The organism is Stenotrophomonas sp. 71799_Sma (genome assembly GCF_056482505.1).
This window is the reverse complement of record NZ_CM151202.1, coordinates 2,131,304-2,188,974: the sequence shown is the minus strand read 5'-3', so window position 1 is coordinate 2,188,974 and position 57,671 is coordinate 2,131,304. Positions and strand designations below refer to the sequence as shown.

The following is a 57,671-nucleotide window of genomic DNA, read 5'->3' as shown; positions in this document are numbered from 1 at the left end:
ATGCAGCCGGGCATCGACTACGACCCGGGCTGGCTGCTTTTTTCGCTGATGGTGGCGGTGGCCGCCTCGTGGACGGCGCTGTACGTGGCGTTCCGCCTGCGCGCGCAGCGCACCCGTGTCGGCGACCGGCTCGCGGCTGCCGGCCTGCTCGGGTTGGCCATCGTCGGCATGCACTACACCGGCATGGCCGCAGCGCGCTTTCCGGAAGGCAGCATCTGCGGCGCAGCCGTCGGCGATGGGCTGCAGAGCGAATGGCTGGCCATGCTGGTGGTGGTGCTGACCGTCGCCATCCTGGCCGTGGTGCTGGTGGTCTCCTGGCTGGACCAGCGGGTGGAGGCGCAGCTGCTGCGCCTGCGCAATTCCCTGTTGAGTACCTCACTGACCGACGCACAGCAGGAACTGACCCAGGCCGCACTGCACGACCCGCTTACCCGCCTGCCCAACCGCCTGCTGCTGCAGCGTCGGATCGTGCAGGCGCTGGCCGAGGCCGAACAGGGCGGCAGCCGCTTCGCGGTGATGTTCATGGACCTGGATGGCTTCAAGCAGGTCAACGATGCCTACGGCCACCAGGCCGGCGATGCACTGTTGGTTGCGGTGGCCGAACGCACGCGCCAGCTGCTTCGGCCCAACGACATGCTGGCCCGTCTGGGCGGTGACGAATTCGTGCTGGTGGTGCGCATCGAGCACGACGAGGACCTGCCGACGCTGGCCCGGCGCATCCTGCAGGCGGTCGGCAGCGGGCCGTTGCTGGCCGACAACGAACTGCAGGTGACCGCCAGCATCGGCGTGGCGATCTGTCCGGATCACGCTGCCAGCGAGCGGCAGCTGATGGCCTTTGCCGATGCAGCGATGTACCAGGCCAAGGAATCCGGACGCAACGCCTTCGTGCTGTTCGCCGACTGGATGAATGACAGCGCCGAACAACAGTTCCGGCTGCTGGCCGACCTGCGCCGGGCCATCGGCAGCGAGCAGCTGTTCCTGCACTACCAGCCGAAGATCCAGGTAGCCACGCAGAAGGTGGCCGGTGCCGAAGCGCTGATCCGCTGGCGCCATCCGGAGCATGGCCTGATCCCGCCGGACCGCTTCATCCGGCTGGCCGAACGCAGCGGTGCGATCAATGAGATCGGGCGCTGGGCGCTGGACCAGGCCTGCCAGCAGCTGCGCCGCTGGCACGATGCCGGCCACGAGGGCTGGTCGATGTCGGTGAATCTGTCGCCGGTGCAGTTCAGTTCGCCGCACCTGCTGCAGGATGTGCGTGAAGTGATCGAACGCTACGACATTGCCCCACGCCACCTGGTGCTGGAGATCACCGAAAGCACGGTGATGCGCGATACCGATACCAGCCTGCGCCTGCTGCAGGCGCTCTCGGCACTGGGCGTGGGCATCTCCATCGATGACTTCGGCACCGGCTATTCCAGCCTGCTGTACCTGAAGCGGTTGCCGGCCACCGAAATCAAGATCGACCACGCCTTCGTACGCGACCTGGAGCACAGCGCCGAGGACGTGGTGATCGTCTCGGCGATCGTGGCGCTGGGCCACGCGCTGGACATGGACATCGTCGCCGAGGGCGTGGAGACCGCCGCGCAGCGCGCCTACCTGGAGCGGCTGGGCTGCGATTACCTGCAGGGCTACCTGCTCGGCCGTCCGGTGGATGCGGCGCGCTTCATGCAGCTGCATGACCTGCCGCGGCCTCGGGTGGAACTGGCGCAGAGCCCGCCGACGCAGCACCCGCCGGGGTAAATCCAGGCTGCGCTCCCACCTGCACCTGCTCTGGTAGATGCCAACCTTGGTTGGCACATGAACCCATCACGGAACACTTCTTGCACGCACCCCGGCATCCCCTGCCGCAGTGCCCGTGATGTCCGAGAACGAATCCGCCGGCGAAAAGACCGAACAACCTACCGAAAAACGCCTGCGCGACGCCCGTGAACAGGGCAACCTGCCGCGCTCGCGCGAGCTCGGAACGGCCGCCGTGTTCGGCGCCGGCGTGCTGGCGGTGATGGCCATGAGCGGCTCGATCGGCCGTGGTGCAAGCGCCTGGATGAAGCATGCACTCAGCCCAGAGCAGAGCCTGCGGCAGAACCCGAAGGAACTGTTCGGCCACTTCGGCGACCTGCTGCTGCAGTTCATGCTGGTGATCGCGCCGCTGGTGCTGGTCTGCCTGCTGGCCAGCTTCGTCGCCCCGCTGGTGATGGGCGGCCTGCGCTGGTCGCAGAAGGCGATGATGCCCGACTTCAACCGCATGAACCCGATGAGCGGGCTCAAGCGCCTGTATGGCCCGGAAGCCATCGCCGAGTTCACCAAGTCGTTGTTGCGCGTGGCTTTTGTCGGCGTTGCCGCCGGGCTGGTGGTGTGGACCGGCTTCGACACCCTGCGCGGGCTGATCCACCACCCGCTGGAGACCGCCATCACCGACGGTCTCGGCTTCACCCTGCGCCTGCTGCTGGCCACCGCCGGCGCGATGCTGGTGCTGGCGGCCATCGACGCCCCGTACCAGCGCTGGAACTGGATGCGCAAGCTGAAGATGACGCGTGAAGAGCTGCGTCGCGAAATGAAGGAAAGCGAGGGCAGCCCGGAGGTAAAGGGCCGAATCCGCCAGCTGCAGCAGCAGATGGCCAACCGCCGGATGATGGAGGCGGTGCCCACTGCCGACGTGGTGGTAGTCAACCCCACCCACTACGCGGTGGCCCTTAAGTACGAGGGCGGCGCCATGAACGCCCCCAAAGTGGTCGCCCTGGGTGTGGATGAGACCGCCCTGCGCATCCGTGAAGTGGCCGACGGCAACAAGGTGGCGATCGTCTCCGCCCCGCCTTTGGCACGCGCCTTGTATCGGGAAGGCCAACTCGGAAAGGAAATCCCCGTGAGACTGTATTCGGCCGTCGCCCAGGTCCTGTCCTACGTCTACCAGCTGCGCGCCTGGCGCACTGGCCCGATGCCGGACGCCCCGCACATCCAGGTGGATGAATTCGGCAAGGGAGGCCGCCCGTGAGCGCCCAGCCCTCCACCGGTTTCAACACCCGCCGCGCGCTGGAAATGATCCGCCAGGGCCTTGGCGCACCGCTGATCGTGCTGGCCCTGCTGGCCATGGTCGTGGTGCCGCTGGCCGCGCCGGTGCTCGACGCCCTGTTCACCTTCAACATCGCCATCTCGCTGATGGTGCTGCTGGCGGTGGTCTACGTGAAGCGCCCGCTGGACTTCACGATCTTCCCGATCGTGCTGCTGATCACCACCATGCTGCGGCTGGCGCTGAACGTCGCCTCCACCCGCGTGATCCTGCTGAACGGCCAGAACGGCCACGACGCCGCGGGCAAGGTCATCGCCGCGTTCGGCGAATTCGTAATCGGCGGCAACTACGCAGTGGGCATCGTGGTGTTCGCGATCCTGACCATCATCAACTTCGTGGTCATCACCAAGGGCGCCGGCCGCGTCTCGGAAGTGACCGCGCGCTTCATCCTCGACGCGATGCCCGGCAAGCAGATGGCGATCGACGCCGACCTCAACGCCGGTTTGCTGACGCGTGAAGAAGCCAAGCTGCGCCGCGAGGAAGTCCGCGAGGAAGCCGATTTCTACGGCGCGATGGATGGTGCCAGCAAGTTCATCCGCGGCGATGCCATCGCCGGCATCCTGATCCTGTTCATCAACATGCTCGGCGGCCTGGCCGTAGGCGTGCTGCAGCATGGCATGCCGTTCGGCGATGCCGCTGCCACCTACACCCTGCTGTCGATTGGTGATGGCCTGGTGGCGCAGCTGCCGGCGCTGCTGGTCTCCAGCGCCGTGGCCATGCTGGTCACCCGCGCCTCGCGTTCGCAGGACATGGCCCAGGCCATGACCGGCCAGGTGTTCGGCCAGTACCGCGCGCTGGCGATCACCGCCGGCATCATCGGCGTGGTCGGCCTGGTGCCGGGCATGCCCAACGTCGCTTTCCTGACACTGTCCGCGATCCTCGGCTTCATCGCCTGGAAGGTCTACCGCAAGGGCAAGGCCGCGGCCACCGATCCGGCAGCCGCAGGCAATGACGCTGCCGCGCTCAACGCACTCGGCCGCCCGGCCGCGCCGGCTCCGACTGCCGAACTGAGCTGGGACGAACTGCGCCCGGTCGATCCGCTGGGCCTGGAGGTCGGCTACCGGCTGATTCCGCTGGTGGACAGCAGCCAGGGCGGCGAACTGATGGCACGCATCAAGGGCGTGCGCCGCAAGCTGACCCAGGACGTCGGCTTCCTGATCCCGTCGGTGCACATCCGCGACAACCTGGAACTGCCGGCCAACGGCTACCGCGTGCTGGTGCACGGCGTACCGGTGGCCACCGCCGAGATCCATCCGGACCGCGAGCTGGCACTGGACCCGGGCAGCGCGCTCGGCGCGCTGGAAGGCATCGCCGGCAAGGACCCCGCGTTCGGCCTGGACGCGACCTGGATCCAACCGCACCAGCGTGCCCAGGCCGAAACGCTGGGCTACACCGTGGTCGATCCGGCCACCGTGGTCGCCACCCATCTGTCGCACCTGATCCGCGAACACGCGCCCGAGCTGCTCGGCCACGAGGAAGTGCAGCACCTGCTGGCCAACCTGGCCAAGAGCGCGCCCAAGCTCGTCGAAGATCTGACGCCGAAGGCGCTGCCCCTGTCGGCGGTGGTACGCGTGCTGCAGAACCTGCTGATCGAGCGCATTCCGATCCGCCAGCTGCGCAAGATCGCCGAAGCACTGGTCGAACACGCTCCGAACAGCCAGGACCCGGCCGTACTGACCGCCGCGGTGCGCACCGCGCTGGGTCGTTTCATCGTGCAGGAGATCGCCGGAATGTCGGCGGAGCTGCCGGTGTTCACGCTCAACCCACAATTGGAACGTGTCTTGCAGGAGTCCACGCAGGGCAACGGCGCCGCGCTGGAACCCGGACTCGCTGAGCGACTGCACCAGAGCCTGGCCGAATGTGTCAGCAAGCAGGAAGCCCGCAACGAGCCCGCGGTCGTGCTGGTACCTGGCCCGGTGCGTGCCGCGCTGGCCCGCCTGGTCCGCCACAGCGTTCCGTCGCTGTCGGTCCTGGCCTACAGCGAGGTGCCGGAGGACAAGCGCCTGAAGCTGGTCGGAACGATCAGCTGACGCCGCCCTCCGATGCGCCAGAAAACAGACACCACTTTCGAACCAACGCAACAGACAGATACCAAGGGGAACCCGCACCGTGCAGACCACCGACCACCCGAGTTCTCCGACCGCCACCCCGCCGTCTTCGTCCCGTGACCACAGCATGAAAATCAAACGATTCGTCGCCGCCGACATGCGCTCGGCCATGAACCTGGTGCGCAAGGAACATGGTCCTGACGCCGTGATCCTGTCCAACCGCCGGATCGAGGAAGGCATCGAGATCGTCGCCGCCGCCAACTACGACGAGAGCGCCGTGCAGCGTGCACTGGAAGCCTCGCGTCGTGACATCGCTCCGCCGCCGGCGCCGAAGCCGCGCACCGCCGCCGACGCGGTGATCGCCGCGGTCACCCGCCGCCGCAGCAACACCCCGGCACCGGAACCGGTCGCCGCAACCACCTCGGCCGTGGCTGCCCTCGCCCGCGCTGCGGTCGGCGCCACCGGCCGCACCCTGGACAGCGCCGACGAGATCGTGCCGACCCGCGGCAGCACCGGCTTCGCCGCCACCCTGGCACGCGCCGCCGTCAACGAACCGGCGCTGCCGGATCAGCCCTTCGCTCCGTTCGCCGAAGCCATCGTCGCACCGGCGCCCAGCACCGCCGCACCGGCCAACCGCGCCCGCTTCCAGATCGACCCGCCGCACGAGACGCATCACGAAAGCGCGGCGTCGGCCGTGCAGCCGCCGCCGCTGCCTACCGCTGCCGTGACCGAAGCGCAACCCGGGATCGTCGCCAGCGAACCGGCACCGGTCGAAGCCAGCGACGAAACCGGCGCTGCCCCCGTGCTGGCCCCAGCCCCGGCACTGACCCTGGTGGCCCAGGACGACGCCGAGATCCGCCAGCTGCGCCAGGAAGTGGCCGGCATGCGCCATGTGATCGAGCGCGAGATGAACCGCTTCACCGACGAGCGCCTGCGCGGCTGCCCGGTGCGCGCCACCGCGCTGGACCTGATGGACGAGTATGGCTTCGATGCCGGCCTGGCCCGCGACGTGGCCATGCAGATCCCGCTGGAGACCGAGGCCCATCGAGGCCGCGGCCTGATGCTGGGGCTGATTTCGCGCAAGCTGCCGATCGCCCCGGTCGACCCGCTGGAAGAAGGTGGTGTGATCGCACTGGTCGGACCGACCGGCGCCGGCAAGACCACCACCATCGCCAAGCTGGCCTCGCGCTTCGCCGAGAAGCACGCGCCGCGTGACGTGGCCCTGGTCACCACCGACACCACCCGCATCGGTGCCCGCGAGCAGCTGTACGGCTACGGCCGCCAGCTCGGCATCGCGGTGCACGAGGCCAACAGCGGCACCGACCTGGACCAGCTGCTGGAACGCCTGAAGGACTACAAGCTGGTGCTGATCGACACCGCCGGCCTGGGCCCGCGCGACCGCGCCCTGGCCGCCCAGCTGCAGTGGCTGCGTGCCGCCCGCCAGGTCCGCACCCTGCTGGTGCTGCCGGCCAACACCAGCTTCGGCGACATGGACGAGGTGGTCCGCCGCTTCGGCGCCGCCAACCTGCAGGGCCTGGTACTGAGCAAGCTGGACGAGACCGGCCGCTTCGGCAACGCCCTGTCGGTGGCCGTGGACCATGCCCTGCCGATCACCTGGGTGACCGATGGCCAGGACGTCCCGGAGGACCTGCACCGGGCCAGTGCAGCCAATCTTGTACTTCGCCTTGAAGATTTGCGCCGCGCGGCCGATATGCCCTGCAACCCGGAGTTGAACCATGCCGTCGCGTGAGTACGCCAAGCTGACCAAGACCTTCCCGCTGTCGGCCACCCGCAGCGAGCCGCTCGGCCCTGTGCGCACCATTGCGGTCACTGGCGGCAAGGGCGGCGTGGGCAAGACGAATGTGTCGGCCAACCTGGCCGTGGCCCTGGCTGGCATGGGCAAGCGCACGCTGCTGCTGGACGCCGACCTCGGCCTGGCCAACATCGACGTGATCCTGGGCCTGAACCCCACCTTTACCCTGGCCGACCTGGTCGCCGGGCGCTGTTCGCTGGACGACGTCATCGTCGAAGGCCCGAACGGCGTACTGGTGGTCCCGGCCGCATCCGGCCGCCGCCACATGGCCGAGCTGGCCCCGGCTGAGCACGTTGGCCTGGTCAACGTGTTCTCCGAGCTGGAGCGCGAGCTGGACATCATGGTGGTGGACACTGCCGCGGGCATCACCGATGGCGTGCTGACCTTCTGCCAGGCCGCACAGGACACCGTGGTGGTGGTCTGTGACGAGCCGGCCTCGATCACCGACGCCTACGCACTGATCAAGGTGCTGTCGCGCGAGCGCGGCGTGGACCGCATCCAGGTGGTGGCCAACATGGTGCGCGACCCGAACGAGGGCCGCGTGCTGTACGAAAAGCTGACCCGCGTCTGCGAGAAGTTCCTTGCCGATGTCTCGCTGAACTACCTGGGCTGCGTGCCGCAGGATGACTGGCTGCGCCTGTCGGTGCAGCGCCAGCAGCCGGTGGTGAAGGCCTATCCGTCCAGCCCGGCGGCGCTGGCGATCACCGAGATCGCGCGCCGTACCGCGCGCTGGCAGGCGCCGACCGAACCGCGTGGCGGCGTCGAGTTCTTCCTCGAACGCATCCTCAAGCAGCGTGGGGTGACGGCATGAAAGGCGCAGCCCAGTACAGGGAAGTGCAGCGCTCGGCGGCAAACGAAGTCATCGCCCAGCATTCGGACCTGGTGCGGCGCATCGCCCACCACCTGGCCGCGCGCCTGCCGGCCAGCGTCGAGGTCGACGACCTGATCCAGGCCGGCATGATGGGCCTGATCGAAGCCTCGCGCAGCTATGACGCCGACCAGGGTGCTTCTTTCGAGACCTACGCCTCGATCCGCATCCGTGGTTCGATGATCGACGAGATCCGCCGTGGTGACTGGGTCCCGCGCTCGGTGCACCGCCGTGCACGTGATGCCGCCGCCACCATCCGCCGCCTGGAACAGAGCAGTGGCCGTGCCGCCAGCGCCACTGAAGTGGCCGCCGCGATGGAGATGCCGCTGCCTGAGTACCTGCGGCTGATGGAAGACGCTGCACGTGGCCAGGTGCTGAGCCTGGAATCGCGCATCGAGGACCAGGGCGAGCTGGACACCGTCGCCCAGGGCGGGCCGACCCCGCAGCAGGTACTGGAGCGCGGTGAGTTCGGTCGCGAGCTGGGCAAGGCCATCGGCCACCTGCCCGAGCGCGAACAACTGGTGCTCTCGCTGTACTACGAGCAGGAACTGAACCTGAAGGAGATCGGCGCGGTGCTCGGCGTGAGCGAGTCGCGGGTCTGCCAGATCCACGGCCAGGCGGTACTGCGCCTGCGTGGCCGGCTGAAGCTGTTCGAGGCTGCCGACGCAGGCCTCGAAGAATGAACATCCCCGAGGCGGCTGCCCCCGGCCGTCCGGAATGAACAACAAAGGAATTCTGCTTTGAACAAGAACATGCGCATCCTGATCGTCGACGACTTCTCGACCATGCGTCGAATCGTCAAGAACCTGCTGGGCGATCTGGGCTTCACCAATACCGCCGAAGCCGAGGACGGGCATGCCGCGCTGTCGCTGCTGCAGAGCCAGCCGTTCGATTTCGTGGTCACCGACTGGAACATGCCGGTGATGACCGGCATCGAGCTGCTCAAGGCCATCCGTGCCGATGCCAAGCTGAAGACCCTGCCGGTGCTGATGGTCACGGCAGAAGCCAAGCGCGAGCAGATCATCGAAGCCGCCCAGAGCGGCGTGAACGGCTACATCATCAAGCCGTTCACCGCGCAGACGCTGGAAGAGAAGCTCGGCAAGATCTTCGAACGCCTGGCGGCCAGCGCCTGATGGATACCACGGTCGACAAGAACGCCCTCGCCCTGCGCCTGCAGGAGGCCCTGGACGCACTCGAGTCCGGTGACGAGGCCGCCTGGCGGCAGCGCATCGATGGGCTGGTCGCGCTGCGCACGCAGCCGATGATGAGCGGCCTCTCGCGGCTGGCCCGCGAGCTGGGGCAGGCGCTGGGCGAACTGCCGACCGTGCCGAGCGAAGCCGGCGAACTGGACGACGCCTGCGCGCGACTGGACCACGTGGTGGCGATGACAGAACAGGCCACGCACCGCACCCTGGACCTGGCCGAGGAATGCCGCAGCCTGACCGAACAGCTGCGCGCCGAAGGCCTGCAGCCGGGCCAGGACGCGCAGCTCGAGCGCATCCGCCACAACCTGACCGAGATCGCCCTGACCCAGAGCTACCAGGACCTGACCGGGCAGATCATCCGTCGCGTGGTCGGCATCGTCCGCCGCGTGCACGAAGGCTTCGGCGCGCTCGGCCTGCCGCCGGAACAGCATCGCACCGACCCGGAACTGGCCGGGCCGGCACTGAAGGGACTGGACCGCCACGCGGTCTCGCAGAACGACGCCGACGACCTGTTGTCGGATCTGGGGCTGTAAGCATGAGCGCGGTATCCGACGACATCACTGCCGATTTCATCATCGAGGCGCAGGAGATCCTGGATCGCCTCGGCGAACAGCTGGTGTCGCTGGAGCAGGCACCGCAGGACAGCGACCAGCTCAACGCGGTGTTCCGCGGCTACCACACGCTCAAGGGCGGCGCCGGCTTCCTCGGCGTCACCGCCATGGTCGAGCTGTGCCATGCCGCTGAAGAGGCGCTGGGCGCCGCACGTGCCGGCCAGGCCGTGCTGCAGGCCCACCACTTCGACGCGGCCCAGCAATCGCTGGACTACCTGCAGTCGATGCTGGACGCGGTTTCCTCCGGCACCGAGCCGGGCTATGCGCCGCCGGACCTGATCGCACAGTTCGACGTGCACGGCGGTGCCGTGGCTGCACCCGCCGCCGCAGCAGCACCCACCGCGGGTGGCAGCGACCTGATCACCGACGACGAATTCGAGGCTCTGCTCGACCAACTGCATGGTGGCAACGCGCCGACCGCGGTCGCGCCAGCGAAGAAGGCCGACGACGGACTGATCAGCGAAGACGAGTTCGAAGCCCTGCTCGACCAGCTGCACGGTGGCGCGGCACCCGGCGCCAAGCCTGCGGCCGTGGTGGCACCGGCACCGATCGCAGCGCCGCGCCCGGTCGCCGCACCGGCACCGGTGGCGAAGCCGGCCGCCAAGCCGCTGGCCGAGGCCGAACATACCGTGCGCGTGGACACCAAGCGCCTGGACGCGATCGTCAACCTGATCGGCGAACTGGTGCTGTCACGCAATCGGCTCAAGACCCTGCGTGCACGCCTGCGCGATGAAGAGCTGGACCGGGCCGTGTCCACTCTGGATATCGCCACCGCCCGCCTGCAGTCGGCGGTGATGCGCACCCGCATGCAGCCGGTGGGCAAGGTGTTCTCGCGCTTCCCCAAGGTTGCCCGCGACGTCGCCCGCTCGCTGAAGAAGGAAGTGGACCTGGAACTGATCGGCGCCGAGACCGAGCTCGACCGCAACCTGGTCGAAGCGCTGGCCGACCCGCTGGTGCACCTGGTCCGCAACGCCATCGACCATGGCGTGGAAATGCCCGACCTGCGCGAGGCACAGGGCAAGCCACGGATGGGCCATGTGCGCCTGTCCGCACAGCAGGAAGGCGACTACGTCAGCATCGAGGTGCAGGACGATGGCGCCGGCATCGACCCGGAAAAGCTGCGTGCCAAGGCGCGCGAGAAGGGCCTGATCGATCCGGAAGCCGCCGCGCGCCTGAGCAGCGAGGAGTGCCTGCACCTGGTGTTCCTGCCCGGCTTCTCGACCAAGCAGCAGGTCACCGACATCTCCGGTCGTGGCGTCGGCATGGACGTGGTGCAGTCACGCATCCGCGAACTGAGCGGCCAGATCCAGATCCAGTCGGAACTGGGCCGTGGCAGCCGCTTCCTGATCCGCGTGCCGCTGACCCTGGCGATCCTGCCGACCCTGCTGGTGCAGGCCGGCGAGGACGTCTATGCGCTGCCGCTGGCCCGCGTGATGGAAGTGCTGCACGCGCCGCGCACCTCGCTGGGCTGGTTCGATGGCCGTGCCGTGCTCGACCGCCGCTCGCACACGCTGCCGCTGGTCGATCTGCGCCAGTGGCTGGATGTGACGCCGGCCGCCTCGCCGCTGCTGACCATCGTGGTGCTGCAGGCTGGCGAAGCGCGCTTCGGGCTGGTCGTGGACCAGGTACGCGGGCGTGAGGAAGTGGTCATCAAGCCGCTGCCGAAAGCGCTGCGCGGCCTGCGCGGTTATGCCGGTGCAACCTTGATCGGCGATGGTCGCATGGCGCTGATCCTGGACGTGGACGGGCTGCGATGAACCCCACCGGGCCATGCCCGGCGCCCCGAAAACTGTGACCACCGTCTGTACGCGATCTACCGGTGTCTCAAGTCCCATTCATACACGCCGATACCGGAACCATGGATAGACTCAGCCTCATTGGACTCTTTCTCGCCCTGGCCTCGCTGGTCGGCGGCAGCATCCTCAAGGGCGCCGGCCTGGCGTCGTTGTGGTCGCCTGCGGCGTTCGTGATCGTCATCGTCGGCACCGTCGCCGCGATCCTGCTGCACACCTCGCCGGCGGTGTTCAAGCATGCCTTCAAGATCGTGCGCTGGGTCGTGCGCCCGCCGCACAGCGATCGCCGCGAACTGATCCAGCAGATCGTCGAGTGGAGCAACATCGCCCGCCGCCAGGGCCTGCTGGGCCTGGAATCGCAGGTGGAAGCACAGCAGGACCCGTTCCTGCGCAAGGGCCTGCAGCTGCTGGTGGACGGCGTCGAACCCGAATCGATGCGGCACATGCTGGAAATCGAACTGGGCAGCCAGGAACACCAGGACCAGGCCGGTGCCAAGGTCTTCGAAGCGATGGGCATCTATGCACCGACGCTGGGCATCATCGGTGCCGTGCTTGGCCTGATCGCGGTGATGAAGAACCTGGCCGACCCGAGCAAGCTCGGCCACGGCATCGCCGCAGCGTTCACCGCCACCATCTACGGCATCGCCTCGGCCAACCTGCTGTTCCTGCCGGTGGCCGCCAAGCTCAAGAGTGTGATCTCGCACAACACCCGCGACCGCGAAATGGTCATTGAAGGCCTGATCTCGATCGCCCAGGGCGAAAACCCGCGCAACATCGAAACCAACCTCTCCGGCTTCCTGCACTGACATGGCCCGCCGCAAGCACCACGAAGAGCACGCCAACCACGAAGCATGGGCGATCCCCTATGCCGACCTGATGACGCTGCTGCTCGCCTTCTTCGTGGTCATGTACGCGATTTCCTCGGTGAACGAAGGCAAGTACCGGATCATGGCCGACGCGCTGACCGATGCCTTCGGGGGCGCGCCGCGCACGATCAATCCGGTACAGGTCGGCAACAAGCAGGTGCAGGGTGGCGGCTGGGACAGCCCCTCGGTGATCAAGTCCGGCACCAAGATCGGGCCCTCGGCGCCTGCGCCGTCGCACGACCCGACCCTGCTGCCGTCGATGGCCTCGCAGATGCGTATGCCTGTTTCGGTGCACAACCAGGAGCAGATCGCGCGCGCCGAGCGCCAGCTCAACAGCATCGCCGACCGCCTGACCGCCGCACTGGCGCCGCTGATCGACCGCGGCATGATCAGCGTGCGCCGCACCGAGCTGTGGATCGAAGTCGAGATCAACAGCGACATCCTGTTCCCCACCGGCTCGGCGGCGCTGGACGTGCATGCGCGGCAGACCCTGGCCAGCCTGGCCGAGGTCCTGCGCGACGTACCCAACAGCGTGCGCGTGGAAGGCCACACCGACAACGTACCGATCGCCACCGCCACCTTCCCGTCGAACTGGGAACTGTCGGCCGGGCGCGCGGCCAGCGTGGTGCACCTGTTCGCCGACCAGGGCGTGCAGCCGTCGCGGCTGGCGATGGTCGGCTACGGCCAGTTCCGCCCGCGCGAAGAGAACGACAGCGCGCAGGGCCGCAACCGCAACCGCCGGGTGATGGTCATCATCCTGGCCGACACCTCGCACTCGGTGGACCCGCTCGGCCAGCGCCTGAACGCAGCCACCGGCGCCACCCGGAACACCGATACCGAACAAGCCGCGGCAACTCCGGCTACCGCCCCCACCTCCCCCATCGCACCGGTGAAGTTGCCGCCGGTGCCGGCTGGCAGCCGCGTCGGCGCCGCCGTTCCCCCGGCAATGAAGGAGTAATCCGATGCGCATCTGGGCAGTCGCCAACCAGAAGGGCGGAGTCGGCAAGACCACCACCACCCTCGCCCTCGGCCGCGGACTGGCCGCACTTGGCCATCGCGTGCTGCTGATCGACCTCGATCCGCATGCCTCGCTCAGCCGCGCGTTCGGCGTACCGGTAGACCCGCCGCCGGCTGGCGTGCTGGAGCTGTTCGGCGCCCCGCCCGCCGATCTTTCCAGCCTGTGCCATGCCAGCAGCATCCATGGCCTGGACTATGTCTGCGCACAGTCCGCGCTGGCCACGCTGGAACGCCGCAGCGCCAACCAGCCTGGCCTTGGCCTGGCGCTGCAGAATGCGCTTGCGCGCCACCAGGGCCAGCACGACTACATCCTGCTGGACTGCGCGCCCACCCTCGGCCTGTTGATGATCAATGCGCTGGCCGCAGCCGATCGCCTGATCATCCCCACCCAGGCCGAGCCGCTGGCCCTGCATGGCCTGGATGGCATGGTCCGCACCGGCGAGATGGTCGAACGTTCGCGCCGCCGCCCGTTGCCGATCTCGATCCTGCCGACCCTGTTCGATCGCCGCACCCGCGCCGGCAACGAGTCGCTGCGCACGATGCAGGATCGTCACGGCACCCGTGTGTGGGAAGACGCGATTCCGATCGACACCCGCATCAGCAACGCCGCCGGCCTGACCCTGCCGAGCGTTGGTGAGGATTACCCGGGCCGCGGCCTGGCCGCCTATCGCCGCGCGCTGAACTGGATCCTCGGCGAGGACGCCCGTGCCCTGGAGCAGGCCGCATGAACAGCACCGGTGTACTGGACGACTACCTGGACGAACTGCTGGGCGAAGCGATCGCCGTGGCACCACCGGCTGCACCGCCGCCGGCGAGCGACGAAGCGTGCCCAGCAATTGCAGCCGACGCCGAACGCGAGCCGACCTGGGATGACCTGCCGGCCGAGGTGATCTACGAAACCGAGACCGTCGCCGCTGCGCCTGCCGTCGACAACGCCGCACTCGAAGCCGCCTTCGAGGCGGCCGCAACGGCTGAGCGCGAGCCCACTTGGGACGATCTGCCCGCCGAAGTGATCTACGAAACGGAGACTGTTGCTGCTGCCGCGGCAGAGGACGACGCAGCACTGGAGGCCGCCTTCGAGGCCGCCGCAATGCCTGTCGCCGCCCCCGCGCGCGAACCGACCTGGGATGACCTGCCTGACGAGGTGATCCACGAAACGGCCACTGCTCCCGCCACCGCCAAGTCCGGCCCGGAACCTACATGGGACGACCTGCCGGACGAAGTGATCTACGAGACCGATCCGGCCGACAGCCATCGACTCGCCCACACCGACAGCCCCGGCCTGGAGGCCGCGTTCGAGGCCGCAGCCGGCGGCGAGGACGTTCCTGCGCCACCAGCGGCCGTGGTCGCAGCACCCGCTCCAGTTGCACGCACCGATGCCGCGCCGCCCCCGCGCGTGGCCGTGGACGCGCCAGCAGGCAACCGCCCGAGCAGCTGGCAGGAGCTGCAGGCACAGGCACATCGGCCCGCCAGCAGCCCGCATCCACAGAACCGACGCGCCGGCGAGCGCACCTCGCGCTGGCTGCGCCTGCGCTGCGGCACCCAGGCCTATGCACTGGAACTGCTGAAAGTGCAGGAAGTGGTGCTGCCAGTGCCGCTGCTGCCCTTGCGCGGCACTGCGCCGGCCATGCTGGGCATCATGAACCTGCGTGGCCAGGTGGTACCGGTGATGGACCTCGGCCTGCACCTGGGCGCCGCAGCCGCCGAAGACGACTCACAGACCCGCATCGTGGTGCTGGAGGAAGACGGCGAGACCATCGGCCTGCGCGTGTCGGCAGTGGAAGATGTCGCCAACCTCACCGATTCGCAGATCGAACCGCCCGATACCGCGCGCATCTGCCAGATCTCCAACGACCTGTTCCGTGGCGTCGCCCGGGTCAGCCAGCGCCCGATGATCCTGCTGGATGCCACCCGGTTGCTGAGTTGAGCGGAAAAAAAGGGGACGGAGGGGATTAAGTCGCAATCGACCAGGCTCTTCCGCAGCCACCCTCGGCAACGGCGACCACGCAGTGGGGACGTAAGGTGTTGATCCAACGGATCAACGCCTTGCGTCCCCGACAGGCACCGCATCGGCGCAAAGCGCCGAGCCAGTTGCGACTTAATCCCCTCCGTCCCCTTTTCAACAGCGACCGCATCGACGCACCGCGTCGATTCCCCTAAAGAACCCCGCCGGGGTGCCGTTATGGATCACGGAACCGTTTGTCCGGAGCAACGATGAGCACTGTCGAACTGGGTGGGGATCTCGGCATCGAGAGCACCACCGAGCTCAAGAACCGCCTCGCCCCGCTGGTGGCGCAGGCAGGCGAGCTGACCCTGGATGCCAGCCAGGTCGCCCGCATCCACACAGCCGCCGTGCAGGTGCTGTGTGCGTTCGTGCAGGCCCGCCGCGAGGCAGGCCTCGGCACCGGCTTCCACGGTTGCACTGCAACCTTCCGTGACGCCGCGCGCCTGCTGGGCGTCACCCAGGCCCTGGGCCTGGACGTAACCCATGACAACCTGAAATCTGTGGAGAACGCTGCATGAGCGCACGTATCTTGGTGGTGGACGATTCGGCGTCAATGCGCCAGATGGTGTCCTTCGCCCTCACCTCGGCCGGTTTTGCCGTCGAAGAAGCTGAAGACGGCGCGGTCGCGCTCGGTCGCGCCAAGGGCCAGCGCTTCAATGCGGTAGTCACCGACGTCAACATGCCGAACATGGACGGCATCGCGCTGATCCGCGAACTGCGCCAGCTGCCGGACTACAAGTTCACGCCGCTGCTGATGCTGACCACCGAATCGGCCGCCGACAAGAAGTCCGAAGGCAAGGCCGCCGGTGCCACCGGCTGGCTGGTCAAGCCGTTCAATCCGGAACAGCTGGTCGCCACCGTGCAGAAAGTGCTGGGCTGATCGCCCGCCACCGCTCCCCCTCTTCGCTTCCGGACCACCACTGCCATGAGCATGGACCTGCAACGCTTCCACGCCACCTTCTTCGAGGAGAGCCGCGAAGGCCTCGACGCGATGGAGGCTGGCCTGCTGGCCCTGGAATCGGGGCAGCAGGACGCGGAGATCATCAATTCGGTGTTCCGCGCCGCCCACTCGATCAAGGGCGGCGCCGGCACCTTCGGCTTCGATGCGATCGCCGGCCTGACCCATGTGCTGGAAACGCTGCTCGATGAGCTGCGTGCCGGCAAGCGGGCGCTGGAAGGCCACGCCGTCGACGCCATGCTGTCCTCGGTGGACGTGCTGCGCGCCCTGCTGCGCGAAGCCGAACACGGCCAAGCCGCCGATCCCGCCGCAGTTGCTGCGGTGAAGGCGCGCCTGGAGGCGGTTCTTTCCGGGGAGGCCGCAGCGAGCGCCCCCGCGGCCGCCGCAGCCAAGGTGGACGATACGCCGGAAGCCTGGCAGATCGGTTTCACCCCGGCGCCATCGCTGTTCATGAGCGGCAACGACCCGCTGCGCATCATCCGCGAACTGGAACATCTCGGTTCGCTGCAGGTCGCCGCGCGCATGGAACGCCTGCCCGGCTTCGCCCAGCTCGACCCGCTGGAGGCCCACCTGGCGTGGGATCTCGGCCTGGTCGGCAAGGTGCCGCGCAGCAAGATCGAAGACACCTTCGCCTGGGTGCTGGACGACTGCGAACTGGACATCCGTCCGGCTGCGCCGCCGAGCCTGGCCACCGAGGCACCTGCCACACCCGCCCCTTCCACACCGGCTGCCGTTGTACCGGCGGCACCCGCCGCCGCTGCCAGCAGCGTTGGCGGCCAGGAAGCCGAAACCTCGATCCGGGTCAGCGTCGACAAGGTCGATGCGCTGATCAACCTGGTCGGCGAACTGGTCATCACCCAGGCCATGCTCAAGCAGGTCTCGCACGCGCTGGACCCGGTCCACGCCGAGAGCCTGTTCGCCGGCCTGGACCAGCTTGAACGCAACACCCGCGACCTGCAGGAAGCGGTGATCGGCGTGCGCATGCTGCCGGTCGATGCGGTGTTCCGCCGCTTCCCGCGCCTGGTCCGCGACCTGTCCAGCCGCCTCGGCAAGCAGGTCCGCCTGCGCACCGTCGGCGAAGGCACCGAACTGGACAAGGGCCTGATCGAAAAGATCGCCGATCCGCTGGTGCACCTGGTGCGCAACTCGATCGACCACGGTCTGGAAATGCCCGACGTACGTCGCGGTGCGGGCAAGGACGAGACCGGCACGATCACCCTGGCAGCCTCGCATCAGGGCGGCCATATCGTCATCGAAGTCAGCGACGACGGCCGCGGCCTGGACCGCGCCAAGATCCTGGCCAAGGCCACCGAACGCGGCCTGGCGGTGCCGGACAACCCGACCGATTCGCAGGTCTGGGACCTGATTTTCCAGCCGGGTTTCTCCACCGCCGATGCAGTCACCGACCTGTCCGGCCGTGGCGTCGGCATGGACGTGGTCCGCCGCAACATCCAGGCGCTGGGGGGCGAGGTCCAGATCGAAAGCAGCCTCGGCGCTGGCACCCGCACGCTGATCCGCCTGCCGCTGACCCTGGCCATTCTCGATGGCATGACGGTGGCGGTGGCCGGTGAAACCCTGATCCTGCCGCTGGCTTATGTGCTTGAGGCCCTGCAGCCGCAGGCCGAGGACATCCGCAGCATGGCCGGCGAAGGCCGCGTGCTGCGCGTGCGTGGCGAGTATCTGCCGATCCTGTCGCTGAGCGAGTACTACGGCTACGGCAACCGCGCACCGGGCAGCGAATCGCTGGTGGTGGTGGTTGAAGGTGATGGCCAGAAGATTGCGCTGGAAGTGGACGAGCTGGTCGGTCAGCAGCAGGTGGTGGTGAAGAACATCGAGAACAACTACCGCCGCATCGGCGGGGTATCCGGTGCCACCATCCTTGGCGATGGCCGCGTGGCCCTGATCGTCGACATCGGCGGTCTGGTGCGTTCGCTGCGGATGCCGCAGGCCGCCTGATCCACGTTGAATGCGTGCACTGAGCCGCCGCCCTTCGGGGCGGCGGTTTTCGTTTGCGCGCACGGCCACGATCTGACCGCGCCCGCTTCGCCAGGCATACCGTGAACTCCGTCTGCACGAAGGTTTCGGGCGCAACCTTGCCGTTCAAGCGAAAGCCCTTTCATGGCACCACTTTCGCGACGTCATCCCTACGCAACCGAATGTGATCTGCGTCCATAAAGTCCATCCGAACTGCGCCGCTATTTCGCTTTGACGGCCGTCACCGAACCCCCACCGGGCACCACCGTTCGCTCTGCAACCACCCCCAGCCGACGCAACGACGCCGGCGCCCTGCCCACCTGGAGCACCCTGCATGAAGTGGTTCCACGATCTGCCCATCGCCCGCAAGCTGGCCGTGGGGTTCACCCTCACCACCTTGATGACCCTCGTCCTCGGCGCATTCGCACTGCTGCGGCTCAACGAGGCCAACAAGCAACTGGGCGAGATGGCCAGCAACGATATTCCCTCGGTGCAGCATCTCGGCGAGGCGCGCTCGCAACTCGGCGAGTTCCGCACCTACGAGCTGGCTCTGTTGAGCATGCTCGACCAACCTGACAAGGTGGCCGACTACTACAAGCGCATGGACGACACCGCCAAGGCCGTACATGACGAACTGGCCGCCTACTCGGCACTGCCAGCCCTGGCCAAGGAGCGCGAGCTGTACGCTGCGGCAAACGTGCAGCTGGACCGCTACTTCGCTGCCAACAAGGCCATGCGCGAAGCCGTCGCGGCAGGCGACGGCACCTTGGCGCGGCAGATCTCCGACGAACAGTCGCGCCCGGCCCGCCGTGACCTGTTCGCTGCGATGAAGACCCTCGGCACCCATATCGCCGGCCTGATGGATGCCAAGATCGCCGATGCAAATGCCACCCACCGCGCCAGCATGATCGCCATCATCGGCTGCATCGTGCTGCTGTCGCTGGTGGCAGCCGCGCTGGCAACGGTCATCTCGCGCGCCGTCACCGGCCCGCTCGGCAAGGCCGTGCACGCGATCCAGGCCGTTGCCCGTGGCGATCTCAGCGTCAGCACCCAGGCCACCAGCAAGGACGAAGCCGGCAAGATGCTGGCCGCCACCACCGAAATGACCGCGATGCTGCGCCGCTTCTCCGAGCAGACCCAGCTGATGGCGCAGATGCACGCCGGTCCGGACATCAGCCATCGCATTCCGGAAGACTTCCCGGGCGTCTACGGGCAGCTGGCCAGCGGCATCAACACGGTCATCTTCGAACATCTCGACGCGATCCGCGATGCCATCGACGTGCTCAACCAGTACGCCACCGGCAACCTCACCCCGGACGCACGCCGCCTGCCCGGCAGCCGCGCGATCCTGCACGAGTCGATGGATGCGGCCAAGGCCAGCCTGCTGGCCATCAACACGCAGATCCAGCAGCTGGCCTCGGCGGCTGCCGCCGGCGACTTCAGCCAGCGCGGTGATGCGCAGCGTTTCGATCACGATTTCCGCGTGATGATCGAGCAGCTCAACAGCATGATGCAGGTGGCCGACGGCAACCTCGGCCAGCTCTCGCAGCTGCTGCAGTCGATCGCCGCCGGCGACCTGACCGCGCGCATGGACGGCCAGTTCAACGGCGTGTTCGCACGCATGCGTGACGACGCCAACACCACCGTCGCGCAGCTGACGCAGATCGTCGGCCAGATCCAGGCCAGCGCGTCCAGCATCACCCTCGCCGCTGGCGAGATCGCGTCGGGCAACAGTGATCTATCGCGCCGTACCGAGCAGCAGGCCGCCAATCTGGAAGAAACCGCCGCGTCGATGGAGGAACTGACCTCCACCGTGCGCCAGAACGCCGAGCACGCCCGCCAGGCCAACCAGCTCGCCATCGGCGCACATGGCGTCGCCTCGCAGGGCGGTGAAGTGGTCGGCCAGGTGGTCACCACCATGTCGGCCATCGAAGCCTCGTCGAAGAAGATCGCTGAGATCATCTCGGTCATCGACGGAATCGCCTTCCAGACCAACATCCTGGCGTTGAATGCTGCAGTGGAAGCTGCCCGCGCAGGTGAACAGGGCCGTGGCTTCGCCGTGGTCGCCAGCGAAGTGCGCACCCTCGCCCAGCGCTCGGCTGCGGCCGCCAAGGAGATCAAGGGCCTGATCGACGACTCCGTCGGCAAGGTCGCCGAAGGTTCCAGCCTGGTGCACCAGGCCGGCAGCACCATGGGCGAGATCGTCGCCTCGGTGCAGCGCGTGACCGACATCATGGCCGAGATCTCCGCAGCGTCGCAGGAACAGAGTGCCGGCATCGAGCAGGTCAACCAGACCGTGGTGCAGATGGACGAGACCACCCAGCAGAATGCTGCGCTGGTGGAAGAAGCCACCGCTGCCGCACGTGCAATGGAAGACCAGGCCGTGCAGCTGGGTGAAGCCGTGGCCCGCTTCCGGCTGGCATCACAGGGCACGACGGCCATCCCGGCACGCCCGCTGGCGGCACCGGTGCCGCGCCAGGTCGCAGCCGCCGCACCGGCCGCAAAGCCGGTCCCGGCGCGTACGCTGCGCACGGCGACGGCCCAGCCGGCGCTGGCCGCAGACGGCGACTGGCAGGAGTTCTGATGTACCCGGGGTCGGATCCCTTTCCTTCGGGAAAGGGATCCGACCCCTGACGCATGGAAAGTGATGCAATTCTCACTTCATAATCGGGCACAGTGGCCGATATCCCCATCGAGCCTCGCGCCAACGCGTGCTGGCGCCCGCCCCTGACCGTAGATTCCATGTCCGACGGCAACGACACTGCAGTGCATGATGTCCACGCGGCTGATGCCGCTGACGAACGTTTCCTGGTCCGTAATCCGCGCCAGCTGCGGCAGCTGCTGCGATCGTTGATCGACCAGCGATCACTGATCAATGCGCATATCGACGGCCGCGACCGCTCGTTCCCGACCGCGCTGCTTGAGCTCGACGAGGACGACGACACCCTGCTGCTCGATGGCAGCCCGCAGGAGGCGTCCAACCGCGCCGCCGAACAGGCCGACCATCTGCTGTGCTTTGCCCAGCTCGAACGCGTGCTGGTGCGGTTCCGTCTGCAGGCACTGCAACGTGTGGACAACGACGGCCACGTCGCCTTCCGTGCCCCTCTGCCGGACGAACTGGTCCATCTGCAGCGACGTGAGATGTACCGGCTGGAGACGCCAGTCACCGATTCACCCCAGCTGCTGATCCCCGCCGGCGAGAGCCGTGCCGAAGCGCTGTCGATGCGGGTGGTGGACATCAGTGGCGGCGGCCTGGCGGTGGCCGTGCCTACCGACTGCGCGGTGTTCAGCCTGCAGAAGCGCTACCCGGCGATGCTGTCGCTGCCCGACGGCCCCGACCTGGAGATCGAGCTGGTCGTCTGCAACCTGCTGCCGCAGCGCCAACCCAATGGCATCGAGATCAAGCGCGTGGGCATGCGCTTCGACATCCTGCCGCGTGGCGCCGACAGTGCCATCCAGCGCTACATCTTCCGCATCGACCGCCAGCGCAAGGCGCGCCGCAACGGCGAGCTGTAAGGCCTCCCGACCGGTAGTGCCGGCCGCTGGCCGGCAATGGCCGCATCCACATTGTTGCCAGGTTGCCGGCCAGCGCCCGGCACTAGCGCTTCCCGTGTAGATCCACGCCATGCGTGGATGCCCCCATCTTCCCCGGTAGATCCACGCCATGCGTGGATGTCTTCCCCGGCACCTAAAGTCCCCCGACGAGGGGCCGATATCGAGCCTGACACCGGGACTTCCGGCAGAACCAGGACCCCTCGATGAACGACAAGACCAGCTCCGCCGCCAGCGCCGGTGGCGAATTCCTCAGCTTCACCCTCGGTGCCGAGCACTACGGCGTGGACATCCTCAAGGTCCAGGAAATCCGCGGCTATGACGCGGTGACCCGGGTCCCGGATGCACCGGACTACATCAAGGGCGTGATCAACCTGCGCGGCACCATCGTTCCGGTGATCGACCTGCGCCTGAAGCTGCGCCTGGACGATGCCCGCTACGACGCCTTCACCGTGATGATCGTGCTGAACGTCGATGACCGCGTGGTCGGCATCGTCGTCGACAGCGTCTCGGACGTGATCCCGCTGTCGGCCGAGCAGATCCGCCCGACCCCTGAATTCGGCGCCGCCGTCGATACCCGCTTCATCTCCGGCATCGGCACGCAGGACGACCGCATGCTGATCCTGCTCGACATCGAGACTCTGCTGGACAGCGCCGACATGGGCCAGGCCAGCGTCGTTGAAGACGCCGCTGCCTGATCGAACGGACCTGCTTCACGTTCTGGTCACAAACCCCTTCAGTTCCCTCCGGCAGTGCCGATAGGGGGACAGAAGCCGGTCGCGCAGGAGCGCGCAGAACCGGAACGACCATCACCATCCCCGGAGATACACCTCGATGAAGTCCCTGCTTGCGTTCGTTTCGGCCGCTGTCCTGGCCACCACTGCTTCCGCCGCGTTCGCCCAGTCGGCCGACATGATCCCGCCGGAACTGGCACCGCGCTCGGTCGGCAAGGACGGCATGGTCTGCGGCAAGGTCGAGAAGGCCCGCTATGCAGAAGGTTCCGAAGGCCAGCCGACCTTCCTGTACATGGGCGGCGCCTTCCCGCGCCACACCTTCTCGGCCCGCATCGCTGGCGAGAACCGCGGCAAGTTCTCCTTCCCGCTGGAAACCCTGGAAGGCAAGACCGTCTGCGTGATCGGCAAGATCCAGCGCGACGCCTCGCGCGCCGAAATCGAAGTCAGCTCGCCGGCCGGCCTGAAGCTGGCAAACATCAAGTAATCCGCTGTCCGTCGAACCACGCCGGACCTGGTGCCGGCGTGGTTTCTGCTGCAACCGGGCCCGATGCCCGGGCGCGTCTGCCTTAGGAGCTCGCAACGCCCATGCCGTGGATCAACAACCTGAAACTGATGCCGAAGCTGCTGCTGACCTTCGGTGTCCTCCTGCTGGTGATGCTGCTGCAGGGTATCGTCGCCTATCGCGGCCTGCACTCGCTGAACAACGTCACCACCGAGCTGGCGGGTTCTCGCATGGAGAGCATCCGCATGGCCGGCGAGATGCGCGGCATGCTGGGTGAATACCGCAACGCCGCCTATCAGCAGCTGATCCGCGCCAGTGACGACGTCAAGGCTGATGCACGCAAGCAGACCGTCGAGCTGCGTACCAGCATGGACAAGTCGATCAAGGACTATCCGAAGCTGGTCGACAACGCACAGCAGAAGAAGCTGTTCGACACCTTCGCCAAGGAGTGGAAGGATGCCCTGGCCTCCTATGACAGCGTCACCGAGATGCTGGAACTGGACCTGCCGGACGACGCCATCGATACCTTCGTCGGCGAGACCCGCACCAAGCACCGCAAGGCCGCTTCGGCGCTGGAAGCGCTGATCGCCGAAGACAACCGCCTCGCCCGCGCCTCGCGCGAAGAGGCCGAATCCACCTACTCCGCCTCGGCCGTGCTGACCGTGATCGCCCTGCTGGGCGGCGCCGCACTCGGCCTGGTGCTGGTCTGGCTGTTTGCCCGTGCCCTGGTCGGCAGCGTGCGCGGCGCCGTCTCGGTTGCCAACGATGTGGCCGGCGGCAAGCTCGATGGCCACATCGACGTCAGCCGCCAGGACGAAGTGGGCGAACTGATGCAGGCGATGCAGCGCATGCAGCGCGACCTGCGCGAGCGCACCGAAACCGACCAGGCCATCGCCCGCGAGAACCTGCGCATCCGCACCGCGCTGGACTACAGCTCCACCGGCGTGTACCTGACCGACACCAGCAATACCATCGTCTACACCAATCGCGCCCTGCAACAGACCCTGAGCCAGTACCAGGACGACGTGCGCCGCGACCTGCCGGACTTCGACGCGCAGGCCTCGCTGATCGGCAAGCCGGTCACCGTGCTGGAGCATCGCGGCGAGATGGACCAGACCCTGCTGGGCAACCTGAAGGCACACGGCGTCGCCCGTCGCCCGATGCAGTACGGCGATGCCCAGTTCGCCCAGGTGGTTTCCACCATCCGCAATGAAGGCGGCGACACCGTCGGCTACGTGGTGGAATGGCGCGACCGCACCCAGGAAGCGCAGGTGGAAGCCGAAGTGGCCCGCGTGATCGCCCAGGCCGCCGCTGGCGACCTGTCCGGCCGCATCGATGCCACCGACAAGGAAGGCTTCTTCCTGCAGCTGGCCCAGCAGATCAACGGCCTGCTGGATGCCAACGCCGGCAGCATCGAACAGATCTCCGGGCTGCTTGCCGCACTGTCGCAGGGTGACCTGACCGTGCGCATGCACGGCGACTACCAGGGCGTGTTCGCCCGTATGCGAGACGACGCCAACGCGACCGCCGCGCAGCTGAGCGAGATCGTCACCCGCATCAAGCAGTCCAGCCGCGCGATCAGCTCGGCCGCCGGCGAGATCGCCTCGGGCAACAGTGACCTGTCGCGCCGCACCGAGCAGCAGGCCGCCAACCTGGAAGAAACCGCCGCCTCGATGGAGGAGCTGACCTCCACCGTGCGCCAGAACGCCGAGCATGCCCGCCAGGCCAACCAGCTCGCCATCGGCGCGCACGGCGTGGCCTCGCAGGGCGGTGAAGTGGTCGGCCAGGTGGTCACCACCATGTCGGCCATCCAGGCTTCGTCGAAGAAGATCTCGGAGATCATTTCGGTCATCGACGGGATCGCCTTCCAGACCAACATCCTGGCGCTGAACGCCGCGGTGGAAGCCGCACGCGCCGGCGAACAGGGCCGTGGCTTTGCCGTGGTCGCCAGCGAAGTGCGTACCCTCGCCCAGCGCTCGGCCGCCGCGGCCAAGGAGATCAAGGGCCTGATCGATGATTCGGTCGGCAAGGTCAACGACGGCTCGGCACTGGTGCACAAGGCCGGCGCCACCATGGGCGAGATCGTCGCCTCGGTGCAGCGCGTGACTGACATCATGGCCGAGATCTCTGCGGCTTCGCAGGAACAGAGTGCTGGCATCGAGCAGGTCAACCAGACCGTGGTGCAGATGGACGAAACCACCCAGCAGAACGCCGCGCTGGTGGAAGAAGCCACCGCCGCCGCACGCGCAATGGAAGAACAGGCCGGTCACCTCAGCGAGGCCGTGTCGATCTTCGTGGTGGATGAAGCCGAGACCGTGGTTGCCCCGCGCATCGCCGCTGCCCCGGTCCCGCGTGCTGCCGCACCGGCCGCACCGGCCCCGGTCGCCCCGCCGGCCCGCCGCACCGCCGGTGGTCGCCCCATGGCCACCGAACTGGCCGACGGAGACTGGCAGGAATTCTGATGCCTGCCTGACCTGATGTACGAGAACGCCCTGGCCCTGCGCTGGGGCGTTTTTGTTTACGGGGTATCTGGATATCCAGCCAACGGCGAAGCCCCTCGGGGTGGTCGCGGTAGGCGCGTGGCTACTGAGGGTTGGCCGGGAGGGTGGGCTGCGCAGGGGCCGCTGCAAGTACGTCCATGTAAGCTCGGTCGCCGCATCCATGCGGCTCACGCCCCTGCGCAGCCCACCCTCCCGGCCACGGACAGTTTCCGTGCGCGTCCACCCCGGATTGAAGAAAGAAGAGCAAGAGCAACAGCACCGCTTCCGGGTTCAGATTCGCTTTCCGCAGGAAAACGGATCTGCCCCCTCTTCCCACTTGGAAGGCCAACGCTCTTGCCGTCCGTCACAGGAATGCCGAGAGGGCTGGGTCGGGGTGGGCTGGCGGGACCGTTGGCGCCATGGATGGCGCCATCGAGCCCCCAAGGTGAAGTGACCCCCGGGAGTTGGACACCAGATCCAACCCCGAGGGATACATGAACAAATACGACGCGCGTTTCAAACTGCAGGTCGCCAAAGAGGCCTGCAAGACCTCCACATCGGTCAAAGCCATTGCCCGTCGCCACGGCCTGGAGTTCTCCACGGTCAGGCGCTGGGTGGCGACCTATCGGCTGCATGGTAGGCGGGGATTTCATCGCCAGGCCCGGTCCTATGACCTCCCGTTCAAACTGGCTGTCCTGGAGAAGATGAGCCAGGACGGCTTGTCCGGGCGGGAGGCCACCACCTACTTTCAAATTGGCGATGCCGGCGCGGTGGGACGATGGCGGCGCCTGTATGCTCAAGGCGGTGCCCAAGCGTTGGCACCCCCTCCGCCGCCGCCCCGAAAGCCGATGAAAAAGACCCGTTCGTCCAAGCCACCTGAGGATATGAGCCGCGATGAGCTGCTCAAGGAAGTCGCCTATCTGCGTGCGGAGACCGACTACCTAAAAAAACTCGATGCCTTGATCCGGGAAGAGCAGGCGGCGCAGGACGCAAAGCGCAAGCCGTCCAAGGATTGAGGCAGGTTCATACGCTGTCGCTTCTGCTCGAAGCAGCTGAGCTGTCACGCAGTACGTTCTATTACCAGAACCATGTCCTGGCCCATCCGGATCAGGATGAGGCAGCCCTGTGCGAGCGCATCCGTGCAATCTACGATCAAAGCCAAGGGCGCTATGGCTATCGCACGGTGACGCTGGAATTAGCCAATCAGGGTCATCGGACCAATCACAAGCGGGTTCAGCGCCTGATGGGGGAGATGGGACTGAAATCGCGGGTGCGTGTGAAGCGCTACCAGGCCTTCAAGGGGGCGGCCAATGTTGTGGTTGGCAATGACCTCAATCGCCAGTTCCATGCCGAGCGGCCCAACCAGAAGTGGGTGACTGACGTGACCGAGTTCAAGGTGCAGGGCATGAAGCTGTACCTGTCGCCGATCATGGACCTCTACAACGGTGAAATCGTGGCTTATCAGATCAAGCGTCGGCCCGTATTTGATCTGGTGGGTCAAATGCTGGAGGAGGCCATCAAGAAGCTTTCCCCGGATGAGCGCCCCATGATCCACTCCGACCAGGGCTGGCAGTACCAGCATGAAAACTACCGGCATATGCTGGAAAAGCACTCGTTGAAGCAAAGCATGTCCCGGCGCGGCAACTGCCTGGACAATGCGGCGATGGAGAGCTTCTTTGGAACGCTGAAGTCGGAGTTCTTCTACCTGAACAGCTTTGACAGCCTCGAGAGTCTGGAGGCTGGGCTGGTGGAATACATCCAGTACTACAACGAAGAGCGCATCAAACTGAAACTGAAAGGTCTGAGCCCGATAAAGTACCGGGAGCAGGCCCAATCGGCCGCCTGACCCCGTCCAAGTCTCGGGGGTCACTTCAAGGACGGGTTTACGGCGTGTCCCGCCAGCCCACCCCGATCCAGCCACCCACTGAAAATTCAGAGCCGACCAACCGCCGTTGCTGTTGCTGTTGCTGTTGCTGTTGCTTCAAAAGCCTGCCGCAGGCAGCGCCGCAGCCGCCGCTGCAAGGAAACCTGAATACGTTCGGACACCGCACCTCAATCCCCCGCCCGCGCGGCCGATAACGGGGTTGTCACCGCTTGTCCCGCTGTGATCGGCACGGCGCCGCCCGCCCGCTTCGACCTGGTCCTGCTCGATGAATCTCATGCATCGCTGGCAACACTACTTCAGCAACCTCTCCGTCCGGCGCAAGCTCAACCTGCTGACGCTGCTCATCGCGCTTGGCGTGATCGCGCTCTCGGTGATCGCCGCCCGCATGCAGTACCTCGACCTGACCGAGACCCGCAAGACCGCGCTGAAGACCCAGGTCGAACTCAGCTACGGCATCCTCCAGCACTACCATCGCCTGGCCGGTACCGGCGAGCTCAGCGAGGACGCTGCCAAGGCCGCCGCCCTGCAGGCGCTGGAAGTGATGCGCGCCGATAACGATGCCTACTACTTCAACATCTACGACACCGGCTACCGCCTGCTGATGCACCCGTTCCGCAAGGACCTGGTCGGCAAGGACATGAAGGACTTCCGCACCGACGACGGCGTGCGCATCTACTACGACCAGGTGGAAGCAGCCAAGGCCGGTGGCGGCTTCGTCAACTACCGCTGGGCCAAGCCCGGCAGCAAGGGCGAGGTCGAGAAGGTGGCTTACGCCGGCCTGTTCGCGCCCTGGAACTGGGTGGTCAGCAGTGGCGTCTACATGGACGACGTGCAGAAGCAGGCACTGGTGTTCACCGCCATCATGGCCGTCTCCGGTGGCGTGCTGGTACTGATCGTGCTGGCCCTGAGCTGGCTCATCGGCAACCGCATCGCCGTACCGCTGAAGCAGGCAACGGCCGTCGCCGAGGGTATCGCCCGCGGCAAGCTGGACAGCCACATCGGCCCGCAGCCGCATGACGAGACCGGCCGCCTGCTGGACGCCATGTCCGGCATGCAGCAGCAGCTGCACGCGGTGATCAGCGGCCAGCGCGAGATGGCGCGTCGCCACGACGGCGGCGAACTGAGCTACCGCATCGATGCCAGCGCCTTCCCCGGCGAGTACGGGCTGATGGTGCAGGAAACCAATGCTCTGGTCGGCGGCCACGTGCAGACCCTGCACGATGTGCTGGACGTGGTGCAGCAGTACGCGGTGGGCGATCTGAGCCGCGACGTCGCGCGCTACCCCGGCGAGAAGGCCGCGATGACCACCACCGTCGACACGGTCAAGGCCAACCTCGGCCGCATCAACGCCGAGATCAAGCAGCTGGCCAGTGCCGCCGCCGCAGGCGACTTCAGCCGCCGTGGCGACGCGCAGCGCTTCGATCACGATTTCCGCCTGATGCTGGAAAACCTCAACGCGATGATGGCGGTCAGCGATGACAACCTCGGCAAGCTCTCGCAGCTGCTGTCGGCCATCGCCGAAGGCGACCTGACCGCGCGCATGCACGGCGACTACCAGGGCGTGTTCGCACGCATGCGGGACGACGCCAACACCACCGTCACCCAGCTGACCCAGATCGTCGGCCAGATCCAGGCCAGCGCCGGCAGCATCACCCTGGCCGCCGGTGAGATCGCCTCGGGCAACAGTGACCTGTCGCGCCGTACCGAGCAGCAGGCCGCCAATCTGGAAGAAACCGCCGCGTCAATGGAGGAACTGACCTCCACCGTGCGCCAGAACGCCGAGCACGCCCGCCAGGCCAATCAGCTGGCGATCGGCGCGCAGGGTGTTGCTTCCCAAGGCGGCAGCGTGGTCGGCCAGGTGGTCAACACCATGTCGGCCATCGAAGCTTCGTCGAAGAAGATCGCCGAGATCATCTCGGTCATCGACGGCATCGCCTTCCAGACCAACATCCTGGCGCTGAACGCCGCAGTGGAAGCCGCACGTGCCGGCGAACAGGGCCGCGGCTTCGCCGTGGTCGCCAGCGAAGTGCGTACCCTCGCCCAGCGCTCGGCCGCCGCGGCCAAGGAGATCAAGGGCCTGATCGATGATTCGGTCGGCAAGGTCGCCGAAGGCTCCAGCCTTGTGCACCAGGCCGGTAGCACCATGGGCGAGATCGTCGCCTCGGTGCAGCGCGTGACCGACATCATGGCCGAGATCTCCGCGGCTTCGCAGGAGCAGTCGGCTGGCATCGAGCAGGTCAACCAGACCGTGGTGCAGATGGACGAAACCACCCAGCAGAATGCTGCGCTGGTGGAAGAAGCCACCGCCGCCGCACGTGCGATGGAAGAACAGGCTGGCCAGCTGGCCGACGCCGTGGCGATCTTCCGCCTGGACAACCAGGTCTCGGCCGCGATGAAGGCAGTGGCCGCGCGTGTCGAGCCGGTGCATGTTGCCGCCGCCGTGGCGCGTCCGCGGCCGGCTCCGACGCCAGCACCGGTCCGCCGCAGCAGCAACGCCAGCACCTTCGTCGCCAGCGACAGCGACTGGCAGGAATTCTGAGACCCACCCGCGGCGGCTTCGGCCGCCGCCTCTGCCGATGGACACGTCCCCCGTGCAAAGTCCTACTCCCATCGTCACCGGCCCGCGCGAATTCGAGTTCGCCGACCGTGATTTCCGCCGCGTCTGCGACCTGATCTACCAGCGCGTGGGCATCGCCCTCGCCCCGGCAAAACGCGACATGGTCTATGGCCGCCTGTCGCGCCGCCTGCGCACGCTGGGCATGCGCAGCTTCCAGCAGTATCTGGACCATCTGGAGCAGGAAGACGGTGACGAATGGCAGGCGTTCACCAACGCCCTGACCACCAACCTGACCTCGTTCTTCCGCGAACCGCACCACTTCGACAAGCTGCGCGAGGAGCTGCAGCAGCGCGCCAGCCGCACGCCGCTGCTGCTGTGGTCCTGCGCGGCGTCCACCGGCGAAGAGCCCTACTCGATGGCGATCACCGCCTGCGAAGCCTTCGGCACCCTGAAGCCACCGGTACGCATCATCGCCACCGACGTCGATACCCAGGTGCTGGCCACGGCCGGCCGTGGCGTCTACAACATCGACCGCGTCACCAGCCTCGACCCGGACCTGCGCCGCCGCTACTTCCAGCGCGGCAGCGGCCCCAACGAGGGCCAGTGCCGCGTGCTGCCGGCGCTGCGCGAGCTGATCGAGTTCCGCCCATTGAACCTGCTTGCCCCGCGCTACGACGTCGGCGGCCCGTTCGATGCACTGTTCTGCCGCAACGTGATGATCTACTTCGACAAGCCGACCCAGCGCGCGATCCTCGGCCGGCTGGTACAGCACCTGTCCGACGATGGCCTGCTCTACACCGGCCACTCGGAGAACTACCTGCACGCCGCCGACCTGATCCAGCCCTGCGGACGCACCCTGTACCGCCGTGCGGCAAAGGCCGGCGCATGAACGCATCGCTGCGTACCGATGATGTGATGCGTTACCAGGACGCGCGCTTCAAGACCATTGCGGCCAAGCTGCTGCCGACCCAGTACCTGGTGGTCGACGACACCACCGCGCTGACCACTACACTCGGCTCCTGCGTGGCCGCCTGCCTGCGCGACCCGGTGCTGAAGATCGGCGGCATGAACCACTTCCTGCTGCCCGAAGGCAACGCCGGCGATGGCGCACCCGCGCGCTACGGCAGCTACGCGATGGAACTGCTGATCAACGACATGCTCAAGCGCGGCGCGCACCGCAAGCGCATCGAGGCCAAGGTGTTCGGCGGCGCCAACGTGCTCAAGGGGTTCACCAGCAATCCGGTCGGCACCCGCAACGCCGAGTTCGTGCGCCAGTACCTGCAGGCCGAGCACATTCCGATCATCGCCGAAGACCTGTGCGGCATCCATCCGCGCAAGATCTGGTTCTTCGCCGATACCGGCCGCGTGGTGGTGCAGCGTCTGCCGCATGCCCATGAAGCCGAAGTGGCTGCGACCGAATCGGCCGTGCGTGCACGCCTGTCCAAGGCCCCGGTCACCGGCGGCGTGGAGCTGTTCGAATGACCCTGACCGGCAACGCCCCCTGCCGGGTCCTGATCGTCGACGACTCCGCCGTCGTGCGCCAGATGCTCACGGAAATCCTGTCCAGCGATCCGTCCATCGACGTGGTCGGCACCGCCGCCGACCCGCTGCTGGCGCGCGAGAAGATCAAGCGCCTGGCCCCGGACGTGATCACGCTGGACGTGGAAATGCCGCGCATGGACGGCCTGGCGTTCCTGGAAAACCTGATGCGCCTGCACCCGCTGCCGGTGGTGATGATCTCCTCGCTGACCGAACGCGGCGCCGACACCACCCTGCAGGCGTTGGCGCTGGGCGCGGTGGATTTCGTCTCCAAGCCGAAGCTGGACGTTGCGCGGGGCCTGCAGGGCTACGCCGACGAGATCATCGCCAAAGTGAAGATGGCGGCGCGTTCGCGCGTTCGCCCGCTGGTGCGCGCTGCCGCACCGAAGCTCCTGCTGGACGCCTCCCCAGCGACGCGTCCCGCCACGCCCCAGTTCCGCACCACCGACCGGCTGATCGCGATCGGCTCATCGGCCGGTGGCACCGAGGCCCTGCGTGTAGTGCTGGAAGGCATGCCCGCCGACGGCCCGGCCGTGGTGATGACCCAGCACCTGCCGGCCAGCTTCAGCACGGCTTTCGCCGAACGACTGGATCGCCATTCCGCCATGGCAGTGCGTGAGGCCAGCGACGGTGAAGCGGTGCTGCCCGGCCACGCCTACCTGCCACCGGGTGGCAAGCATCTGCGGATCATCCGCGACGGTGCGCGCTGGCGCTGCCGGGTCGACGACGGCCCGGCCGTGAACCGGCACAAGCCCGCGGTGGATGTGCTGTTCCGCTCGGTCGCGCAGAACGCCGGCGGCAACGCCATCGGTGCCATTCTCACCGGCATGGGCGATGACGGTGCACGCGGCCTGCTAGAGATGCGTCAGGCCGGCGCCCCGACGCTGGTGCAGGACGAGGCCAGCAGCGTGGTCTGGGGCATGCCCGGTGCCGCGTTCAAGCTCGGCGCCGCCGAGGAACAGGTGCCGCTGGAACGGATTGCGGAACGGTTGCTGGCGCTGGCGCGCGGCTGATTGCGCGCCCCGGCTCAAGGACTCCGCTTGCAGTAGATCCACGCCATGCGTGGATGCCGTTGTAGAGTCGAGCCACGCTCGACTCATCGCGCATGGCGCGAACAGCAGCCAAGCATGGACTCGGTGCTACAGGCCATCAGGCAACAAAAAAAACCCCGGCTTTCACCGGGGCTTCTTCGTTTCAACGGGTTGCCGGCCAGCGGCCGGCACTACCATGCGTCGTCGGCCCACAAAAAAACCCCCGGCGCGAGCCGGGGGCTTTTCGTTACCGCATCAGGCGGCGACCGTCTTGGCCACGTCCTGGTATTCCTCGATCTGGTCGAAGTTCATGTAGCGGTAGATCTCCGCACCATTGGCGTTGATCACGCCGATGTCCGCCATGTACTCCTCCTTGGTCGGGATGCGGCCCAGACGCGAGCAGATCGCCGCCAGTTCCGCCGAACCCAGGTACACGTTGGTGTTGCGGCCCAGGCGGTTCGGGAAGTTGCGGGTCGAGGTCGACATCGCGGTGGAACCTTCGCGGATCTGCGCCTGGTTGCCCATGCACAGCGAGCAGCCCGGCATTTCCATGCGTGCACCGGTGGCGCCGAAGGTGCCGTACACGCCTTCCTTGGTCAGCTCCGAGGCATCCATCTTGGTCGGCGGGGCCACCCACAGGCGGGTCGGCAGGTCACGCTTGCCTTCCAGCAGCTTGGCGGCCGCGCGGAAGTGACCGATGTTGGTCATGCATGAACCGATGAACACTTCGTCGATCTTGGCGCCGGCCACTTCGGACAGGGTCTTCACGTCGTCCGGGTCGTTCGGGCAGGCCACGATCGGCTCGTGGATGTCGGCCAGGTCGATCTCGATGACGGCAGCGTATTCGGCATCGGCATCCGGCTCCAGCAGCTCCGGGTTGGCCAGCCACGCTTCCATCTTCTCGATACGGCGCTGCAGCGAACGCGGGTCCTGGTAACCCTCGGCGATCATCCACTTCAGCAGGGTGATGTTGCTGTTGAGGTACTCGATGATCGGCTCCTTGTTCAGGCGCACCGAGCAACCGGCCGCCGAACGCTCGGCCGAGGCGTCGGACAGTTCGAACGCCTGTTCGACCTTCAGCTCCGGCAGGCCTTCGATTTCCAGGATGCGACCGGAGAAGATGTTCTTCTTGCCAGCCTTGGCCACGGTCAGCAGGCCCGACTTGATCGCGTACAGCGGAATCGCGTTGACCAGGTCACGCAGGGTCACGCCCGGCTGCATCTTGCCCTTGAAGCGCACCAGCACCGACTCCGGCATGTCCAGCGGCATCACGCCGGTGGCAGCGGCGAAGGCAACCAGGCCCGAACCGGCCGGGAACGAAATGCCCACCGGGAAACGGGTGTGCGAGTCACCACCGGTGCCGACGGTGTCCGGCAGCAGCATGCGGTTGAGCCAGCTGTGGATCACGCCGTCGCCGGGGCGCAGCGAGACGCCGCCACGGGTGGAGATGAACTCCGGCAGGGTGTGGTGGGTCTTCACGTCCACCGGCTTCGGGTAAGCGGCGGTGTGGCAGAACGACTGCATCACCAGGTCGGCCGAGAAGCCCAGGCAGGCCAGGTCCTTCAGCTCGTCACGGGTCATCGGGCCGGTGGTGTCCTGCGAGCCGACCGAGGTCATCTTCGGTTCGCAGTAGGTGCCCGGGCGCATGCCCTGGCCTTCCGGCAGGCCACAGGCGCGGCCGACCATCTTCTGCGCCAGCGAGAAGCCCTTGCCGGTATCGACCGGCTGCACCGGCAGGCGGAACAGATCGGTCGGGGCCAGGCCCAGCGCTTCACGCGCCTTGCCGGTCAGGCCACGGCCGATGATCAGCGGAATGCGGCCACCGGCGCGCACTTCGTCGAACAGCACTTCGGACTTGACCTGGAACTCGGCGATCACTTCACCGTTCTTCAGCGCCTTGCCTTCGTACGGACGCAGCTCGACGACATCGCCGTGCTCCATCTTCGACACGTCCAGCTCGATCGGCAGTGCACCGGCATCTTCCATGGTGTTGTAGAAGATCGGGGCGATCTTCGAACCCAGGCAGACGCCACCGGCGCGCTTGTTCGGGATGAACGGAATGTCATCACCGGTCCACCACAGCACGCTGTTGGTGGCCGACTTGCGCGAGGAACCGGTGCCGACCACGTCGCCGACGTAGGCGACCAGGTGACCCTTGTCCTTCAGCGACAGGATCTGCTGGATCGGGCCGCGCTTGCCGTCCTCTTCCGGGGTAAACGGCGCGTCGTCGCGCTTGTTCTTCAGCATCGCCAGGGCGTGCATCGGAATGTCCGGGCGGGTGGTTGCGTCCGGCGCCGGCGACAGGTCGTCGGTGTTGGTTTCGCCCGGCACCTTGAACACGGTGACGGTCAGGCTCTGCGGCACTTCCGGGTTGCTGGTGAACCACTCGGCGTCGGCCCAGCTCTGCAGCACGGACTGGGCGTTGGCATTGCCGGCCTTGGCCTTTTCCTGCACATCGTGGAAGGCATCAAACACCAGCAGGGTCTTCTTCAGACCGTTGGCGGCGATGGTGCCGACGCTGGCGTCGTCCAGCAGCTGCACCAGCGGGGCAACGTTGTAACCGCCGAGCATGGTGCCCAGCAGTTCGGTGGCGCGCTCACGGCTGATCAGCGGGTTCTGCTCGCTGCCCAGGGCGATCGCCGCCAGGTACGAGGCCTTGACCTTCGCCGCGTCATCGACGCCGGCCGGCACGCGGTGGGTCAGCAGGTCGAGCAGGAACTCGGCCTCGCCCTGCGGCGGGTTCTTCAGCAGTTCGATGACATCGGCCGTCTGCTGCGCGCTCAGCGGCAGCGGCGGGATGCCAAGCGCAGCGCGCTCGGCGACGTGGTGGCGGTAGGCTTCCAACATGACAACTCCCGGGTAATGCGTAGGTTGAAAAAACAAAATGGGCTCAGGCTTGCGGCACGATCAGCTTCAGGCCCTTGAAGTAGTCGCGGTAAAACGTGTCGTTCCAGGTGATCAGGCCATCGCACTGCAGCAGTGCATGGGCGCCGACCATGAATTCGTCCAGGCTGCGGCGACTGCCGCTGCGCTGGCGGTGACGGCGGTGCATCTCGCCGGCGCGCAGCGCCGACTTGGCTTCCATCGGGTTGAAGTGCACGCCCATTTCTTCCAGCGCTTCGAGCACCTCGGCACCGCCACGCAGCGATGCGCAGACCTCGGCCAGGGTCGCGCCGCAGACCACCACGCGGCCACCGACCAGGCTCTGCCTGAGGATGGCTTCCACGGCATCGGCCTGCGGACCATTGCTGAGCAGCTCGACCAGCACCGGAGAGTCGACGGCGATCATCACGGCTTATTCCTCGTCACGCACCGCACGTACCGCTGCGTCGGACGACTCGAAACCGTCCAGCGCGAACTTGCCGCGCGCCCGTGAAATGGCATCGTCAACACTCTTGCGCAGGATGATGCGGCTGCCGTCCAGCTCGACCTTCAGCAGCGTGCCCTTGGTCAGGCCGAGGGCATCACGCACCGCCTTGGGCAGGGTGATCTGTCCGCGTTCTGCAACAGTGGCTTCCATCGGTAGGCCCTCCAGAGTATGCACAAATTATACATACTTCCCCGGGCATACTTCCACCCTGAACAGGACCGGCAACCCGCCAGCCCTTGCCTCGCAAAGGATCGGCCACAAACGTGACATACGCCATACACCTTCCCCTGTAGTCTGGAACCGATGCCGCAGGCCGGAACCCGGCCCGGATGAATCCATTCAGTCTGGGGTTCATACTGGGACCACCGGGGCCGTCAGGCCCGCGGCGACCGCAAGCAGGTCCGCCCATGCGCGGGCCACTGCAAGCCATCCGCAAGAAGGAGTTACCCCGCATGAGCGATTCGTTCTCCACCCGCAGCCAGCTGAACGTCGGCGGCAAGACCTACGACTACTTCAGCCTGCCCACGCTGGGCCAGCGCTTCGATATCTCCCACCTGCCCTACTCGATGAAGATCCTGCTGGAGAACCTGCTCCGGCACGAGGACGGCGGCATCACCGTCGGCAAGGACCACATCGAAGCCGTGGCCCGCTGGAACCCGGCGGCCGAGCCGGACACCGAAATCGCCTTCATGCCGGCGCGCGTGGTCCTGCAGGACTTCACCGGCGTGCCCTGCGTGGTCGACCTCGCCGCGATGCGCGACGCGGTGGTCAAGCTCGGCGGCTCGCCTGAGCAGATCAACCCGCAGATTCCCTCCGAACTGGTCATCGACCACTCGGTGCAGGTCGACGTGTTCGGCAAGCCGGACGCGCTGGACCTCAACGGCAAGATCGAGTTCCAGCGCAACCAGGAACGCTACGGCTTCCTGCGCTGGGGCCAGAAGGCCTTCGACAACTTCAAGGTAGTGCCGCCGAACACCGGCATCGTCCACCAGGTGAACCTGGAGAACCTGGCCCGCGTGGTGATGACGGCGGACAAGGACGGCAAGGCGGTCGCCTACCCCGATACCGTGTTCGGTACCGACAGCCACACCACGATGATCAACGGCATCGGCGTGCTGGGCTGGGGCGTGGGCGGCATCGAAGCGGAGGCGGCCATGCTCGGCCAGCCGTCGTCGATGCTGATCCCGCAGGTGGTCGGCTTCAAGCTGACCGGCAAGCTGCCCGAGGGCGCCACCGCCACCGACCTGGTGCTGACCGTCACCCAGATGCTGCGCAAGCTGGGCGTGGTCGGCAAGTTCGTCGAGTTCTACGGTGACGGCCTGCAGCACCTGCCGCTGGCCGACCGCGCCACCATTGGCAACATGGCGCCGGAATACGGCGCCACCTGCGGCATCTTCCCGATCGACGCCGAGTCGCTGAACTACCTGCGCCTGTCCGGCCGCAGCGAAGAGCAGATCGATCTGGTTGAAGCCTATGCCAAGGCGCAGGGCCTGTGGCACGAACCGGGCAGCCCGCACGCGCAGTACAGCACCACGCTGGAACTGGACATGGGCACGGTGAAGCCGTCGCTGGCCGGCCCGAAGCGTCCGCAGGACCGTGTGCTGCTGGAAGACGTGCAGAAGAACTACCGCGAAGCCCTGGTTGGCCTGACCACCAACCGTGACAAGCGCAGCGACGATGTCTCCTCGTTCGTCAACGAAGGCGGCGGTGCCGCGGTCGGCAACGAGCAGCTGGCCAAGGGCTACGCCGACATCGAAACCGAAGGCCGCAAGGTCCGCCTGAAGGACGGCGCGGTGGTCATCGCGGCCATCACCTCGTGCACCAACACCTCCAACCCGGCGGTGATGATCGGCGCGGGCCTGTTGGCCCGCAACGCGGCCGCCAAGGGCCTGAACCGCCAGCCGTGGGTGAAGACCTCGCTCGGCCCAGGTTCGCGCGTGGTCACCGATTACCTGGAAAAGGCCGGCGTACTGAAGGAGCTGGAGAAGATCGGCTTCTACGTGGTCGGCTACGGCTGCACCACCTGCATCGGCAACTCCGGCCCGCTGCCGACCGAAGTCAGCGCCGGCATCGCCACCGGCGATCTGGTGGTCACCTCGGTGCTGTCCGGCAACCGCAACTTCGAGGGCCGCGTGCACCCCGAAGTGAAGATGAACTACCTGGCCAGCCCGCCGCTGGTGGTGGCCTATGCCATCGCCGGCACCACCGACATCGACCTGACCACCCAGCCGCTGGGTACCGGCAGCGATGGCCAGCCGGTGTTCCTGCGCGACATCTGGCCGAGCAACAAGGAAATCGGCGACGTCATCGCCGCCACCATCGGCCCGGAGATGTTCAAGCAGAACTACGCCGATGTGTTCAAGGGCGATACCCGCTGGAACACCATCGCTTCGCCGGACGGCAACCTGTACGAGTGGAGCGATGCCTCCACCTACATCAAGAACCCGCCGTACTTCGATGGCATGACCATGCAGACCGGCAGCATCGACGATGTGCACGGTGCACGCGTGATGGGCCTGTTCGGTGATTCGATCACCACCGACCACATCTCCCCGGCCGGCAACATCAAGAAGGACTCGCCTGCAGGCCGCTTCCTGCAGGAGCGCGGCGTGCAGCCGGCCGACTTCAACAGCTACGGCAGCCGCCGCGGCAACGATGACGTGATGGTCCGCGGCACCTTCGCCAACATCCGCATCAAGAACCTGATGTTCGGTGGCGAGGAAGGCGGCAACACCCTGTACTACCCGGCCGGCGGCGGCCAGCCGGAAAAGCTGGCGATCTACGATGCAGCCATGAAGTACAAAGCCGACAAGGTGCCGCTGGTAGTGCTGGCCGGCAAGGAATACGGCACCGGTTCGTCGCGTGACTGGGCGGCCAAGGGCACCCTGCTGCTGGGGGTGAAGGCGGTCGTGGCCGAGAGCTTTGAGCGCATCCACCGCTCCAACCTGGTCGGCATGGGCGTGCTGCCGCTGCAGTTCCGCAACGGCGAGAACGCACAGAGCCTGGGCCTGGACGGTTCGGAAGTGATCGACATCACCGGCCTGCAGGACGGTGCCAGCAAGCGCGCCACGGTCACCGCGACCAAGGCTGACGGCACCAAGAAGACCTTCGAAGTCTCGGTGATGCTGCTGACCCCGAAGGAAGTCGAGTACTTCCGCCATGGCGGCCTGCTGCAGTACGTGCTGCGCCAGCTGGCCAGCAAGTAACGCGTCACCTGTAGAGCCGAGCCTGCGCTCGGCTACATTGCCACAGCATCAGCCGAGCATGGCTCGGCTCTACAACAAGAAGAAGGGCCGGATCCTCGCGGATCCGGCCCTTCCTGTTTCTCCGCAGCCAGGCATGGCCTGGCTCTACTGCGTCACCGACGGCATCGGGATAGATGCCAGGTGCCCGATCACCGGCGCGGTGCGTCCGGGTCGGTGCGCAGTGCCTTCAGCAGGCCCCACATGTAGAACGCCAGGGTGAACGAGAACGGCAGGCCGCACAGCACCACCGCGGTCTGCATCGCACTGAAGTTGCCGGCCAGCAGCAGGCCGACGCTGGCCACGGTGATGCCGGCTGCCCAGAACACGCGCAGCCAGATCGGCGCGTCATGGCCGTCCTCCACGCCATCATCGACGCGACGCGTGCACAGGTTGGCGATCATCAGCGTGCCCGAATCGACCGGAGTCAGGAACAGCACGAAGCCGATCACCACTGCGGCGCCGGCCACGTACGGCGCGGCGGGCAGGTACTCCAGCAGCTTGAACAGCGTCATCGCCGCATCATGCTGGGCCACGTCACCCAGGATCGCCTGGCCGTGGTTGAGCACCAGGTCGATAGCCGTGTTGCCGAAGATCGACAGCCACGCCAGGGTGAAGCCGAGCGGGATCAGCAGGACGCCCATGATCACTTCACGGATGGTGCGGCCACGCGAGATGCGCGCCACGAAAAGACCGACGAACGGCGCCCAGGCGATCCACCACGCCCAGTAGAACAGCGTCCACGAGCCCATCCACTCACGGCCCTTCGGGTCGTTGAGGTACATGTCGAAGCTCTTGCGCACGAATGCGCCGAGATAATCGCCGGTGTTCTGGATCAGACCATCGAACAGGTGCAGGGTCGGGCCGGTGACCAGCACGAACAGCAGCAGGCCGCACAGCAGGCGCACGTTGAGGTTGGAGAGCCAGGCAATGCCCTTCTCCACACCCGCCACCACGCCGATGGTGGCCACCACCATCATCACCAGCACGATTGCCACCAGCACCTGCGGCGTATCCGGAATGTGGAACAGGTAGACCAGGCCGGACTGCACCACCAGCGCGCCGATGCCGAGGTTGGTCACCATCGAGATCAGCGTGGCAAGGATGCCGAAGCCATCGACCATGTCGCCGATGCGGCCATGGATGCGCTCACCGAAGATCGGGTACAGCGCCGAGCGCAGCGCCAGCGGCAGGTCGCGGCGGTAGGCGAAATAGCCCAGCGCCACGCCGACCAGCGCATACAGCGCCCAGCCGTGCAGGCCCCAGTGCAGGAAGGTCAGCACCATCGCCTCGCGGCCGGCGGCCACGGTACCGCCGGGCTGCCCGGGCGGATTGAGGAAATGGTCCAGCGGCTCGTAGGCGCCGTAGTACAGCAGCGCGATGCCGATGCCGGCCGAGAACAGCATCGACACCCAGGCCACGTAACCGAAGGCCGGTGATTCCTCGTTGTGGCCCAGGCGGATGCGGCCATACGGTGAGAACGCCAGCCACAGCACGAAGCCCAGGCACAGCACGATCAGCAGCATGTACCACCAGCCGAACGCCGCCGAGACTTCGGCCTGCGCCCACTGCAGCCAGTGCTCGCTGCTTTCGGGATAAAGAACGGTGAGCAGCCCGAGGATGCCGATCGACACCGAAGAGCTGAAGAAGACAAAACGGTTCAAGCGCAGGGGCGAACGCTTGGGATGAGCCAGGGAAGACATGGGGTCGTCTCATCAAGTCCGAGGGGGCACATGGGCGGGGCCGGACCGGTAAACCGGGCCCATGGCGTGGGGCGCGAGCGCATCCTAGGGTTTATTGATTGAACGTTCAATCAATAAAAAGCATAATGGCGGGCAGCCCGATCCTTCGGGTCGCAATCCGTGGAGAGACAATGCCGAAGAAAGGCGTGGAACCGGTACGGCGCGAACAGCTGATCCGGGCCACTTTCCAGACCATCGACGAGATCGGCATGGCCGATGCGACCGTCGCCACCATCGCGAAGAAAGCAGGGCTGTCCAGCGGCATCGTCGCCCACTACTTCGGCGACAAGGACGGCCTGCTCAATGCTGCAATGCGGCAGATCCTGCGTGAACTGAAGGACGCGGTCGCCCGATACCGTGCCGACGCTGGCGACGACCCGCGCGAGCAGCTGCGCGCCATCGTCGATGGCAACTTCGACGACAGCCAGATCAACGGCACCGCGATGCGCGTCTGGCTGACCTTCTGGGCCGCGAGCATGCACCAGCCGGAACTGGCCCGCCTGCAGCGCGCCAACGACCAGCGCCTGTTCTCCAACCTGTGCCACCAGTTCAACCGCCTGCTGCCCCACACGCAGGCCCGCCTGGCCGCCCGTGGCCTGGCCGCGATGATCGACGGCCTGTGGCTGCGCGGCAGCCTGGTCGGCGGCCAGTTCAATGCCGAGAAGTCCCGGCGCATCGCTTACGGCTACATCGACTTCCAGTTGCAGGCTGCCGCGCTATAAGCGTTGCAGCATCCGCCCCCTTCCAAGGAGTACGCCCCATGACCACCCTGCCCGTCCAACAGCTCTACATCCACGGCCAGCGCGTCGATGCCACCAGCGGCAAGACCTTCAAGACCGTGAACCCGGCCACCGGTGACGTGATCGCTGAAGTGCAGGTCGCCAGCCAGGCCGATGTCGAACGCGCCGTGCAGAGCGCGGCCGAAGGCCAGAAGGTGTGGGCGGCGATGACTGCCATGGAGCGTTCGCGCATCCTGCGCCGCGCCGTCGAGATCCTGCGCGAGCGCAACGACGAACTGGCCCACCTGGAAACCCTGGACACCGGCAAGGCGCTGGCCGAAACCACCACCGTGGACATCGTCACCGGCGCCGACGTGGTCGAGTACTACGCCGGCCTGGCCACCGCCATCGAAGGCATCCAGCTGCCGCTGCGCGAATCGAGCTTCTTCTACACCCGCCGCGAGCCGCTGGGCGTGGTCGCCGGCATCGGCGCCTGGAACTACCCGATCCAGATCGCCATGTGGAAGTCGGCCCCGGCCCTGGCCGCCGGCAACGCGATGGTGTTCAAGCCGTCCGAAGTGACCCCGCTGACAGCGATCCGGCTGGCCGAGATCTACACCGAAGCCGGTGTGCCGGCCGGCGTGTTCAACGTCGTGCAGGGCCCGGGCCGCGAGATCGGCCAGTGGCTGACCGAGCACCCGGTGATCGAGAAGATCTCCTTCACCGGCGGCGTCGCCACCGGCAAGAAGGTGATGGCCAGCGCCGCCTCCTCGTCGCTGAAGGAAGTGACCATGGAGCTGGGCGGCAAGTCGCCGCTGGTGATCTGCGATGACGCCGATCTGGACCGCGCAGCCGACATCGCGGTGATGGCCAACTTCTTCAGCTCTGGCCAGGTCTGCACCAACGGCACCCGCGTGTTCGTGCCGCGCAGCATGCTGGCCGCGTTCGAAGCCGCCGTGGTCGAGCGCGTCAAGCGCATCCGCATCGGCGACCCGATGGCCGCCGAGACCAACTTCGGCCCGCTGACCAGCTTCCCGCACATGGAAAACGTGCTGCGCTACATCGAAAGCGGCAAGGCCGAAGGCGCTCGCCTGCTGACCGGCGGCGGCCGTGCCACCGAAGGCGCGCTGGCCAATGGCGCCTACGTGCTGCCGACCGTGTTCTCCGACTGCCGCGATGACATGACCATCGTCAAGGAAGAGATCTTCGGGCCGGTGATGAGCATCCTCGCCTACGACGACGAAGACGAAGTGGTGCGTCGAGCCAACGACACCACCTTCGGCCTCGCCGCCGGTGTGGTCAGCAAGGACGTCAGCCGCGCCCATCGCATCATCCACCGCCTGGAAGCCGGCATCTGCTGGATCAACACCTGGGGCGAATCGCCGGCCGAAATGCCGGTCGGCGGTTACAAGGAATCCGGCGTCGGCCGTGAGAACGGCCTCTCCACCCTCGGCCACTACACCCGCATCAAGTCGGTGCAGGTGGAACTGGGCGACTACGCCAGCGTGTTCTGATCGGCGCGCCCCGAGCGCGCACCTTCGTCCGGCCACTGCGCCGATCCGACATTCCGCCGGGACGCCTGCATGCAGCGCGCCCCGGCCTGCAGGAGACACCCATGAGCACCCATAACGAGTACGACTACATCATCATCGGCGCCGGTTCGGCCGGCAACGTGCTGGCCACCCGCCTCACCGAAGATGCCGATGTCAGCGTGCTGCTGCTGGAAGCCGGTGGCCCGGACTACCGGCTCGACTTCCGTACCCAGATGCCGGCGGCACTGGCCTTCCCGCTGCAGGGCAAGCGCTACAACTGGGCGTACAAGACCGATCCCGAGCCCTTCATGAACAACCGCCGCATGGACTGCGGCCGTGGCAAGGGGCTGGGTGGCTCGTCGCTGATCAACGGCATGTGCTACATCCGCGGCAACGCGATGGACTACGACAACTGGGCCAGCATGCCCGGCCTGGAAGACTGGACCTACCTGGACTGCCTGCCGTACTTCCGCAAGGCCGAAACCCGTGACATCGGCCCCAACGACTACCACGGTGGCGAAGGTCCGCTGCGCGTGACCACGCCGAAGGCCGGCAACAACGAGCTGTTCGCCGCGATGGTCGAGGCCGGCGTGCAGGCCGGCTACCCGCGCACCGACGACCTCAACGGCTACCAGCAGGAAGGCTTCGGCCCGATGGACCGCACGGTGACCCCGAAGGGCCGTCGTTCCAGCACCGCCCGTGGCTACCTGGACCTGGCCAAGCCGCGCCCGAACCTGACCATCGTCACCCACGCGCTGACCGACCGCATCCTGTTCTCGGGCAAGCGTGCGGTGGGCGTGCAGTGGCTGCACAACGACCAGCCGCAGCGTGCCACCGCCCGCCGCGAAGTGCTGCTGTGTGGCGGCGCCATCGCCTCGCCGCAGATCCTGCAGCGCTCGGGCGTCGGCCCTGCCGACCTGCTGCGCAGCCTGGACATCGACCTGGTGCACCACCTGCCGGGCGTCGGCGCCAACCTGCAGGATCACCTGGAGATGTACCTGCAGTACGAGTGCAAGAAGCCCGTCTCGCTGGCCCCGGCTCTGAAGCTGTACAACCAGCCGGCCATCGGTGCCGAGTGGCTGTTCCTGGGCACCGGCATCGGCGCCAGCAACCAGTTCGAGGCCGGTGGCTTCATCCGCAGCGACGCCGAATTCGACTGGCCGAACCTGCAGTATCACTTCCTGCCGGTGGCGATCAATTACAACGGCTCCAACCCGATCAAGGCACACAGCTTCCAGATGCACGTCGGTTCGATGCGCTCGCCCAGCCGCGGCCGCATCCACGTGCGTTCGAAGGATCCGCGCGAACATCCGAGCATCCTGTTCAACTACATGTCGCACGACCAGGACTGGCGCGAGTTCCGCGCGGCGATCCGCATCACCCGCGAGATCTTCGCGCAGCCGGCACTGGCTCCGTACAGCGGCCGCGAGATCTCGCCGGGCAGCGCACTGCAGACCGATGCGCAGATCGATGCGTTCGTCCGCGAGCATGCCGAGACCGCCTACCACCCGTCGTGCTCGAACAAGATGGGCCATGCCGATGACCCGATGGCGGTGGTCGACGGCCAGGGCCGCGTGCACGGGCTGGAAGGCCTGCGCATCGTCGATGCCTCGATCATGCCGCAGGTGGTGACCGGCAACCTCAACGCACCAACCATCATGATGGCCGAGAAGCTGGCCGACGTGATCCGTGGCCGCACCCCGCTGGCCCGCAGCACCGCGCCGTACTACAAGGCCAACGGCGCACCGGTACGCAAGCAGGGCTGACGCAAGCGACCCTTCGGCAGACGCACACCCCTAATCGGTAGGTGCCCACCTTGGTGGGCACGCCTCCACAGCGCCCCCTCGCAATCCTGTGCCGACCAAGGTCGGCACCTACCACTGCAGCCTCCGCGACCCCTCTTCGCGTTTTCCCTACGGCGGGGTATGCTGCAATGAACGGCCATTGTCGATACGCTCAGGGCCGTAACCTAAAACATCACGATTCCTGGAGGGGGAATATGAGTCTGGATCGTCCCTGGCTGCAGAGCTATCCGAAAGGCGTTCCCGCCGAAATCGACGTCAACGAATTCCATTCGGTCGCCTCGGTCTTCGACGCTTCCGTCGCGAAATTCCGCGACCGTCCCGCCTACTCCAGCTTCGGCAAGGTCCTCACCTATGGTGAGACGGACGCGCTGGTCACCCAGTTCGCCGCCTACCTGCTGGGTGAGCTCAAGCTCAAGAAGGGTGACCGCGTCGCCCTGATGATGCCCAACTGCCTGCAGTACCCGGTGGCCACCTTCGGCGTGCTGCGCGCCGGCCTGACCGTGGTCAACGTCAACCCGCTGTACACCGCGCGCGAACTCAAGCACCAGCTGGTTGATGCCGGCGTCAGTGCCCTGGTGGTGGTCGACAACTTCGGCGACACCGTCGAACAGGTCATCGCCGATACACCGGTCAAGCACGTGGTCACCACCGGCCTGGGCGACCTGCTCGGCGCCAAGGGCGCGATCGTCAACTTCGTGCTGAAGTACATCAAGAAGATGGTGCCCAACTACCACATCAAGGGCGCCGTCCGCTTCAAGCAGGCGCTCAAGCTGGGCAGCCGCCACGCGCTTCCGCCGGTCGAGATCGACCACGACGACATTGCCTTCCTGCAGTACACCGGCGGGACCACCGGCGTGGCCAAGGGTGCGATGCTGACCAACCGCAACCTGATCGCCAACATGCAGCAGGCGTCAGCGTGGCTGTCCACCTCCGGCATCGAGCCGGGCAAGGAAGTGATCATCACTGCCCTGCCGCTGTACCACATCTTCGCGTTGACCGCGAACGGCCTGGTCTTCATGAAGTTCGGTGGCTGCAACCACCTGATCACCAACCCACGCGACATGAAGGGCTTCGTCAAGGAGCTCAAGGGCACCCGCTTCACTGCCATCACCGGCGTCAACACGCTGTTCAACGGCCTGCTCAACACCCCGGGCTTCGACGAGATCGACTTCTCTTCGGTCAAGTTCACCCTGGGCGGCGGCATGGCGGTGCAACGTGCCGTGGCCGAACGCTGGAAGAAGGTCACCGGCGTGACCCTGGTCGAAGCCTATGGCCTGACCGAGACCTCGCCCGCGGCCTGCATCAATCCGCTCACCCTGCCCGAGTACAACGGTGCCATCGGCCTGCCGATCCCGTCTACCGATGCCTGCATCAAGGACGACAACGGCAACATCCTGGCGCTGGGCGAAGTGGGCGAGCTGTGCATCAAGGGCCCGCAGGTGATGAAGGGCTACTGGCAGCGTCCGGAAGAAACCGCCACCGCCATCGATGCGGACGGCTGGCTGCACACCGGCGACATGGCGAAGATGGACGAACAGGGCTTCTTCTACATCGTCGACCGCAAGAAGGACATGATCCTGGTGTCCGGCTTCAACGTGTACCCGAATGAGGTCGAAGACGTCATCGCGATGATGCCGGGCGTGCTGGAAGTCGCCGCCGTCGGTGTCCCGGACGAGAAGTCCGGCGAAGTGGTCAAGGTCGTGATCGTGAAGAAGGACCCGAACCTGACCGCGGAAATGGTCAAGGAACATGCGCGGGCAAACCTGACCGGTTACAAGCACCCCAGAATCGTAGAATTCCGAAAGGAGCTGCCGAAGACCAACGTCGGCAAGATTCTCCGTCGCGAGCTGCGTGATACGCCCGCCCAGTAAGGGTTTCCGGGCAACGGGAGAGTACAGGGACCCCGCCGGGGACGGCGGGGTCTTTTTTATTACCGGAACATGGCCGGCCCGGCGCTTGCGGGCGGTTCACGACGGGTGCATAGAATCAGTCGCCGCCGCACGTTCAGCCCGCCCCCTCACTCCTCTCCGTCCGCTCTGCGGTTGGCCGGACGGTCACACGGAGAACTCCCATGTCCGCAGTACGCCCCATCATCACCCGTCCCTCGCAGCACCCTACCCTGCGTATCACCGAAGAACCCGAGCGGGATGTCTACTGGATCCACATGCACGCCAACCTGGTCAACCAGCCGGGCCGGCCGTGCTTCGCCTCGCGTCTGGTCGATGACATCGTCGACTACCAGCGCGAACTAGGCGATCGCCTCAGCGCCTCGCACGCTCTGTCACCCCATGTCGTTCTTGCCTCGGACAGCGACGTGTTCAACCTGGGTGGCGATCTCGAACTGTTCTGCCGCCTGATCCGCGAGGGCGACCGCGCCCGCCTGCTCGACTATGCCCAACGCTGCGTGCGCGGCGTGCATGCCTTCCATGCCGGCCTGGGCACCCGTGCCCACAGCATCGCCCTGGTCCAGGGCAATGCACTGGGTGGCGGCTTCGAGGCCGCACTGAGCTGCCACACCATCGTCGCCGAGGAAGGCGTGTTGATGGGCCTGCCCGAGGTGCTGTTCGACCTGTTCCCGGGCATGGGCGCCTACTCCTTCCTGTGCCAGCGGATCAGCCCGCGCCTGGCCGAGAAGATCATGCTGGAAGGCAACCTCTACACCGCCAGCCAGCTGAAGGAGATGGGCCTGGTCGACATCGTGGTGCCGGTGGGCGAAGGCGTTGCCGCGGTCGAACAGGTGATCAAGGAAAGCCGGCGCATTCCGCACGCGTGGGCGGCGATGCGTGAGGTCAACGAGATCGCCACCATGGTGCCGCTGCATGAAATGATGCGGATCACCGAGATCTGGGTGGACACCGCCATGCAGCTCGGCGAGAAGTCCCTGCGTACCATGGATCGGCTGGTACGGGCGCAGGCCCGGCGCAATGGCGACCCGGCCTGACCGTCTGGCGGGTCAGGACGGGCTGCGCTCGCTGTCGTCGCGGTGCGATGCCCCCGCACTACGGGCAGCCAACGCATTCCTGCCGTTGCGCAGGGCGGTCGCCAGGCTGCCGAGGCGGGCGTTCCATTCACCCTTCAGCTGCCAGTCCGCCATGCGCATGATTTCGCCACTGGAGGCGGCAACCTGGACAAGCCCCAGGTTGCTCGCCACACCGCGCAGCGCGTGTGCGTGCTCGCGGAAATCCTCCCAGGCCTGGCGCTCGCCGCAGCCCTGCAGCTGGCCCATGCTCGCGTCGACGTCCGCCAGGCACTGGTCGATGAACTTGCGTTCGAAGCCATCGCCCATGCCCAGCGACGCCAGCTCGTCCAGCACCGCGGTATCGAGCACGCCATCGCCAACCGGCAATGCCGGCACCGACTGGATGCCGGACTCGGCGCGGGTATTGGCGGCGACATCGGCCAGCACTTCCAGCAGACGGGTGGCCACCACGGGCTTGGCAAGGAAGGCGCGGGCACCGGCCTGCTCGCAACGCAGGATGGACTCGGGGGTGACGTCCGCGCTCAGCACCATGACCGGAACGTAAGGCATGCCACTGGCCTGCATCACCCGCAACTGTTTGAGCAGGTCCAGTCCGCTCATGCCGGGCATGTGCAGATCGACGATCGCTGCGTCGTAACTGGCCTGCTCCAACGCATCGAGCACTTCGGCGCCGCCATTGACGCAGGTGACCTTGTGGCCGGCCTTCTCCAGCAACCGCTGCAGCACCATGCGGTTGGCTTCGTGGTCGTCGGCCACCAGCACCCGCAGGCTGCGCACCCGCGCACGATGGCGCAGGAAGGGATTGGAAAACGCGATGACATTGCCGGCTTCAGCCACCTCGGACGGAACCGCCGGGGCTGATGAGGTGTCTGCGACGTCCAGCGTGATCTCGACCCAGAACACGCTGCCGCGCGGGCTGTTCGGCGCATAACCGACCTGCCCGCCCATCGACTCGACCAGGCCCTTGGCAATGGCGGTGCCCAGACCGGTGCCTTCATGGCGGCGGGCCAGGCCGACATCGCCCTGCTCGAAGGCATTGAACAGCCGGCCGCGCAGCGCCACCGGTACGCCGATGCCGCTGTCGACGATCTCGAATCGCAGGCGCATCCGCTCGCTACCCAGCACATCGGGGCTGGACACGCGCAGATGCACGTAGCCGCTGTCGGTGAACTTGACCGCGTTACCCATCAGATTGAGCAGGATCTGCTGCAGATGACCGGCATCACCCAGCAGGCGCGGCGGCACGTTGTCATCCACCTGCACGCGATAGTCCAGCGATTTGGAGCGGGTCTGCGGGGTCAGGATCAGGTTGATCGCCTGCAGCACGTCGGCCAGCGCGAACTCGTGCCACTCCACGCGCACCTTGCCGGCTTCGATCGCGGAGATGTCCAGCACCTCTTCCACCAGCGCCAACAGACTGCGGGTCGAGGCCTGGATGGTGTTCAGGCACTCGCGCTGTTCGTCGTCCAGGCGGGTGGTGGCCAGCACTTCGGTCATGCCGGCCAGCCCGTTCAACGGCGTGCGGAACTCATGGCTCATGTTGGCCAGGAAACGGCTCTTGGCTTCGTTGGCCTGGCGCGCCTCTGCCACCGCCCGGGTCAAGGCATGCAGCAGCGAATCGAAGTACAGCGGAATCGCGCCCAGGCCCAGCAGCAGGCCCCAGCCCAGATAGTCGTGGCCGCGCCAGTAGGGCGACAGCATCACCGTGCACAGGAAGGCCAGGCAGCCCATGGCCGTGGCCACGCGCAGGTAGGTGCTGCCGTAGCGCATGCCGTTGCCGATCGTGACCCACAGCATCACCGCATACAGCGGTGCCGCCGGCTCACCCTGGATGGTCATGATCCAGGCCATGCAGGTGTAGTCGGTCAGCATGCCGATCACCCGGCGCACATGCGACACACCCGGATTAACCAGGATCGCGGTCAGCAGGCCGGCGGAAATGGTCAGCTCGAAGGCGAGGATCAGCCACGTCGCAGTCAATGCCTCACCGCCGCCGCTCAGCGAGCGCCAGCCGAGATAGCTGATGAACAGCGCCGTGATGATGATGCGGATCAGGTTCTGCGCGTGCTCGCTGTCCTCGCGCCCGGACAGGCGCTGCTTGAAGCGGGCCAGCAGCGAGCGCTTGTCGGAGCCAGCGGCGGGAGTCGTATCCATGGTCGGATGTCGCATCCTTCGGCGCAGCAGGGAAGAGCAGCACAACGGTACTGCCAGCAACCCCAACCACAGGGAAATGGCCAGCCCCAGGTTGGCCTGCCAGTAAGGGGTCAACAGCACGGTGGTGCCGAAACTGACCATCGCCAGCACGATGGCCGCGGCCAGGTAACGCGGCCCGAAGCGCAGGCCGTTGCCCACCGTGACCCACATCACCACCGCATACACCCACGCCAGCGGCTCACCCATCTGGATCATGCCGACCGCGATCAGGCCGTAATCGGCCAGCATCCCGGCCACCCGCCGCGGATCGGAGCGCTCCGGCTTCCACAGCAGCCAACCGAACAGCAGCAGCGAAAGTCCCAATCCGGTCAGTACCGTCGCCAGCACGCCCTGGTACTGCTCCAGACGGTGCAGGCGCGCACCGGACAGCAGCACATAGACCAGGATCAGCGAGATCAGCACCACCCGCACGATCGCCTGGCCATGCTCCGAATCCGGACGCTGCGCCAACCGGCGCTTCACGCGTGCGAACAGGTCCTGCATGTCACCCACCCGGTCGCGTCGATGCCGTCGAGTGCTGGGCGCAGATATCCATCAACTGCTGGTGGCCGCGCATAAGCGCATCCACGCAGCGTGGATCGAACAGGCGGCCACGCTGGGCATACAGATAGGCCAGTGTGGCTTCCATGGTCCATGCTTCCTTGTACGGACGGGGTGAGATGAGTGCGTCGAAGACGTCGGCCACGGCGACGATGCGCGCTTCCAGCGGAATCGCCTCACCGACCAGCCCATCCGGGTAGCCGCTGCCGTCGTAACGTTCGTGGTGGCGCAGTGCGATCAATGCGCCGACCTGGATGAAGCGGTTCTGGCTGCCACTGAGCAGCTCATGGCCGATGCGCGGGTGCCGCCGCATGATCGCCAGTTCTTCGTCGTTGAGCTTGCCCTGCTTGAGCAGCACTGCATCGGGAATGGCGATCTTGCCCATGTCATGCAGCGGCGCGGCCATCTCGATCAGGCGCACGTCGTCTTCGGGCAGGCCGAGCTGCTCGGCGATCAGCCCTGCCACGCGCGCCATGCGTTCGAGGTAGGCACTGGTGCCGGCATCACGGAACTCGATCGCCCGTGCCAACCGCGACAGGGTCTCGCGTTCGCGCTCCTCGACCTCGTGCATGCTGGCCAGCAAGCGCTGCTCCAGGGACAAGGCGCGTTGCTTCACGTTCTCGGTCTGCTGGCGCAGCTGCAACAGGTTGTAGCAGCGCGCGCGCAGTTCGCGCGGACGGATGGGCTTGACCAGGAAGTCGATGACCCCCGCTTCCAGCGCCGCCTGACGGATCGGCTCGTCGCCGACCACGGTGATCAGGATCACGGGAATGTCGCGATGCTTGGGCAGGCGACGGAAACGGCGGGCGAACTCCAGCCCGTCCATTTCCGGCATGCGGTAATCGAGCAGCAGCAGGTCGACCGGATGCGCCTCACACCAGGCCAATGCGGTCAGCGGATCACCGAAGTCATACACGCTCAGTTCCGGCGCGATATCTTCGATGACGTGACGCAGCATCGTCCGGGCGGACGTCTGGTCGTCAACAATGACGATGTTCAACGCGTACTCTGCCTGGTTTCTCGACCATGCTGGATCATCAGCAGGCGAGGATACCCTGCCGCTGCGAACGCTCGCACCCTGCATCGGCCTGACTCCCGTGTCATGCGTCCCGGTTCATGATCGTCATCACATTGTGAAGCGGACTCTCCACAATGCGCACTCCCCCTGGCGCCGATCAAGCCACAACAGACGTCAAGGTAGTGCATTAACGATACGCCGAGTGCGGGAGGCGTCAATCGCGCCGTCTCATTTCGCGACGGCGCGCACAAACAGGAGTCAAAAAGACGACTTACTGCTCCGGACGCATGTACGGGAACAGCAGCACGTCACGGATCGAGCTGCTGCCAGTCAGCAGCATCACCAGGCGATCGACGCCGATGCCGAGGCCGCCGGTCGGTGCCATGCCGTACTCCAGCGCACGGATGTAGTCGGCGTCGTAGTGCATGGCCTCGTCATCGCCGCCTTCCTTCGCGGCTACCTGGGCCTGGAAACGCTGGGCCTGGTCTTCCGGGTCGTTCAGCTCGGAGAAGCCATTGGCCAGCTCCTTGCCGTTGACGAACAGCTCGAAGCGGTCGGTGTAGCCCGGATCGTTGTCGTTGGCACGGGCCAGCGGCGAGACCTCCACCGGATGGTCGGTGATGAAGGTCGGCTGGATCAGGGTGTGCTCGACGGTGGCTTCGAAGATCTCCAGCAGCAGCTTGCCCCAGCCGTAAGACGGCTTGACGCGGATCTTCAAGCGCTCGCAGTGGTGCAGCAGCGCCTCGCGGTCGGTGCAGTCGGCAGCAGAGATTTCCGGGTTGTGGTGGCGCACAGCCTCGTCCATGCGCCAGCGGCGGAACGCCGGGCCCAGGTCGATCTTCGCGCCGTCCCACTCCACTTCGGTGGAACCGTTGACGGTCGTGGCCACGTCACGGATCACGCCTTCGGTCAGGTCCATGATCTCGTTGTACGTGGCATAGGCCTCGTACAGCTCCATCATGGTGAATTCCGGGTTGTGGCGGGTGCTGACGCCTTCATTGCGGAAGTTGCGGTTGATCTCGTACACGCGCTCCAGGCCACCCACGGTCAGGCGCTTGAGGTACAGCTCCGGCGCCACGCGCAGGTACAGGTCCAGGTCCAGCGCATTGTGGTGGGTGGTGAACGGCTTGGCCGCCGCGCCGCCGGGGATGTAATGCATCATCGGCGTTTCGACTTCCAGGAAGTCGCGGTTGTCCAGCCACGCGCGCATCGCGCGGATGATCTTCGAGCGCTTGATGAACACCGCGCGCGACTCCGGGGTCACGATCAGGTCGACATAGCGCTGGCGGTAGCGCTGCTCGACGTCGGCCAGGCCATGCCACTTGTCCGGCAGCGGGCGCAGCGACTTGGTCAGCAGGCGGATCGATTCGGCCTTGACCGACAGCTCACCGGTCTTGGTACGGGTCAGGCCGCCTTCGACGGCGATGATGTCGCCCACGTCCCAGCCCTTGAAGGCGGTGTAGGCATCGCCCAGCACCGTGCCCTGCAGGAACAGCTGGATGCGGCCGGACTCGTCCTGGATCTGCGCGAAACTGGCCTTGCCCATGATGCGCTTGGCCATCAGGCGACCGGCCATCTTCACCTGGCGGCCGTTGCCTTCCAGGGCCTCGGCGGTCCACTGCTCGGCGTCGGCGAATTCTTCCTGCAGGCGGCCGGCGAAGTCCTCGCGACGGAAGTCGTTCGGGTACGCGATGCCCTGCCCACGCAGCGTTTTGAGTTTCTCGCGGCGCTCGGCGATCAACTTGTTTTCGTCAACGGGGGGGGGGTATCGGTAGCTTCGCTCATGGATCTGCGGGAATCGTGTAGTGAGGGGGGATGTTGCGCCCGGCACAGCCGGTTGCCCAGCATACCAAAACCGCCCCGCCCCAGCCCTGGGCCGGGCCCCTGCCTGGTCGTCGCCAACCTTGGTTGGCGGTCCGTGTGTCGATCAAGGTCGACACCTACCAGGCCCACTGCCCGCCGCCTGGTAGCCGCCAACCTTGGTTGGCGCTCCATCGTGTCGACCAAGGTCGACACCTACCAGGTCCGCTGCCCGCCGCTCTGGTAGCCGCCAACCTTGGTTGGCGGTCCGCGTGTCGACCAAGGTCGACACCTACCGGATTCCGGGGAACCGATGCCCCGGTAGGCGTCAACCGTTCCCGGGAAACGCCTGCCGCAGCTCGTCCACCAGCACCCGCTGGTTCTCCGAGTAGTCGATCGGCACCGATACCAGGTGCACCCCACCCTCGTTGAACGCCGCCTCCAGCGTCGGGATGAACTGCTCGATGGCCGTCACCTCATGCCCCTTGCAGCCATAGGCTTCCGCATACTTCACGAAATCCGGGTTACTGAATGTCATGCCGTAGTCGGTGAAGCCATCCACCGCCTGCTTCCAGCGGATCATCCCGTAGGCGCCGTCGTTGAGGATCAGCACCACCAGGTTCAGGCCCAGCCGACGCGCGGTCTCCAGCTCCTGGCTGTTCATCATGAAACCGCCATCGCCGCACACCGCCAGCACCCGCCGCTGCGGGTACAGGATCGAGGCCATGATCGCCGACGGCAGGCCCGCGCCCATCGTCGCCAGCGCGTTGTCCAGCAGCAGCGTATTGGCCACCTGGGTGCGGTAATTGCGCGCAAACCAGATCTTGTACATGCCGTTGTCCAGCGCCACGATGCCGTCCGGCGGCATCACCTGGCGCACGTCGTGCACCAGCCGCTGCGGGGTGAATCCAGCTTCCTCGGCACGGTCAGCCAGGTGTTCCAGAATGGTCGCGCGCAGCGGTAGCAGCGCGTCGGCGTTCGGCACTGCACCTTCGATACGGTCGGCCAGCTGGGTCAGCGAACGGCCGATATCGCCGATCACCTCCACCTGCGGGAAATAGACCTGCTCCACCGCCGCCTGCGAATAGCCGATGTGGATGACCGTCGGCCCACCCGGGCGCATCACGAACGGCGGTTTCTCGGTGACCTCATGGCCGATCGTCACGATCACGTCGGCCTGGTCGATCGCCATGTGCACGTAGTCGCGCTCGGTCAGCGCCGCGGTGCCCATGTACAGGCCCGAACCACCGGCCACCGCGCCCTTGCCCATCTGCGTGGTGAAGAACGGAATGCCGGCACGCAGCACGAACGCCGACAGCGCTTCGCTGGACTGCGGCCGCGACGCCGCCGAGGCGATCATCAGCAGCGGGCGCCTGGCGTTGCGGATGATCTCCGCCGCGCGGTCCAGTGCTTCCGGACTGGCAATGGGACGATCCACCGCGTGCGGCGGAATCAGCGCCACGTCCCCGACCTCATCGGCCGCGATGTCTTCGGGTAGCTCCAGCAGCACCGGGCCCGGGCGCTCTTCCAGCGCGGTACGGAATGCCTCGCGGACGATGGTCGGAATGGTGCGCGCCGACACGATCTGCCGCGCCTGCTTGGTCAGCGGCTTCATGGTGCTGACGATGTCGACGATCTGGAAACGCGCCTGCTTGCTGGCGACGATGCCCTTTTGGCCGGTGATCATGATCACCGGCCACGCACCCAGCAGCGCGTAGGCGGCGCCGGTGGTGAAGTTGAGCGCGCCCGGGCCGAGCGTGGCCAGGCACACACCCGGCTTGCCGGTCAGCCGGCCATAAGTCGCCGCCATGAACACGGCCGCCTGTTCGTGGCGGGTGATGACCAGCTCGATGCTGGAATGGCGCAGCGACTCGACCACGTCGAGATTCTCTTCGCCGGGAATACCGAAAATACGCTCGACGCCTTCGTTCTCAAGCGCGGCGACGAGCAGATCTGAACCCTTGGACATTGGAATGCCGTCCTTTTCGCTGGACTGATGATGGATCGTTGCAGGAAGGATGGAAGCTGCGCGTCAACGCTTGTCGAACCACACCGTCTGCGCGTTGACGAATTCGCGGATGCCGAAGTGCGAGAGCTCGCGGCCGAAGCCGCTCTTCTTCACGCCGCCGATCGGCACGCGCGGGTCAGAGGCGGAGAAACCGTTGACGAACACGCCGCCGGTCTGCAGCCGGCGCGCCAGCTGCATGGCCCGCGCGCGGTCGCCGGTCCACAGGTTGCCGCTGAGGCCGAACTCGCTCTGGTTGGCCAGTTCCACCGCATGGTCGGCATCGCGGGCACGGCTGATCGAGACCACCGGACCAAAGGTTTCGGTATCGAAAGCCTGCATGCCCGGCTCCACGCCGGCCAGCACGGTGGGCGCATAGAACGCACCCGGGCGATCCAACTGGTGGCCACCGACCAGCAGCTGCGCACCGGCCTCCACCGAAGCGCGTACCTGTGCGTCGAGCTGTTCCAGCAGGTCCTGGCGCGCCATCGGGCCGATACGGTTGCCGGCTTCACGGCCGTCGCCGATGGTCAGCGCCTGCACCTTCTGGCAGAACTGCGCCACGAAGCGGTCGTACACCGCGTCTTCAACGATGATGCGCTTGCCGGCGATGCAGACCTGCCCGGTGTTCTGGAAGCGTGAGGCCACCGCCGCTTCGACGGCAGCGTCCAGATCGGCGTCGGCCAGCACGATGAACGGGTCCGAGCCGCCCAGTTCCAGCACCACCTTCTTCAGCGCCTGCCCGGCCTGGGCGGCAATGCTGCGGCCGGCGGCCACGCTGCCGGTCAGGGTGACGGCGGCGATGCGGTCATCGGCGATCGCACGGCTGGTGCCCTCGCGGCTGATGTTGGCGGCGATGAAGGTGCCTTCCGGCAGGCCTGCGTCGCGCCAGGCGGCGTCAAGCAGCTGCGCGGTACCGACGATGTTCTCGGCCGGCTTCAGCAGGAAGCCGTTGCCGCCCATCAGGATCGGTACCGCCGCGCGCATCACCTGCCAGTACGGGAAGTTCCACGGCATGATGCCCAGCACCACGCCCAGCGGCAGGTAGGACACGTAAGCCTTGTCGTCGGGCACCTGGGTCGGTTCGTCGCGCAGGAACTGCGCACCGTGGTCGGCGTACCAGTCGCACAGCACGGCGCACTTCTCGATCTCGGCCAGCGACTCGGCCTGGACCTTGCCCATTTCGGCGGTGGCCAGCACGGCCAGCTTTTCACGGTCACGGCGCAGTACCGCGGCCATCGCACGCAGTACGTCTGCGCGCTGTTCGAGGCTCCTGGCGCTCCAGGCCGCAAAGCCAACCTGGCCGCGATCCAGGATTGTTTCCAGTTCGGCGTCGGTGGCGAAGGGATGGCTGGCGATCTGCTGGCCGGTGGCCGGATCGCGGGAAATGGCGGTGCTGGGGGCAGCGGACATGCAGGTCTCCTGGTGTCTCGACAACGGGCGGCGGCCCGTCTCCTGCACAGGAATGTGGACCCGATTGGCGGAGGCAACAAGGCGTCTGCTTATCCTGTGACCTGCAGTTACCTGCCTGAATTGGGTTATCGGCAGGGCTGCGCCCTGCACCCACCGAAGCAACAGCAACAGCCGAAGCAACAGCACAAGCTGGTTTCCTGCGGGATGGCGGGGTGGGTCCGGTTGCGGGGGTCGCTGCAAGTACGTCCATGTAAGCTCGGTCGCCGCATCCATGCGGCTCACGCCCCCGCAACCGGACCCATCCCGCCTTCGACAGTTTTCCGCGATCTGTCGGAACGGATCCAACTTCAGATGAATTTCGATATCTGACAGATGTGTCGACCAAGGTCGACACCTACCAACAGCCGCCGGAATCTGTCAGAGGCGGGGCGGTGTCGGAGTGCGGGGTGTCAGCCGCATGGATGCGGCTGCCAAGCCTACACGGACGTACTTGCGGCGTCCCCGCACTCCGACACCGCCCCGCCAACCCACGGATAGCTCGCTGTTGCTGTTGCCGTTGCTTCGGCTTGAAGCAGGTGCAGGGCTGCAAGCCCTGCCGAACAACCCCCTACCTACGCGGCAGGTAGGTAACCAGTGACAGGTCGTGCCGGCTCTCCGGCACCAACGCCACGTACTGCAGGTCCAGCAACCCGCGCGTTGGGTGGTTCAGCTTCTTCGCACCTTCGTCGAATCGGCGCACGTCGTGCTCCGGCCACCACTGGCGGAACTCCTCGCTGTGCGCGGCGATGT

At 66.5% G+C, this 57,671-nt stretch carries 42 protein-coding genes (2 of these 42 running past the window's edge); 32 read left to right on the top strand and 10 right to left on the bottom strand.

Features of this window, described 5'->3' with window-relative positions; translation table 11 throughout:
- The 26 genes from ACZK4Z_RS10130 to ACZK4Z_RS10005 all read left to right on the top strand — a co-directional run.
- Positions 1 to 1,740, top strand: partial view of a putative bifunctional diguanylate cyclase/phosphodiesterase gene (locus ACZK4Z_RS10130; RefSeq protein ID WP_121503205.1) — the 3' portion only. It extends 393 nt beyond the left edge of the window; the window shows 1,740 of its 2,133 coding nt (coding positions 394–2,133); its start codon lies off the left edge, out of view; the stop codon is at positions 1,738 to 1,740.
- A gap of 118 nt (positions 1,741 to 1,858) precedes the next feature.
- A complete protein-coding gene (flhB, locus tag ACZK4Z_RS10125) occupies positions 1,859 to 2,989 on the top strand; it encodes a flagellar biosynthesis protein FlhB (protein ID WP_107432403.1) in 1,131 nt (376 codons plus the stop codon).
- 44 nt (positions 2,990 to 3,033) lie between these two features.
- Complete coding sequence (gene flhA / locus ACZK4Z_RS10120; RefSeq protein ID WP_193391246.1) at positions 3,034 to 5,094, top strand: flagellar biosynthesis protein FlhA; 2,061 nt, start codon at positions 3,034 to 3,036, stop codon at positions 5,092 to 5,094.
- Positions 5,095 to 5,239: 145 nt separating this feature from the next.
- Positions 5,240 to 6,862, top strand: a complete 1,623-nt coding sequence (gene flhF, locus ACZK4Z_RS10115; RefSeq protein WP_125895421.1) for a flagellar biosynthesis GTPase FlhF — start codon at positions 5,240 to 5,242, stop codon at positions 6,860 to 6,862.
- Positions 6,849 to 7,736, top strand: a complete 888-nt coding sequence (locus tag ACZK4Z_RS10110) for a MinD/ParA family ATP-binding protein (RefSeq protein WP_125895422.1) — start codon at positions 6,849 to 6,851, stop codon at positions 7,734 to 7,736. The genes flhF and ACZK4Z_RS10110 overlap by 14 nt, the downstream gene beginning before the upstream one ends.
- A complete protein-coding gene (locus ACZK4Z_RS10105; RefSeq protein ID WP_049401180.1) occupies positions 7,733 to 8,476 on the top strand; it encodes an RNA polymerase sigma factor FliA in 744 nt (247 codons plus the stop codon). The genes ACZK4Z_RS10110 and ACZK4Z_RS10105 overlap by 4 nt, the downstream gene beginning before the upstream one ends.
- Before the next feature lie 57 nt (positions 8,477 to 8,533).
- Positions 8,534 to 8,926, top strand: coding sequence for a chemotaxis response regulator CheY (gene cheY / locus ACZK4Z_RS10100; RefSeq protein ID WP_006365466.1), 393 nt, complete (start codon positions 8,534 to 8,536; stop codon positions 8,924 to 8,926).
- Entirely contained in the window at positions 8,926 to 9,531 is a 606-nt protein-coding gene (locus ACZK4Z_RS10095; RefSeq protein WP_006442968.1) for a protein phosphatase CheZ, read from the top strand. The genes cheY and ACZK4Z_RS10095 overlap by 1 nt, the downstream gene beginning before the upstream one ends.
- Before the next feature lie 2 nt (positions 9,532 to 9,533).
- Entirely contained in the window at positions 9,534 to 11,366 is a 1,833-nt protein-coding gene (locus ACZK4Z_RS10090; RefSeq protein WP_125895423.1) for a chemotaxis protein CheA, read from the top strand.
- A gap of 101 nt (positions 11,367 to 11,467) precedes the next feature.
- Positions 11,468 to 12,208, top strand: a complete 741-nt coding sequence (locus ACZK4Z_RS10085; protein WP_010482457.1) for a flagellar motor protein — start codon at positions 11,468 to 11,470, stop codon at positions 12,206 to 12,208.
- A 1-nt stretch (position 12,209) separates the two neighbouring features.
- Positions 12,210 to 13,226 carry a flagellar motor protein MotD gene (gene motD / locus ACZK4Z_RS10080; RefSeq protein WP_032129222.1) on the top strand — a complete coding sequence of 339 codons (1,017 nt, stop codon included), beginning with the start codon at positions 12,210 to 12,212 and terminating at the stop codon, positions 13,224 to 13,226.
- Between the two features lie 4 nt (positions 13,227 to 13,230).
- On the top strand, positions 13,231 to 14,013 hold the full coding sequence (locus ACZK4Z_RS10075) for a ParA family protein (RefSeq protein ID WP_005413243.1): 783 nt from the start codon (positions 13,231 to 13,233) through the stop codon (positions 14,011 to 14,013).
- Positions 14,010 to 15,212: a chemotaxis protein CheW gene (locus ACZK4Z_RS10070; protein ID WP_125895424.1), complete on the top strand. Its 1,203-nt coding sequence runs from the start codon at positions 14,010 to 14,012 to the stop codon at positions 15,210 to 15,212. Before ACZK4Z_RS10075 ends, ACZK4Z_RS10070 begins: the two co-directional genes overlap by 4 nt.
- A gap of 287 nt (positions 15,213 to 15,499) precedes the next feature.
- Positions 15,500 to 15,808, top strand: coding sequence for an STAS domain-containing protein (locus tag ACZK4Z_RS10065; RefSeq protein WP_014037092.1), 309 nt, complete (start codon positions 15,500 to 15,502; stop codon positions 15,806 to 15,808).
- The gene (locus tag ACZK4Z_RS10060; RefSeq protein ID WP_005409521.1) at positions 15,805 to 16,170 is read left to right on the top strand and encodes a response regulator; all 366 of its coding nucleotides are present in this window, start codon (positions 15,805 to 15,807) and stop codon (positions 16,168 to 16,170) included. The genes ACZK4Z_RS10065 and ACZK4Z_RS10060 overlap by 4 nt, the downstream gene beginning before the upstream one ends.
- A gap of 45 nt (positions 16,171 to 16,215) precedes the next feature.
- A complete protein-coding gene (locus ACZK4Z_RS10055; RefSeq protein WP_293796982.1) occupies positions 16,216 to 18,204 on the top strand; it encodes a chemotaxis protein CheA in 1,989 nt (662 codons plus the stop codon).
- A gap of 352 nt (positions 18,205 to 18,556) precedes the next feature.
- Complete coding sequence (locus ACZK4Z_RS10050; protein ID WP_125895426.1) at positions 18,557 to 20,806, top strand: methyl-accepting chemotaxis protein; 2,250 nt, start codon at positions 18,557 to 18,559, stop codon at positions 20,804 to 20,806.
- 158 nt (positions 20,807 to 20,964) lie between these two features.
- On the top strand, positions 20,965 to 21,738 hold the full coding sequence (locus ACZK4Z_RS10045; protein WP_032129226.1) for a flagellar brake protein: 774 nt from the start codon (positions 20,965 to 20,967) through the stop codon (positions 21,736 to 21,738).
- A 242-nt stretch (positions 21,739 to 21,980) separates the two neighbouring features.
- Positions 21,981 to 22,472 (top strand): chemotaxis protein CheW, encoded by a 492-nt coding sequence (locus ACZK4Z_RS10040; RefSeq protein WP_049401162.1) that lies wholly within the window; start codon positions 21,981 to 21,983, stop codon positions 22,470 to 22,472.
- Between the two features lie 136 nt (positions 22,473 to 22,608).
- Positions 22,609 to 22,992, top strand: coding sequence for a hypothetical protein (locus ACZK4Z_RS10035; RefSeq protein ID WP_010482470.1), 384 nt, complete (start codon positions 22,609 to 22,611; stop codon positions 22,990 to 22,992).
- Between the two features lie 101 nt (positions 22,993 to 23,093).
- Complete coding sequence (locus ACZK4Z_RS10030) at positions 23,094 to 25,472, top strand: methyl-accepting chemotaxis protein (protein ID WP_125895427.1); 2,379 nt, start codon at positions 23,094 to 23,096, stop codon at positions 25,470 to 25,472.
- A gap of 512 nt (positions 25,473 to 25,984) precedes the next feature.
- Positions 25,985 to 27,336 (top strand): IS3-like element ISStma2 family transposase gene (locus tag ACZK4Z_RS10025; protein WP_132810585.1). Its coding sequence is split into 2 segments (ribosomal slippage): positions 25,985 to 26,432 and positions 26,432 to 27,336, totalling 1,353 coding nucleotides; the frame shifts between segments, so codons are not numbered across the junction.
- A gap of 304 nt (positions 27,337 to 27,640) precedes the next feature.
- Positions 27,641 to 29,914, top strand: coding sequence for a methyl-accepting chemotaxis protein (locus ACZK4Z_RS10020; RefSeq protein ID WP_125895858.1), 2,274 nt, complete (start codon positions 27,641 to 27,643; stop codon positions 29,912 to 29,914).
- A 37-nt stretch (positions 29,915 to 29,951) separates the two neighbouring features.
- The gene (locus tag ACZK4Z_RS10015; RefSeq protein ID WP_088025867.1) at positions 29,952 to 30,821 is read left to right on the top strand and encodes a CheR family methyltransferase; all 870 of its coding nucleotides are present in this window, start codon (positions 29,952 to 29,954) and stop codon (positions 30,819 to 30,821) included.
- Entirely contained in the window at positions 30,818 to 31,414 is a 597-nt protein-coding gene (cheD, locus tag ACZK4Z_RS10010; RefSeq protein WP_008264676.1) for a chemoreceptor glutamine deamidase CheD, read from the top strand. The genes ACZK4Z_RS10015 and cheD overlap by 4 nt, the downstream gene beginning before the upstream one ends.
- Positions 31,411 to 32,484, top strand: coding sequence for a protein-glutamate methylesterase/protein-glutamine glutaminase (locus tag ACZK4Z_RS10005; RefSeq protein ID WP_125895860.1), 1,074 nt, complete (start codon positions 31,411 to 31,413; stop codon positions 32,482 to 32,484). The genes cheD and ACZK4Z_RS10005 overlap by 4 nt, the downstream gene beginning before the upstream one ends.
- A gap of 273 nt (positions 32,485 to 32,757) precedes the next feature.
- Here the strand turns inward: ACZK4Z_RS10005 and acnB are convergent, their stop codons facing one another.
- The 3 genes from acnB to ACZK4Z_RS09990 are packed head-to-tail and all read right to left on the bottom strand — an operon-like array spanning position 32,758 to position 36,022.
- Positions 32,758 to 35,349: a bifunctional aconitate hydratase 2/2-methylisocitrate dehydratase gene (acnB, locus tag ACZK4Z_RS10000; protein ID WP_125895861.1), complete on the bottom strand. Its 2,592-nt coding sequence runs from the start codon at positions 35,347 to 35,349 to the stop codon at positions 32,758 to 32,760.
- Between the two features lie 43 nt (positions 35,350 to 35,392).
- Positions 35,393 to 35,791: a type II toxin-antitoxin system VapC family toxin gene (locus ACZK4Z_RS09995; protein WP_008267153.1), complete on the bottom strand. Its 399-nt coding sequence runs from the start codon at positions 35,789 to 35,791 to the stop codon at positions 35,393 to 35,395.
- 6 nt (positions 35,792 to 35,797) lie between these two features.
- A complete protein-coding gene (locus ACZK4Z_RS09990) occupies positions 35,798 to 36,022 on the bottom strand; it encodes an AbrB/MazE/SpoVT family DNA-binding domain-containing protein (protein WP_005409505.1) in 225 nt (74 codons plus the stop codon).
- A 302-nt stretch (positions 36,023 to 36,324) separates the two neighbouring features.
- Here ACZK4Z_RS09990 and acnA point away from each other — a divergent pair, with 302 nt between their 5' ends.
- Positions 36,325 to 39,078: an aconitate hydratase AcnA gene (acnA, locus tag ACZK4Z_RS09985; protein ID WP_125895862.1), complete on the top strand. Its 2,754-nt coding sequence runs from the start codon at positions 36,325 to 36,327 to the stop codon at positions 39,076 to 39,078.
- A gap of 188 nt (positions 39,079 to 39,266) precedes the next feature.
- On the opposite strand, the gene ACZK4Z_RS09980 is transcribed toward acnA, so the two are convergent.
- Complete coding sequence (locus ACZK4Z_RS09980) at positions 39,267 to 40,817, bottom strand: BCCT family transporter (protein WP_032129837.1); 1,551 nt, start codon at positions 40,815 to 40,817, stop codon at positions 39,267 to 39,269.
- Between the two features lie 170 nt (positions 40,818 to 40,987).
- Here ACZK4Z_RS09980 and betI point away from each other — a divergent pair, with 170 nt between their 5' ends.
- From betI to rpfF, 5 genes are all read left to right on the top strand, one after another.
- Entirely contained in the window at positions 40,988 to 41,578 is a 591-nt protein-coding gene (gene betI / locus ACZK4Z_RS09975; protein ID WP_049463410.1) for a transcriptional regulator BetI, read from the top strand.
- Between the two features lie 38 nt (positions 41,579 to 41,616).
- Positions 41,617 to 43,089 carry a betaine-aldehyde dehydrogenase gene (betB, locus tag ACZK4Z_RS09970; protein WP_049463408.1) on the top strand — a complete coding sequence of 491 codons (1,473 nt, stop codon included), beginning with the start codon at positions 41,617 to 41,619 and terminating at the stop codon, positions 43,087 to 43,089.
- 101 nt (positions 43,090 to 43,190) lie between these two features.
- Positions 43,191 to 44,873, top strand: a complete 1,683-nt coding sequence (betA, locus tag ACZK4Z_RS09965) for a choline dehydrogenase (protein WP_014037074.1) — start codon at positions 43,191 to 43,193, stop codon at positions 44,871 to 44,873.
- Positions 44,874 to 45,106: 233 nt separating this feature from the next.
- A complete protein-coding gene (locus ACZK4Z_RS09960; protein WP_032129834.1) occupies positions 45,107 to 46,783 on the top strand; it encodes a long-chain fatty acid--CoA ligase in 1,677 nt (558 codons plus the stop codon).
- A 200-nt stretch (positions 46,784 to 46,983) separates the two neighbouring features.
- Positions 46,984 to 47,853 carry a diffusible signal factor synthase RpfF gene (gene rpfF / locus ACZK4Z_RS09955; RefSeq protein WP_012480080.1) on the top strand — a complete coding sequence of 290 codons (870 nt, stop codon included), beginning with the start codon at positions 46,984 to 46,986 and terminating at the stop codon, positions 47,851 to 47,853.
- 12 nt (positions 47,854 to 47,865) lie between these two features.
- On the opposite strand, the gene ACZK4Z_RS09950 is transcribed toward rpfF, so the two are convergent.
- The 6 genes from ACZK4Z_RS09950 to ACZK4Z_RS09925 all read right to left on the bottom strand — a co-directional run.
- Positions 47,866 to 50,589 carry a response regulator gene (locus ACZK4Z_RS09950; RefSeq protein WP_080291828.1) on the bottom strand — a complete coding sequence of 908 codons (2,724 nt, stop codon included), beginning with the start codon at positions 50,587 to 50,589 and terminating at the stop codon, positions 47,866 to 47,868.
- A gap of 1 nt (position 50,590) precedes the next feature.
- Entirely contained in the window at positions 50,591 to 51,730 is a 1,140-nt protein-coding gene (rpfG, locus tag ACZK4Z_RS09945) for a cyclic di-GMP phosphodiesterase response regulator RpfG (RefSeq protein WP_006364528.1), read from the bottom strand.
- Between the two features lie 205 nt (positions 51,731 to 51,935).
- Entirely contained in the window at positions 51,936 to 53,453 is a 1,518-nt protein-coding gene (gene lysS / locus ACZK4Z_RS09940) for a lysine--tRNA ligase (protein ID WP_478451545.1), read from the bottom strand.
- Between the two features lie 339 nt (positions 53,454 to 53,792).
- Complete coding sequence (locus tag ACZK4Z_RS09935) at positions 53,793 to 55,433, bottom strand: acetolactate synthase large subunit (RefSeq protein WP_097048051.1); 1,641 nt, start codon at positions 55,431 to 55,433, stop codon at positions 53,793 to 53,795.
- 63 nt (positions 55,434 to 55,496) lie between these two features.
- On the bottom strand, positions 55,497 to 56,882 hold the full coding sequence (locus ACZK4Z_RS09930; protein ID WP_478451511.1) for an NAD-dependent succinate-semialdehyde dehydrogenase: 1,386 nt from the start codon (positions 56,880 to 56,882) through the stop codon (positions 55,497 to 55,499).
- Positions 56,883 to 57,489: 607 nt separating this feature from the next.
- Positions 57,490 to 57,671: the 3' portion of a helix-turn-helix transcriptional regulator gene (locus ACZK4Z_RS09925; RefSeq protein ID WP_125895372.1), read on the bottom strand. 601 nt of this gene lie beyond the right edge of the window; only the last 182 of its 783 coding nucleotides appear in the window; its start codon lies beyond the right edge, outside the window — the gene reads right to left on this strand; its stop codon occupies positions 57,490 to 57,492.

What these genes read in the sequence shown, in the direction of transcription:
- ACZK4Z_RS09995 (WP_008267153.1), bottom strand. Translation starts at nt 35,791, where the DNA reads ATGATCGCCGTCGACTCTCCGGTGCTGGTCGAGCTGCTCAGCAATGGT.
- ACZK4Z_RS10020 (WP_125895858.1), top strand. Translation starts at nt 27,641, where the DNA reads ATGAATCTCATGCATCGCTGGCAACACTACTTCAGCAACCTCTCCGTC.
- flhA (WP_193391246.1), top strand. Translation starts at nt 3,034, where the DNA reads ATGATCCGCCAGGGCCTTGGCGCACCGCTGATCGTGCTGGCCCTGCTG.
- acnB (WP_125895861.1), bottom strand. Translation starts at nt 35,349, where the DNA reads ATGTTGGAAGCCTACCGCCACCACGTCGCCGAGCGCGCTGCGCTTGGC.
- rpfG (WP_006364528.1), bottom strand. Translation starts at nt 51,730, where the DNA reads ATGCAGGGTGCGAGCGTTCGCAGCGGCAGGGTATCCTCGCCTGCTGAT.
- betB (WP_049463408.1), top strand. Translation starts at nt 41,617, where the DNA reads ATGACCACCCTGCCCGTCCAACAGCTCTACATCCACGGCCAGCGCGTC.
- ACZK4Z_RS10050 (WP_125895426.1), top strand. Translation starts at nt 18,557, where the DNA reads ATGAAGTGGTTCCACGATCTGCCCATCGCCCGCAAGCTGGCCGTGGGG.
- ACZK4Z_RS10085 (WP_010482457.1), top strand. Translation starts at nt 11,468, where the DNA reads ATGGATAGACTCAGCCTCATTGGACTCTTTCTCGCCCTGGCCTCGCTG.
- ACZK4Z_RS10110 (WP_125895422.1), top strand. Translation starts at nt 6,849, where the DNA reads ATGCCGTCGCGTGAGTACGCCAAGCTGACCAAGACCTTCCCGCTGTCG.
- ACZK4Z_RS10060 (WP_005409521.1), top strand. Translation starts at nt 15,805, where the DNA reads ATGAGCGCACGTATCTTGGTGGTGGACGATTCGGCGTCAATGCGCCAG.
- betI (WP_049463410.1), top strand. Translation starts at nt 40,988, where the DNA reads ATGCCGAAGAAAGGCGTGGAACCGGTACGGCGCGAACAGCTGATCCGG.
- flhF (WP_125895421.1), top strand. Translation starts at nt 5,240, where the DNA reads ATGAAAATCAAACGATTCGTCGCCGCCGACATGCGCTCGGCCATGAAC.
- motD (WP_032129222.1), top strand. Translation starts at nt 12,210, where the DNA reads ATGGCCCGCCGCAAGCACCACGAAGAGCACGCCAACCACGAAGCATGG.
- flhB (WP_107432403.1), top strand. Translation starts at nt 1,859, where the DNA reads ATGTCCGAGAACGAATCCGCCGGCGAAAAGACCGAACAACCTACCGAA.
- ACZK4Z_RS09935 (WP_097048051.1), bottom strand. Translation starts at nt 55,433, where the DNA reads ATGTCCAAGGGTTCAGATCTGCTCGTCGCCGCGCTTGAGAACGAAGGC.
- ACZK4Z_RS09960 (WP_032129834.1), top strand. Translation starts at nt 45,107, where the DNA reads ATGAGTCTGGATCGTCCCTGGCTGCAGAGCTATCCGAAAGGCGTTCCC.
- ACZK4Z_RS10070 (WP_125895424.1), top strand. Translation starts at nt 14,010, where the DNA reads ATGAACAGCACCGGTGTACTGGACGACTACCTGGACGAACTGCTGGGC.
- cheD (WP_008264676.1), top strand. Translation starts at nt 30,818, where the DNA reads ATGAACGCATCGCTGCGTACCGATGATGTGATGCGTTACCAGGACGCG.
- ACZK4Z_RS10065 (WP_014037092.1), top strand. Translation starts at nt 15,500, where the DNA reads ATGAGCACTGTCGAACTGGGTGGGGATCTCGGCATCGAGAGCACCACC.
- ACZK4Z_RS10090 (WP_125895423.1), top strand. Translation starts at nt 9,534, where the DNA reads ATGAGCGCGGTATCCGACGACATCACTGCCGATTTCATCATCGAGGCG.
- ACZK4Z_RS10055 (WP_293796982.1), top strand. Translation starts at nt 16,216, where the DNA reads ATGAGCATGGACCTGCAACGCTTCCACGCCACCTTCTTCGAGGAGAGC.
- ACZK4Z_RS10095 (WP_006442968.1), top strand. Translation starts at nt 8,926, where the DNA reads ATGGATACCACGGTCGACAAGAACGCCCTCGCCCTGCGCCTGCAGGAG.
- ACZK4Z_RS10105 (WP_049401180.1), top strand. Translation starts at nt 7,733, where the DNA reads ATGAAAGGCGCAGCCCAGTACAGGGAAGTGCAGCGCTCGGCGGCAAAC.
- ACZK4Z_RS10015 (WP_088025867.1), top strand. Translation starts at nt 29,952, where the DNA reads ATGGACACGTCCCCCGTGCAAAGTCCTACTCCCATCGTCACCGGCCCG.
- betA (WP_014037074.1), top strand. Translation starts at nt 43,191, where the DNA reads ATGAGCACCCATAACGAGTACGACTACATCATCATCGGCGCCGGTTCG.
- ACZK4Z_RS10035 (WP_010482470.1), top strand. Translation starts at nt 22,609, where the DNA reads ATGAAGTCCCTGCTTGCGTTCGTTTCGGCCGCTGTCCTGGCCACCACT.
- acnA (WP_125895862.1), top strand. Translation starts at nt 36,325, where the DNA reads ATGAGCGATTCGTTCTCCACCCGCAGCCAGCTGAACGTCGGCGGCAAG.
- ACZK4Z_RS10075 (WP_005413243.1), top strand. Translation starts at nt 13,231, where the DNA reads ATGCGCATCTGGGCAGTCGCCAACCAGAAGGGCGGAGTCGGCAAGACC.
- ACZK4Z_RS09950 (WP_080291828.1), bottom strand. Translation starts at nt 50,589, where the DNA reads ATGCAGGACCTGTTCGCACGCGTGAAGCGCCGGTTGGCGCAGCGTCCG.
- ACZK4Z_RS09980 (WP_032129837.1), bottom strand. Translation starts at nt 40,817, where the DNA reads ATGTCTTCCCTGGCTCATCCCAAGCGTTCGCCCCTGCGCTTGAACCGT.
- ACZK4Z_RS10045 (WP_032129226.1), top strand. Translation starts at nt 20,965, where the DNA reads ATGTCCGACGGCAACGACACTGCAGTGCATGATGTCCACGCGGCTGAT.
- ACZK4Z_RS10040 (WP_049401162.1), top strand. Translation starts at nt 21,981, where the DNA reads ATGAACGACAAGACCAGCTCCGCCGCCAGCGCCGGTGGCGAATTCCTC.
- ACZK4Z_RS09990 (WP_005409505.1), bottom strand. Translation starts at nt 36,022, where the DNA reads ATGGAAGCCACTGTTGCAGAACGCGGACAGATCACCCTGCCCAAGGCG.
- rpfF (WP_012480080.1), top strand. Translation starts at nt 46,984, where the DNA reads ATGTCCGCAGTACGCCCCATCATCACCCGTCCCTCGCAGCACCCTACC.
- ACZK4Z_RS09930 (WP_478451511.1), bottom strand. Translation starts at nt 56,882, where the DNA reads ATGTCCGCTGCCCCCAGCACCGCCATTTCCCGCGATCCGGCCACCGGC.
- ACZK4Z_RS10030 (WP_125895427.1), top strand. Translation starts at nt 23,094, where the DNA reads ATGCCGTGGATCAACAACCTGAAACTGATGCCGAAGCTGCTGCTGACC.
- ACZK4Z_RS10005 (WP_125895860.1), top strand. Translation starts at nt 31,411, where the DNA reads ATGACCCTGACCGGCAACGCCCCCTGCCGGGTCCTGATCGTCGACGAC.